This is a genomic window from Roseobacter sp. EG26, from assembly GCF_049830555.1.
GTDB lineage: Bacteria > Pseudomonadota > Alphaproteobacteria > Rhodobacterales > Rhodobacteraceae > Roseobacter.
This window is the reverse complement of record NZ_JBNBLH010000019.1, coordinates 1-40,717: the sequence shown is the minus strand read 5'-3', so window position 1 is coordinate 40,717 and position 40,717 is coordinate 1. Positions and strand designations below refer to the sequence as shown.

37 protein-coding genes are annotated in these 40,717 nt (G+C 55.9%); 24 read left to right on the top strand and 13 right to left on the bottom strand.

The window, feature by feature from the left end; all coding sequences use genetic code 11:
- A partial coding sequence (locus ACOTTU_RS23285) for a hypothetical protein (RefSeq protein WP_425661654.1) occupies positions 1 to 255 on the top strand: 255 nt, incomplete at its 5' end.
- Positions 256 to 291: 36 nt separating this feature from the next.
- Here the strand turns inward: ACOTTU_RS23285 and ACOTTU_RS23280 are convergent.
- Complete coding sequence (locus tag ACOTTU_RS23280; protein ID WP_425661651.1) at positions 292 to 906, bottom strand: TetR/AcrR family transcriptional regulator; 615 nt, start codon at positions 904 to 906, stop codon at positions 292 to 294.
- A gap of 70 nt (positions 907 to 976) precedes the next feature.
- Between ACOTTU_RS23280 and ACOTTU_RS23275 the strand changes: the two genes are divergently transcribed.
- The 3 genes from ACOTTU_RS23275 to ACOTTU_RS23265 all read left to right on the top strand — a co-directional run bounded on the left by ACOTTU_RS23275 (position 977) and on the right by ACOTTU_RS23265 (position 2,503).
- Positions 977 to 1,516 carry a peroxiredoxin-like family protein gene (locus ACOTTU_RS23275; protein ID WP_425661649.1) on the top strand — a complete coding sequence of 180 codons (540 nt, stop codon included), beginning with the start codon at positions 977 to 979 and terminating at the stop codon, positions 1,514 to 1,516.
- 87 nt (positions 1,517 to 1,603) lie between these two features.
- Complete coding sequence (locus ACOTTU_RS23270) at positions 1,604 to 1,999, top strand: nuclear transport factor 2 family protein (protein WP_425661647.1); 396 nt, start codon at positions 1,604 to 1,606, stop codon at positions 1,997 to 1,999.
- Between the two features lie 54 nt (positions 2,000 to 2,053).
- Positions 2,054 to 2,503, top strand: a complete 450-nt coding sequence (locus ACOTTU_RS23265; protein WP_425661645.1) for a YybH family protein — start codon at positions 2,054 to 2,056, stop codon at positions 2,501 to 2,503.
- A gap of 200 nt (positions 2,504 to 2,703) precedes the next feature.
- On the opposite strand, the gene ACOTTU_RS23260 is transcribed toward ACOTTU_RS23265, so the two are convergent.
- A complete protein-coding gene (locus ACOTTU_RS23260) occupies positions 2,704 to 3,303 on the bottom strand; it encodes a dihydroxyacetone kinase subunit L (RefSeq protein ID WP_425661643.1) in 600 nt (199 codons plus the stop codon).
- 2 nt (positions 3,304 to 3,305) lie between these two features.
- Positions 3,306 to 4,301, bottom strand: coding sequence for a dihydroxyacetone kinase subunit DhaK (locus tag ACOTTU_RS23255; protein ID WP_425661641.1), 996 nt, complete (start codon positions 4,299 to 4,301; stop codon positions 3,306 to 3,308).
- 173 nt (positions 4,302 to 4,474) lie between these two features.
- Between ACOTTU_RS23255 and ACOTTU_RS23250 the strand changes: the two genes are divergently transcribed.
- The 3 genes from ACOTTU_RS23250 (at position 4,475) to ACOTTU_RS23240 (ending at position 7,066) form a co-directional block, all read left to right on the top strand.
- Positions 4,475 to 5,239 (top strand): IclR family transcriptional regulator, encoded by a 765-nt coding sequence (locus ACOTTU_RS23250; protein WP_425661639.1) that lies wholly within the window; start codon positions 4,475 to 4,477, stop codon positions 5,237 to 5,239.
- 145 nt (positions 5,240 to 5,384) lie between these two features.
- Positions 5,385 to 6,692 (top strand): NAD(P)/FAD-dependent oxidoreductase, encoded by a 1,308-nt coding sequence (locus tag ACOTTU_RS23245; protein WP_425661637.1) that lies wholly within the window; start codon positions 5,385 to 5,387, stop codon positions 6,690 to 6,692.
- Between the two features lie 14 nt (positions 6,693 to 6,706).
- The gene (locus tag ACOTTU_RS23240) at positions 6,707 to 7,066 is read left to right on the top strand and encodes a cupin domain-containing protein (protein ID WP_425661635.1); all 360 of its coding nucleotides are present in this window, start codon (positions 6,707 to 6,709) and stop codon (positions 7,064 to 7,066) included.
- Between the two features lie 192 nt (positions 7,067 to 7,258).
- Here ACOTTU_RS23240 and ACOTTU_RS23235 read toward each other — a convergent pair whose 3' ends face one another.
- Positions 7,259 to 8,053, bottom strand: coding sequence for a phytanoyl-CoA dioxygenase family protein (locus tag ACOTTU_RS23235; protein ID WP_425661633.1), 795 nt, complete (start codon positions 8,051 to 8,053; stop codon positions 7,259 to 7,261).
- Between the two features lie 85 nt (positions 8,054 to 8,138).
- Here ACOTTU_RS23235 and ACOTTU_RS23230 point away from each other — a divergent pair, with 85 nt between their 5' ends.
- The 4 genes from ACOTTU_RS23230 to ACOTTU_RS23215 all read left to right on the top strand — a co-directional run bounded on the left by ACOTTU_RS23230 (position 8,139) and on the right by ACOTTU_RS23215 (position 10,776).
- A complete protein-coding gene (locus ACOTTU_RS23230; RefSeq protein WP_425661631.1) occupies positions 8,139 to 9,014 on the top strand; it encodes a LysR family transcriptional regulator in 876 nt (291 codons plus the stop codon).
- A 322-nt stretch (positions 9,015 to 9,336) separates the two neighbouring features.
- Positions 9,337 to 9,531, top strand: coding sequence for a hypothetical protein (locus ACOTTU_RS23225; protein ID WP_425661629.1), 195 nt, complete (start codon positions 9,337 to 9,339; stop codon positions 9,529 to 9,531).
- A 12-nt stretch (positions 9,532 to 9,543) separates the two neighbouring features.
- Positions 9,544 to 10,266, top strand: coding sequence for a haloacid dehalogenase type II (locus tag ACOTTU_RS23220; RefSeq protein WP_425661627.1), 723 nt, complete (start codon positions 9,544 to 9,546; stop codon positions 10,264 to 10,266).
- Between the two features lie 18 nt (positions 10,267 to 10,284).
- The gene (locus tag ACOTTU_RS23215) at positions 10,285 to 10,776 is read left to right on the top strand and encodes an Lrp/AsnC family transcriptional regulator (RefSeq protein WP_425661624.1); all 492 of its coding nucleotides are present in this window, start codon (positions 10,285 to 10,287) and stop codon (positions 10,774 to 10,776) included.
- Positions 10,777 to 10,870: 94 nt separating this feature from the next.
- Here ACOTTU_RS23215 and ACOTTU_RS23210 read toward each other — a convergent pair whose 3' ends face one another.
- The 3 genes from ACOTTU_RS23210 to ACOTTU_RS23200 all read right to left on the bottom strand — a co-directional run bounded on the left by ACOTTU_RS23210 (position 10,871) and on the right by ACOTTU_RS23200 (position 13,887).
- Complete coding sequence (locus tag ACOTTU_RS23210) at positions 10,871 to 11,434, bottom strand: TRAP transporter small permease (RefSeq protein WP_425661622.1); 564 nt, start codon at positions 11,432 to 11,434, stop codon at positions 10,871 to 10,873.
- Positions 11,435 to 11,453: 19 nt separating this feature from the next.
- Entirely contained in the window at positions 11,454 to 12,743 is a 1,290-nt protein-coding gene (locus tag ACOTTU_RS23205) for a TRAP transporter large permease (RefSeq protein ID WP_425661620.1), read from the bottom strand.
- A gap of 103 nt (positions 12,744 to 12,846) precedes the next feature.
- Complete coding sequence (locus ACOTTU_RS23200; RefSeq protein ID WP_425661618.1) at positions 12,847 to 13,887, bottom strand: TRAP transporter substrate-binding protein; 1,041 nt, start codon at positions 13,885 to 13,887, stop codon at positions 12,847 to 12,849.
- A gap of 175 nt (positions 13,888 to 14,062) precedes the next feature.
- Here ACOTTU_RS23200 and ACOTTU_RS23195 point away from each other — a divergent pair, with 175 nt between their 5' ends.
- From ACOTTU_RS23195 to ACOTTU_RS23185, 3 genes are all read left to right on the top strand, one after another.
- Positions 14,063 to 15,526 carry a PLP-dependent aminotransferase family protein gene (locus tag ACOTTU_RS23195; protein WP_425661616.1) on the top strand — a complete coding sequence of 488 codons (1,464 nt, stop codon included), beginning with the start codon at positions 14,063 to 14,065 and terminating at the stop codon, positions 15,524 to 15,526.
- A 137-nt stretch (positions 15,527 to 15,663) separates the two neighbouring features.
- Entirely contained in the window at positions 15,664 to 16,836 is a 1,173-nt protein-coding gene (locus tag ACOTTU_RS23190) for an epoxide hydrolase family protein (protein ID WP_425661614.1), read from the top strand.
- Positions 16,837 to 16,851: 15 nt separating this feature from the next.
- On the top strand, positions 16,852 to 18,345 hold the full coding sequence (locus tag ACOTTU_RS23185) for an aldehyde dehydrogenase (RefSeq protein ID WP_425661612.1): 1,494 nt from the start codon (positions 16,852 to 16,854) through the stop codon (positions 18,343 to 18,345).
- 577 nt (positions 18,346 to 18,922) lie between these two features.
- Here ACOTTU_RS23185 and ACOTTU_RS23180 read toward each other — a convergent pair.
- Entirely contained in the window at positions 18,923 to 19,669 is a 747-nt protein-coding gene (locus tag ACOTTU_RS23180) for an SDR family NAD(P)-dependent oxidoreductase (protein ID WP_425661610.1), read from the bottom strand.
- 199 nt (positions 19,670 to 19,868) lie between these two features.
- Entirely contained in the window at positions 19,869 to 20,870 is a 1,002-nt protein-coding gene (locus tag ACOTTU_RS23175) for an AraC family transcriptional regulator ligand-binding domain-containing protein (RefSeq protein ID WP_425661608.1), read from the bottom strand.
- A 111-nt stretch (positions 20,871 to 20,981) separates the two neighbouring features.
- Here ACOTTU_RS23175 and ACOTTU_RS23170 point away from each other — a divergent pair, with 111 nt between their 5' ends.
- Both ACOTTU_RS23170 and araD read left to right on the top strand, forming a co-directional pair.
- Entirely contained in the window at positions 20,982 to 21,536 is a 555-nt protein-coding gene (locus ACOTTU_RS23170) for a hypothetical protein (protein WP_425661606.1), read from the top strand.
- 218 nt (positions 21,537 to 21,754) lie between these two features.
- Positions 21,755 to 23,485 carry an L-arabinonate dehydratase gene (gene araD, locus ACOTTU_RS23165; RefSeq protein ID WP_425661604.1) on the top strand — a complete coding sequence of 577 codons (1,731 nt, stop codon included), beginning with the start codon at positions 21,755 to 21,757 and terminating at the stop codon, positions 23,483 to 23,485.
- Positions 23,486 to 23,544: 59 nt separating this feature from the next.
- On the opposite strand, the gene ACOTTU_RS23160 is transcribed toward araD, so the two are convergent.
- Complete coding sequence (locus ACOTTU_RS23160) at positions 23,545 to 24,714, bottom strand: Hint domain-containing protein (RefSeq protein WP_425661602.1); 1,170 nt, start codon at positions 24,712 to 24,714, stop codon at positions 23,545 to 23,547.
- A 280-nt stretch (positions 24,715 to 24,994) separates the two neighbouring features.
- Between ACOTTU_RS23160 and ACOTTU_RS23155 the strand changes: the two genes are divergently transcribed.
- The gene (locus ACOTTU_RS23155) at positions 24,995 to 26,983 is read left to right on the top strand and encodes a cellulase family glycosylhydrolase (RefSeq protein ID WP_425661600.1); all 1,989 of its coding nucleotides are present in this window, start codon (positions 24,995 to 24,997) and stop codon (positions 26,981 to 26,983) included.
- A gap of 475 nt (positions 26,984 to 27,458) precedes the next feature.
- On the opposite strand, the gene ACOTTU_RS23150 is transcribed toward ACOTTU_RS23155, so the two are convergent.
- The 3 genes from ACOTTU_RS23150 to ACOTTU_RS23140 form a co-directional block, all read right to left on the bottom strand.
- Positions 27,459 to 29,651, bottom strand: coding sequence for a methyl-accepting chemotaxis protein (locus tag ACOTTU_RS23150; protein ID WP_425661598.1), 2,193 nt, complete (start codon positions 29,649 to 29,651; stop codon positions 27,459 to 27,461).
- A 392-nt stretch (positions 29,652 to 30,043) separates the two neighbouring features.
- Positions 30,044 to 31,390 (bottom strand): aspartate aminotransferase family protein, encoded by a 1,347-nt coding sequence (locus tag ACOTTU_RS23145; protein ID WP_425661596.1) that lies wholly within the window; start codon positions 31,388 to 31,390, stop codon positions 30,044 to 30,046.
- On the bottom strand, positions 31,387 to 32,196 hold the full coding sequence (locus ACOTTU_RS23140; RefSeq protein ID WP_425661594.1) for an IclR family transcriptional regulator: 810 nt from the start codon (positions 32,194 to 32,196) through the stop codon (positions 31,387 to 31,389). Before ACOTTU_RS23140 ends, ACOTTU_RS23145 begins: the two co-directional genes overlap by 4 nt.
- Before the next feature lie 313 nt (positions 32,197 to 32,509).
- Between ACOTTU_RS23140 and ACOTTU_RS23135 the strand changes: the two genes are divergently transcribed.
- The 7 genes from ACOTTU_RS23135 to ACOTTU_RS23105 all read left to right on the top strand — a co-directional run bounded on the left by ACOTTU_RS23135 (position 32,510) and on the right by ACOTTU_RS23105 (position 40,610).
- Positions 32,510 to 33,442 carry a tripartite tricarboxylate transporter substrate-binding protein gene (locus ACOTTU_RS23135; RefSeq protein ID WP_298922270.1) on the top strand — a complete coding sequence of 311 codons (933 nt, stop codon included), beginning with the start codon at positions 32,510 to 32,512 and terminating at the stop codon, positions 33,440 to 33,442.
- Positions 33,443 to 33,504: 62 nt separating this feature from the next.
- Positions 33,505 to 34,041, top strand: coding sequence for a tripartite tricarboxylate transporter TctB family protein (locus ACOTTU_RS23130; protein WP_425661591.1), 537 nt, complete (start codon positions 33,505 to 33,507; stop codon positions 34,039 to 34,041).
- A gap of 7 nt (positions 34,042 to 34,048) precedes the next feature.
- Positions 34,049 to 35,569 (top strand): tripartite tricarboxylate transporter permease, encoded by a 1,521-nt coding sequence (locus ACOTTU_RS23125; RefSeq protein ID WP_425661589.1) that lies wholly within the window; start codon positions 34,049 to 34,051, stop codon positions 35,567 to 35,569.
- Between the two features lie 9 nt (positions 35,570 to 35,578).
- Positions 35,579 to 37,063 (top strand): aldehyde dehydrogenase, encoded by a 1,485-nt coding sequence (locus tag ACOTTU_RS23120; protein ID WP_425661587.1) that lies wholly within the window; start codon positions 35,579 to 35,581, stop codon positions 37,061 to 37,063.
- A gap of 99 nt (positions 37,064 to 37,162) precedes the next feature.
- Complete coding sequence (locus ACOTTU_RS23115) at positions 37,163 to 38,407, top strand: aspartate aminotransferase family protein (protein WP_425661656.1); 1,245 nt, start codon at positions 37,163 to 37,165, stop codon at positions 38,405 to 38,407.
- Positions 38,404 to 39,387, top strand: coding sequence for a phosphotransferase enzyme family protein (locus ACOTTU_RS23110; protein ID WP_425661585.1), 984 nt, complete (start codon positions 38,404 to 38,406; stop codon positions 39,385 to 39,387). Before ACOTTU_RS23115 ends, ACOTTU_RS23110 begins: the two co-directional genes overlap by 4 nt.
- Positions 39,384 to 40,610 carry a Tm-1-like ATP-binding domain-containing protein gene (locus tag ACOTTU_RS23105; protein WP_425661583.1) on the top strand — a complete coding sequence of 409 codons (1,227 nt, stop codon included), beginning with the start codon at positions 39,384 to 39,386 and terminating at the stop codon, positions 40,608 to 40,610. Before ACOTTU_RS23110 ends, ACOTTU_RS23105 begins: the two co-directional genes overlap by 4 nt.
- Positions 40,611 to 40,717: the final 107 nt, after the last annotated feature.

Below are 40,717 nucleotides of genomic sequence, written 5' to 3'. Positions count from 1 at the left end.
GGGGGGCCCTCTTCCAACCCCGCCAGCACGAACCAGACGCACCGGGGCCAAAAAGCAACTTCAAAACGACAGACAGATCAAATTATGTTCAGCTTTGGTCAATATGCTTGTGTAATCCTGTACCTTGAACGTCTATTCGATCGCCTAAAAGCAGCGTACCCCCAAGGCTCTGAAACGGAACGCGAAAATGATCGGTACTTCTGCTCAAAAACCGCAGTTTCAAATGTTTCTGCGGAGCTATTCCTGATCAGCTGACAAACTTGTGGTCCCCTGAATTTCCGCTTCATGAGTTTAAGCAATTGAGCTCATAACCGCGGCGACATTCTTGTCGATATCCTTGGACAATTGTCTATCACTGAGCCCTGCGCGCGCGCGGAACACCAGCCCTTGCCGTAGATCAAAGAGAAGTTTTGCGCGATCCGACGAGGGGAAATCTGACGGCAGAGTGCCACGTGCCTTTTCCAGATCAAACCGTGCTGTAATGCGAATGTCTGTCGCTTCGATCGCATCGAGCAGCATTTCGGCTGTGCCTTCCACATGACCGGCGCTTGTTGCGACGCAGGATGCAAGGAAGCAGCCACGCGCACCGCTTTCATGATGCGTCGAATAGTCAATTGCCGCCTCGAAAAAAGCCCGTACGGCCAAGCCAATGTCAGGCTCGCTTTCCAGAGCGACGAGCGGTGCACAGGCGTCATTGTTAGCATAGCGGTCAATCGCTTCGAGATAGAGAGCATGCTTATCGCCGAATTCCGCATAGAGGCTAGGGCTGTTGATCCCCATCGCATCGGTCAGGAGCTTCATTGAAGCCCCTTCGTATCCTTGCTTCCAGAAGACGCTGATTGCCCCGAGCAAAGCCTGATCACGGTCAAATTTCTTGGGTCTTCCGACCTTTTTTGTGTCGTTCATTACAAAACCGTTGACTTATCTATTGACCTATATTTTATAATGATCATCACAAAACATCAAGGACACGAAAATGACCTCACAAAAACTCATCGCAGGCTCGGCGTTTCCCGGTATCGTGGTCCCGCAACTGGGCGGTGGTGATCTAACGCTCGGGGCACCGCAGGCCGGGCGGGACTGGCAATTGGTGGCAGTCTATCGCGGTAAGCATTGCCCTATGTGCACAGCTTATTTGCAAGAGCTGAATACGCGGTTGCCCGAGTTCCACGCGTTGGGCGTGGACGTCGTCGCCGTATCAGCAGACACCGAAGTCAAGGCCACCGATCAAATGGCACTTGTCGGGCCGAACTTTCCCGTCGCCTATGACCTGAGCATAGAGCAGATGCACGCACTTGGACTTTACGTCTCCAACCCGCGCTCGCCTCAGGAGACCGATAGGCACTTTGCCGAACCCGGTATCTTTGTCGTGAATTCCGAAGGTGCTGTGCAGATCGTCGACATTTCCAACGCCCCCTTTGCGCGGCCCGGCTTCAAAACGTTGCTGGGCGGTCTGCGCTTTGTCCGTGATCCCGGTAACAACTATCCCATTCGAGGTACCCATGTTGCGGCCTAAAACAGCATTCGTCGCCAGTTCTATCATGGCGTTTCCGCCGATCGCGATGCAGGCCGCGACCGGTCCTTGCAACCGAAAGAAATCAAGATGACCCAGACAGACAGACAGATTCAGAAAGTCCGGAATGCAATTGATGATCTGATCCAGACTGCGACGACCTATGATGTAGACACGTTGGACCGCATTTATCACCACAACCTGCATGTCGTCATGATCGACACCGATCACAACCTGAACACCGCCAATAAAGACACGTTCAAGGGTCTCTTCGCCGCCAAACGCGACGCGGGTGATCCGCCAATGAACACCTGGGCCAAGTATCACAGCATAGATGTGAATGGCGACACTGCCCATGTGCTCCTGTCTCGCAAAAACGACCTCTCGGGCGTGGACATGGATCTGACCTTGAGCATCGATTTGGTGCATGACGACGGCCGCTGGCAGGTCAAGCGCGAGGTAATCTTTTTGCGCCCCGAAGCCTGACGCTCTCCCGCAATATGCTCTCAAACATAAATATTGACCTGAAAGGACAACGCAATGCGCTTGCACGCCCCCTTGATAGGCTTGGCCCTCGCCACGCTAGCGGCCCTGCCTGCCATGACCATGGATACAGAAGCCCGACAAGCCTTCACGGCCTACAATGACCGTTTCAACGAGATCGCGGAAAGCTATGACCTCGAGGCCTTCCTGGCGCTCTATAATAAGGCGCCGCTCTGGATCGCGCCAGCCGAGCAGCCTGTGGAGGGGCTTGACGTTCCAGCTGGCACCTTCGGCTTCATTGTTAAGAACGAGGGGGAATTCTCGCACAGCTTCGATCATTTGTTCCTGTCCGATGACAGAACACAGGCAGTGATGATCGGAGACTATGATCTAAACGTTGAACGGGCGGACGTCGCCGCAACCGGTACCTACCTCTTTGTTCTCGAAAAGAATGGCGACGGCTGGGAGATCGTGGTCGACATGTACAACCAGCATCAGGCGGAGTGAAAGGACGTGCCCTCTGGTGGTGCGGTGCCCTCTCGCCCGCATCATCTATTGCCCTATCGAGGCATGCGCGCGATCACGCCTGAGCAGATCTCTCGTCAGATCGGTCCATTCTTGAACGGCGCAGGGCTTCATTGCTCGCTACCTGTAACGCGCCACCGGTTCGCCTTTCCTTGGGCGTAAATCCGACCGTGGCGCATTTGTTAAAGGCACTCCAGCAAACGTAAAAGAGCCATCATGCCGGGGTCATCCATGCCAATCGATTTATCGGCATAGACCCGCGCGCGGCCAATCTTGTTTGGTTTGTTTCGGAACTCTTCGACGGTCTGAATGGTCGCTTTGATTGCCGCAGTGCGCAATCTGTCGGGATCATCGATATCTGTGACGGCGGCAATGATTGCATCCATCACATCCAGCATCGTCTTGTCGCCAAGATTTGCGCCCCCGCGTGCGGTCATCGCGTCCTGGGCTGCCCGAAGTGGCGTGCCGATGTCCGACCAGGCAATTGCCCGTTGTCCTTTTGCGTTCTTGCCCGCAGCCATGAGCGCGGTGGCAAGCAGCGTGCCGAAACTGGAACCGGACACAGCCGTCACGGATTTTGCCATGGCAAATAGAGCCATGCCGGTATCTTCAGGCAGATCGTCCTTTATGCCGTTAAGGTTGTTGAAACCGTTCACGAGAGTAACGCCCAGATCGCCATCCCCGAGCTTCCCATCCAGCGCGTTCATTTCGTCGCCGATGGGCGTTATTTTGCTGTGGATTTTCTCGATAGCCAGTTTCAGCGTTTCGGTAGTGAGCGCCATGTTCAGTTCCTCCAGAAAGGGCAGGCAGCATGCGCCTTGAGCAGCGTTTCCAGGTCGTCGTCCAGATGCAGGATGCTGATGGAGGCGCCCGCCATTTCCATCGAGGTGGCATAATTCCCGACCCTGTGAAACGCGATCACCGCGCCAGCAGTTTCAAAGCGTTGCTTTGCCCGACGGAAGAGAAGGTAGAGCTCCTCTATCGGGGTGGCCCCAAGCCCGTTGATCAGCACCGCAATCCGCGCGCCGGTTTTGACGGGCTTGTCGGCCAGCAACATCTCGATCATCTCATCAGCGACCTCATCCACCGGGCGGAGCTGGCCCCGGCGCACTCCCGGCTCACCATGGATGCCCATGCCGATTTCCATTTCGTCATCTGCGATGTTGAAGGTTGGCTTGCCAGCTTGTGGTACCGTGCAGGAAGAAAGCGCAACACCGACGGAGCGTACGTTGTCTGCTGCGGACTGGGCGGCGGCGGCGACCTCTTCAAGGGAACGACCCGCCGCAGCGGCAGCACCGGCAATCTTGGTCACAAAGACAAACCCTGCCACGCCGCGGCGTTTTTCTGCTTCTTCGGGGCCTGCGGCGGCGACGTCGTCGGAAACGATGACTTTTGTTGCGGTGACATCATCCATCTCGGCCATTTCGCATGCCATGTCGAAGTTCATGCGGTCTCCGCCGTAGTTTCCGACAACGCAAAGCACACCTTTTCGCTGATCAGCGAACTGGATGGCTTCAAGCATCGGGTTCATATCGGGAGATGCGAAAACATCACCGACAGCACACGCGTCCAGCAGACCATCGCCGATATAGCCGGCAAAAACCGGAAGGTGGCCAAAACCGCCGCCCGAAATCACGCCAACCTTGCCTGCTATCGCTGTCGGACGTCTCAGCATCCGGCGGGTTGCGCCGTCTATCATGTAGGTTTCAGGGTGAGCAGCGGTCATTCCCTGCAACACTTCATCGACATAGTTCTCTGGCTTGTTGATCAGTTTTTTCATCAGGTGGTTCCTCCCTTGCGCAATTGGCCGACAGAACAGATGTTTTGCAATGCAAAATATAAGTTTCTTATTGCGGAATATTTTTGTTGATGCCGAGTGTCAACAATCATGTTGCCGAGCGTGGTTATTCGAGGTCTGATGCAAAGGGGAACAGAAAGTACGGGAAAGCTGATATGGTGCGTGAAGTTCAAAGCTCCATCGTGGAAAAGAGTGTCGCGGTCATCGATCTGCTGGCGCATACCAAGGGACGTTTGACACAGACCGAAATTGCGCTGGCCACTGGGTTCAACAAAAGCTCCACCCACCGCATTCTTTCAATTCTCTTGGGGCAGGATCTTGTCCAATATGACGAAAGGGATCGAACCTATTCCACGGGACCACGATTGTTGAACTGGGCGCACGCGGCTTGGGAAAAGATGGATTTGAGCCTGATCGAGGATCAGGACCTGATCGAATTGTCTGAAGAAACCAACACGAATGTGGCGCTGTCTGTTCGCACTGAACATACAGTCACATTCGTCCGCACCCGTATCCCGCACCCTTACCGGTTGGCTGTCAAAACGGGCGGTCAGTCGGAGCTTCACAATACAGCGGCAGGCAAGGTCTTTTTGGCTCATATGACCGAGGAGGAGCTTGATAGCTACTTTGCTGTCGCCGAATTGGAAAAATTCACCGAAACCACGCTCACCACGCGCGCGGCGTTGGAGAAGGATATGAAAAAGACCCGAAAGAACGGGTACGCAGTTTCTGATAGGGAGGAGTTCTATCAGGTGGCGGGTATCGCGGCGCCCATTTTGGATTATGACCAACGCATTCTTGCAACGATCAGTCTTTGGGTCCCGTTGCGTAATGCCACTTTCGCCGATCTGTTGAAGCAAACGCCTTTGCTTCTGGCCAAAACAGAAGCCATTTCGGCGCGTTTTGGCCAGATGGTCTGAGGCAAGCCGGCAGCCGCAATCCTGTCGGCAAGAACTTCTAGACATCACCGAAAATAGCCTTGGCAAAGGAAGCGTTGTCGTGCAATGTAAAACTAACATGTTGCATTGCGATACGATAGTGTCATGAAATAACCGAGGTAAGTTTGTGATCAAGCAAGAAGTTCACTGGGATCGAACAGCACCACCTGCTCCCGAGTGCGGCGTTCTTGAGGGGGGCGACAATGCGGATGTGCTGGTTGTCGGCGCAGGTCTGACCGGACTTCGAACCGCAATTTCGCTGGCAGAGGCAGGCACGGACACCATTGTCATTGATGCGCAGAAAATCGGTTTTGGTTCGTCTGGACGCAGCGGCGGCCAGTGCAACCCGATCTGGCGCGCGACGCCGGATGAGTTGCGCAAGAAATACGGTGTAGGGCAGGGCGACCGCCTGATCCAAACGACGCTCACGGCCGCTGATGATCTCTTTGACGATATTCGCCGTTACGGCATCGATTGTGAAGCAGAACAGAATGGCTGGATCCAGGCGGCACACACCCGCAACGCCAAGCGTGGGCTGGAACGGTTACACAAGGCCTGGTCTGCGGAAGGCGCCGAAATAAGTGTTCTTTCAAAAGAGCAAACCCAAAAGGGTGTCGGGTCCGGCGCTTACGGCTTTGCACTACACCATGCCAAAGGCGGGTTTGTGCAACCGCTTGGCTTGACCCGGGGTTTTGCCAAGACCGCTCAGGCTGCGGGCGCGCGCCTGTTTGAGAGAACGCCGGCAATCGGTATCGAGAGAAATGGCAAAAGCTGGAGGGTCAAGACGCCGGGTGGAGAGATCACCGCCGATACCGTTATCCTGACAACAAATGCCTACACGGATGATCTGTGGCCAAAGATGCGTCAAACCCTTTTGCCAATGTACAGTATTGCATTGGCTACCGCGCCGCTGAGCGCAGAACAACAAGCCAGTGTTTTGCCCGGCAGGAAAACCATCGCAGACACCAGGCTGGCCATATATTTTGCGCGCTACGATGCGGATAACCGGTTAATTTTCGGATGTGTTGGTAGCAACGACAATGTTGGCACATTGGGTGGACACGGGCGCTTGAAGAGAGGTCTCAAAACGGTGTTCCCACAACTCGATGGCATTGAAATCGAATGTACGTGGGCGGGGCGCATTGGTGTCACACAAGACATGATGCCCAGGATGCATCAACCTGCTCCAGGCGTTATCGCCGGACTGGGGTTTAGCGGCAGAGGCATTGCCATGACCTCCGTGATGGGGCGCAGTCTTGCGCGCAAGGTTCTGGGTGGCAGCAACAACGACCTTCCTTTTCCGGTCACCTCGGTGACGCCTATTCCGTTCCATTCTCTATCTCGCCTGGCGGTCCCGCTCATGGCGCCAGCGATGTCAGCCAAGGACGAGGCCAGCGTGATCTGGGATCGCGCCACACGATCCGGACAGTCTTAGAAAAGGGATTCAGCATGCAATTTGTGAACTTCGCGGAACTCGACACAAAACCCATCAAAAAAGAATTTGCCGAGGACATTCTGGAAGGCGCACCCGAACAGAATGTATGGAGCCATTTTGTTGGCGCGGACGGTACGTTCAAATCCGGGATGTGGGACAGCACAGCCGGTGTTTTTCGCGGCCCGATGAACGACCAGATCGAGTTTTGCCATATTCTTGAAGGCGAAGCGCGGATCGAAACTGCTGACGGTGCATCAAGAACTGTCAAAGCAGGGGATGCCTTTGTCATGGACAACGGTTTGCAACCCGTTTGGCATGTCAAAAGCTATGTCCGTAAGCATTATGTTATTTTGGCAGTTGAGCCGAAAGCGTAGTGCACTGAGGGAGAGCTTTTGATCATGGCTCTGCCGGGCACCTGCCGACCTAGAGTTTCCTGGCGGGAACCAATCCTTTTTTGCCCTAGCTGTCAGCTGGCCAAAGTATGGAGACGCAGCGTGCTCGACGAGCGACCGGTCTGAGGAGCCGCCAAAGCGGCAAGGGGTACCGCAATTTGAGCCCGCAGATTTTCAGCGTTGATAGATCACCGGGAACCAGTCATCGCGCAGAGGTTGGGCGGGTGTCATATTGTGACCCGGGAACGGCGGCGAGGTCGGGCCGGGTCGTTCAACGTATCGCGCATCATCCCCAACCAGTCGCAAAGAAAATGCGCGCCGCCGAGAGGTGGAAGTGTTGCCCCGCGCGCCATGCAGCGTCGCATAGTTGAACGCGACCGCATCACCCGGCTGCATTTCCCACTCCCTGATCTCCATCCCTTCTGCATCCGGATCGGGCACGGGCATGTAGTCATCCTCGTTCGGGAAAAAACTGGTCTCGGCCAACCACCTTGTTGGTAGCACGGGTTTCTCCCAGGCATGGCTGCCAGCAACGCAGCGCAGGCTGGCAGAGGTTACCTGATCCATCGGTGACCAGAAGCTTACGTTCTGGACGCCATCGACAAAGTAATATGGCCCGTCCTGATGCCAGGGCGTAGGCTTGGACGTTCCGGGTTCCTTGACCAGAACATGATCGTGGAAAACCTGAACGCGCTGTGATTTCATCAGATCGGCGGCAACTTCCGCGACCGGCGACTGGCGGATCACCTCCTCGAATTCTGAAAAGCGGGTCCAGTTGCAATAGTCGTCAAAGAACCGACCGCTTTCTCCGTCTTTGAGGTTCTCTGCAGCGTATGGTCCAGGTGTCGCCATGTTGCGTTCAATCCCGGCGCGGATCGTTTCCACATGATCTGCGAACAGGCCCTTGATCAGGATAACTCCATCACGTTGAAACGTATCGACATGCTCTTGAGTGATAAGTGCGTGCATTGCTGCGCCCCTCTGCGATTTCATCCAGAGTATCACTTCCATAAAATAGTTTCTAATAATGTATATTCATACTATTAGTAGCTTGATGCTATATAATACACTTCGGCAATACGAATACATCGTTGCGGTGGCGGACACCGGCAGCTTGACAGGGGCAGCGTCCCTTTTGAACGTCTCTCAGCCTTCGCTTTCGGTTGCGATCACCCGGGTGGAGGCGCAGTTGGGGCAACCTGTTTTCCTGCGTCGCAAAGGGTCATCGGTCAATATCACGCCCTATGGCCATGGAGTTATCGAAGGCGCACGCGCGCTTCTGCAACAGGCTGAGGAGATCGAGCGGGGACCCGCGAAAGCGCCTCCTTTCGTGATCGGGTTTTTCGAGGATATTGCACCTTGGTATCTGGCGCCTGCATTGGAAAAAATGCATTTTCAATTTCCGACGATGCACTTCAAGGCGCGCGAGGGGCGGTTTTCTGATCTTGCTGATGATCTCTCCGAAGGGCGGGTGGATCTCGCAATTTCCTATGATGTTGGTTTTGAAGGAAGGTTTGACCGCCGTGTCGTTCAGACCATCGCCCCGGTCGCGTTCCTGTCCAGGGATCACCCTCTTGCCAGCCGGTCGAGCTTGGAGCTGGCAGAGCTGACCACACATCCCGTCCTCCTGTTTGACGAGGATCTGTCCGAGCATTTCGTCCGGGGCCTCTTTGACAAACTGCGCCTCAGTCCGACCATCAAGCAACGTGTCCGATCGTTGGAACTGATGCGATCTCTTGCAGCACATGGTGCGGGCGTCGGTATCAGCTATGCGCGACCGCCCTGTGACGTCAGCTATGACGGCAAGCCGCTGGTTACCGTGCCAATATCCACGGCGGAGGCTGCGGCGGATATCTCTTTGATTTGGTCTGCGCTGCGTAACCCTGAGCCGCGCTTTTCCGAAATTTTGGACGCGTTGTCCCAACTGTGAGGCGGGAAAACTGGGTCATTTGGGGTCGCTTGCGAGGTAAGGGCGCGGTGGCCATTCTCTAACCTCACCAAACCAAGCGCGTTCGGTTTTCATGCGAAGCCGTCACGCGCGCGACGCTGACAAAAACCACAGGCACGGGCATGGCAGGTACCCCTATGAAATGCTGCGCTACTGAACTTCTTGAGAAGAATCTACTTTAGCCCTTTACAATACAGATGGATAGCAGCAGCATTTTATGCTGCCAGTGTGAGCTTATTCGGTCTTTCGTGCTGAAAACGATCCAAAGCCGCAGTTTTCATTTGAGGAAATCAGGTAGAGTTGGATGTATATCTGGAAGGAAGCAATGCCGATTTTGTCACGCTTGCATATTGAAAACAATACCGCCCACTGCATTCGCCCGGTGATCGCGCAGAGCTGGCCCGACACTATGGAAAGCGTCATCTGCGTTTCTGAGTTTGAAATCAACCTGTCGATCATCCGCCGCGGTGCGACATCGAACACATGTTCCGTAGACTAAAAGGACAACTTGATGAAACTGAGCGACTACAAAGCCCTGACGTTCGACGTCTACGGGACGCTGATTGACTGGGAGACCGGAATGATCACCGGCCTGAAGCCGCTGACCGACCGGGTGGGTCGCGCGTTGTCGCGCGACGATATTCTTGAGGCACATGCCTATTACGAAAGCACGACACAACGTTACACGCCTACGAAGAAATACTATGAATTGCTGCCCGTCGTGTATCGCCGCCTGGCGGAAGAATGGGGCGTTGAGGTCACTTGGGAAGAATGTGATGCCTATGGCAAGTCTGCGCGCCACTGGCCTGCCTTCGATGACACGATCGAGGCGCTGACCTATCTCAAGAAACACTTCAAGCTGGTGGTGCTGACCAATACCGACAACCTCACATTCTCGGGTGCGAATGCGCGCCTGGGGGTGTTCTTTGACGGTGTTTATACTGCCGAAGATGTGGGCAGCTACAAACCGTTTGATCGCAACTTTGACTACATGCTCGAAATGCTGAAACGCCGGGGGATCGACAAGCGCGATATCCTGCATACAGCCGAAAGCATGTTCCATGATCACGCGCCGGCAAACAAACACGGGCTGGCCAATTGCTGGATTTATCGTCGCCACGACAAGAAAGGCTTTGGCGCCACGATGAACCCCGGCGACATGCCGACCTATGATTTCCAATTCAACAGCATGATCGACATGGTCAAAGCGCATCAGGCTGAATTGAGCGGCTAGGACACGAGGGGAGGGCAGATGACGGGTTCGCCGAAGCTTGACCGGATCGACATCAACATCTTGTCCACTCTTCAGGAACAGGGCAATATTACCAATGTTGCTCTGGCCGATGCCGTCGGCTTGTCGCCCAGCCCCTGCCTCCAGCGTGTCAAACGGCTTGAAAAAGCGGGATATGTGGAAGGCTATCGTGCCGTCATCAATCTCAAGAAACTCGCTGAACATGTGGTCGTGTTCACCGAAATCACCCTATCAGACCATCGCCGCAAAGACTTCACGAAATTTGAGATCGAGATTCGCAAACACCCGAATGTCATGGAGTGCCACCTTTTGAGTGGCGGCTACGACTATCTGGTGAAATTCGTTGCACGCGGCGTTTCGCAGTACCAGGAAATCATGGAAGACCTGCTCGACCGCAACCTCGGGATCGACAAGTATTTTTCATATGTCGCGATCAAACCGGTCGTGAGCCGGCATAGTGTTCCGATACGTGACCTTGTGGAGCGGGGTTGAAGAGTAGCTGTCAAAATCTAATGCGTGGCGTCTGTCGGTAATGCGGCATGGCGCTGTCGATAAGTGAAATGATTACCAGCCGCACCGCGCGTTGCTACTCGCTCAGCTCGAGATCTTTTGCCTGCCTGTATGTACCGGCAATAAACCGCAAACTGTCCTCAGCAATCGAGGCAAGGGCGGCAACGCAGACCAGAAGGCCAGAGATGGGAACGATGGCAACCGCATATTTCTTGGGCATGTAGTTTGGTTTGAAAACGATACCGTTTTCTTCCCAGGCAAAGTGCCACATTTCCCAATACTTGCCGCCCATGGTGGCCACGGCTTCAATTCCCCAGATGATCATCACAAGCCCAAGACAGAATATGACCGCTGTCCAGAACTGCTGAATGAAAAAGGCGACTTTCAAAGGGAGCCAGTTGTAGATCAGATCGAGCGCGATGTGATCTTTGTCGCGCACGGTGAGCGCCAGGGCAAAAAACACCAGCCAGATGTTGCTCAGCACCGTCAGCAGGTCGCCCCAAATCGGTGGGTTTTTGAAAACGTAGCGCATCACGACCGAGTAGACCGTGAAGGCCACCATCATCAAAAGCAACGTGGCGCAGAAGGCCGTCAGGGTTTTCTTGACGGCGCTGTCGATGAACCTGATTGTTGCAATCATTCCAAATCCCTCCGATCCATTATCCGGCAAAGCCCAGAACGCGCGGCAAGTACATGGTGATGTCCGGTACGACGATCAGCACGAACAGCAATACGAATAACGCCGCCAGATAGGGCAGCATAGCGACGGCGACTTTCTCGAGCCGGACTTCGGCAATTGCGCCTGCGGTAAAGAAAGCGACACCCACAGGCGGGGTGACCGATCCGATCAGGAAGCCAACAACGACGACAAGGGCGGCCTGCACATCCGCGTATCCGGCTTGAACCATGACATCCACAAGAACCGGGCCTACAACAATGATGTTGGCCGCTGAATCCATAACCATCCCGAGAAGACAGATGAACAGCACAAGCACAAGCGCAAAGATCAGCGGATTATAGGTGTAGCCCAGCAACCATTCCTCAAGCTGCCCGATGGCGCCAAGCGATGTCAGAAGCCAACTGAAGGGACCGGAGGCGGCGATGATGATGAACACCATGGCAGAATTGCGAAACGCCCGCACAAAGGCGCTTTTGCAGTTGTTCCAGGTGATGGTGCGGTAAATGAAAAGACCCACAAACAGCGCGATTGTCGCCGTCAGTGCACCAGCCTCGACAACGCCCGCGATACCGAAAACAACTGAACCCACCAGCACAATGGGGATAAGCAGGGCAAATGATGATTTATAGCCGGCAACCGCGATGCCCTTTAGGCTGAAGGGCTCATCGCTGCGTTCGAAATTGTTGCGCCGGGCAATGATGTAATTGATCACCATCAAGAGCGCGCCGATCATGAAGCCGGGGATGATCCCGCCTGCGAAGAGCGCGCCAACGGAGATGCCGCCAGCGTTGGCCAGAACAATCATCATGATCGACGGTGGGATGATCCCGCCGATGGTCGAACTGACAGCGGTGATGGCGGCTGCGAATTCAGGCGGGTATCCTGCCTTCTTCATGCCCGGGACCAGTAACGAGCCGACCGTTGCCGTATCCGCAACAACCGATCCGTTCATACCGGCAAAAAACATGCTGACCAGGACATTCGCCTGAGCCATGCTGCCGCGCATCCGCCCGATGATCCGTTGACTGAGATCGACCAGACGGTCGGTGATCGTCGCCGAGGTCATCAGTTCGCCGGTCAGCATAAAGAAGGGAATAGCCGTCAGAGGTACGGAATCGATGGCGCTGAACATCTGGCTTGGGATCAGGATCATTGGCGCGGCATCGGTGATCAGGATGTACACAACCGGGATCAGGATCATAGTGAAACCAACCGGCGCGCCCAGCATAATCAGCACGACCAGTATGATCAGTAGCGCAACGCTTTCCATTCAAAATGCCCCCGGTGAGCTTTGTCGTTTTTTGGTATTTCGTCATGCAGAGGCGCGGAACATCATTCCGCGCCTGTGTTGGTCAACCAATGGCCTGCGTCTCTTATAGCGCGCCGGCGTCTTCAAGCTGAGCAATGAAACCGGCCATGCCCTGTTCTTCCAGGACGCGGCGTGCTGTCGCCGGATCATAGGTGCCTTTTGCGTTCAGCCAGGCGTCAATTGCGCCCGCGCGCCATTGGGCGAGTTCGTCTTCGGTGGGCACATACCATTCCTTGGCGGTCTTCTTGATCTCGGTTTCACCGGCCTCGACCCAGGCGCGGTCCAGATCCTGTACTTTCTGTCCAAAGGCCTTTGCGGCGGTGCGCAACCACTCCTTTTCTTCGTCACTCAGCGCATCGTATTGACGCTTGTCGATCGACAGCTGATTGCCGGACCATGATCCGCCGATTTCGGTGAAATAGGGGGCGACCTCATGCAGCTTGGCCACGTGTTGCCAAGGCGTTGCAACGTATTGTCCCGAGACGACGCCAGTTTGCAGACCCTGATAGAGCTGAGCCCAGTCATAAGGTACCGGAACGGCGCCCCAGTTCTTGACCAGCGTGTATTCGATCGGGCTCTTGGTGACGCGCCATTTGATGCCTTCCATATCGGTCGGTACATGGACCGGACCATGAGCGTTGCCCAACTGGCGGAACCCGCCGCTGGAATACACGGTCAGGCAGACATGTCCGGCTTCCTCTGCTGCCACCTGGCACTGCTTTTCGGCCAGCCATTCCGAGGAGATCCGATCGGCATCTTCGATGCTCTTGAAGATGTAGGGCAGATCAAAGATCGCCAGAGCTGTTCCGAAATTGCCGAAATTTGCGGTCGAGCTGGTCCAGAGAGCCAACAGCCCCTGATTGGCCTGCTCCCCGCAGGATTGTTCACTGCACAGCGATTTGCGGTAATGCGGCTCGATCTTGAGTTTGCCGCCCGAGACCTCTTCGAGTGTCGGGATCAACGCCTGGTCAATGGCGTCACCGATTGGCATCCCGAGAAACCCAACCGTTCCCAGCTTGAGAACTTTTTCGGCGGCAGCGGTTTGCGCCGACAAGGCCAGAGCGCTTGCGACGCAAAATGCTTTTCCCATCGTCAATAGTTTCATCTTCTCCACTCCCATCGTTGTATCTTGATTGGCAACATCTTTCACCGCGGGTCGGGGCAAAGAAAGTGACAGATGGTTTGAAAGAAGGGGACAGTTCGGTTTGGGTCTGACAATCTGTCCCCATCGCCGCTAGTGTGCCGTTTGTGCAGGCGCGGGGTTAACAGGGGAGCGGCGCATGGCTTCGGTCACACCCAGATTTCCGAAACTGCCGGAGAAGTCGCAACTCAGTCTTCGGGACCAGATTTGCGAACTCATCAGTGCTGCGATCACATCGGAATCTCTTGCGCATGACCGTCCGTTGCCATCTTGTCGCGAGCTTGCGGAGCAGTTGGATGTATCCCGCAACACGGTCTTCGCGGCTTATAACCGTCTGGTTGATCTGGAACTTCTGGTATCCCGGGATCGTTCGGGATATTTTGTGGCACCTCAGGTGGCGGCACTAAAGCAGGCGCAGTCCCGCAAGAGCGGCATGACCAGACGGGCCGTTGCGTGCCCGGTCTCATTTCAGCCCAACAACCTGATGCCAGTGGTGAATCCACTGGACTGGAACGCCTATCCATATCCATTCATCTACAATCAGATCGATCCCGACTTGTTTCCTGTCGACGGCTGGCGGGAATGCACCCGTCAGGCTTTGGGTCGCAAACAGATGCCGGTCTGGGCAAGCGACTCGGTCGAGAGCGACAGCCCTCAGCTGATTCAGCAACTGCGCCAAAGACTGTTGAATACCCGTGGCATCTATGCCGATGACGACGAGATATTGGTCACCCTTGGGTCGCAGAACGCCCTTTATATTCTCGGAACGATCTTTGCGCAGTCTGGCAAACCCATAGCGCTGGAAGACCCCGGCTTTTTCGGTGCCCGCAATGCGTTTCGTCTGGCGGGAAGCGAATTGATCGGTGTTGCAATCGACGGTGATGGTATCATTCCAAGCGCTATTCCCGCCGGCTGTCAGTTGGTCTTCACGACGCCGAGCCATCAGTTTCCGACCATGGTCACCATGAGCCAGCAGCGGCGCGAGGAATTGCTGCAAGCGGCGGTGTCGAAGGACTTCCTGATCATCGAGGACGACTATGAGGCGGAGATGAACTACGTGGCCCAGTCTTCTCCGTCCATGCGCTCCATCAACCAGACAGGACGTGTGATCTATGTGGGCAGCCTGTCCAAGACGGTCTCTCCGGGTATCCGGCTTGGCTTCATCGTTGCGCATCGTGACATTATTCGCGAGGCGCGCATCGCGCGTGGGGTCATGATGCGCCATCCGCCTACGATCGTGCAGGAAATCGTCGCGCTGTTCTTTCAGCTGGGCCACTACGATTCACATCTTCGCAACATCGAGCGGCGCTACAACAAGCGTTGGCATGCCATGAACCGTGCGCTCACCAAACACCTGGGCATGTTGCAGCGTACAGAGTCAGAAGGCGGCACATCTTTCTGGTTGACGGGGCCGGATGGCTTTGACGCGTCAGAACTGGCTGTGCGCTTGCGGGGCGAAGGTGTGCTGGTGGACCGCGGCCAGGACTATTACCTCAACGAAAATGATCGTCGGAGTTTCCGGCTGGGCTTTGCCTATGTGCCCGTTTCAAAGCTTGAGACCGGCGTGCAGATCATCGCCAAAGAGGTAAAACGCATGCTGTAGCGCATCATCTGGCGATCTGTCCCTTCGAATTGCGTGACCTGTCTCTCGGTGTTTTTGGCATGAGACAGTTAACTGGGCTGAACGACGGGTCGGGAATGCATCAGCTTACGGGGGTAGTCATGTCGGGAGAACTCTCTGTGAAAGATCGAAAGCATGGGGAAAATGCGGCTTGCCCCTTTGAGTGCCGGGTTTCTGATGACGTGCTGAACACCATCCGGACCCGCGTCGCTCAGTTCCCCTGGCACGAGATGCCCGATGACGGGGGTTGGGATTACGGGACCAATCTGGATTATATGCGGGAACTTTGCGCCTATTGGGTCGATGAATTCGACTGGCGCGCGCAGGAAGAGCGGCTGAATTCCTTTCCGCAGTTTATGGCCAAAGTGGATGGCATCGACCTGCATTTCATTCATGAAGCCGGTAGCGGGCCCAATCCGATGCCCTTATTGATCAGTCATGGCTGGCCCGGATCGGTTGCCGAGTTCCTCAACCTGATCGAACCTCTCGCGCATCCTGAGCGTTTCGGGGGCGATATTCGCGATGCCTTTACCGTCATTGCCCCGTCTCTGCCCGGGTTCGGATTCTCGGGACGACCACCGCGCCCTTACGGCCCGCGAAAGATGGCGGGCGTTCTTGCATCGCTCATGACCCGGCACCTGGGTTTTGACACCTATCTGGCTCAGGGGGGCGATTGGGGCGGCGCGATTTGTTCGTGGCTTGGGTACGAACATGCCCCCGCCTGTTCCGCCATTCACATCAATGTGCTGACCATGCGCCACCCTGACGGGCCGCAAACACCGCAGGAGATCGCCTGGGCACGGCAATTCGATGAAGATCAGATCATGCAGAACGGCTACCGCACCCAACAGGCCACACGTCCACAAACGCTCAGCTACTCGATGATGGACAGCCCTGTCGGGATCGCGGCGTGGCTGGTGGAAAAGTTCCATGACTGGTCGGATGTGCCGGTGGGAGAGATCGAAAGCGCGCACAGCAAGGACGAACTGCTCACCAACATCATGATCTACATCGTGACGCGATCTTTCAACTCAGCCTCCTGGATCTACTACGGGCGCCGCGAGGAGGGCGGGCGGATTTTATCCGCCGAGGGCAGGCGTGTGGAGGTGCCAACCGGCTGCGCGGTCTTTCCGGCGGAAATGCTGCGATGGCCGCCAAAATCATATGCCGATCGCATCTATAACATCATCCATTGGACAGAAATGCCGCGTGGGGGGCATTTCGCTGCGATGGAGGAGCCCGAGATGCTGATGAATGACATTCGAAAATTTGCACGCACCCTGCGCAGATAACACACGGAGATACCAATGACGCTTTCGCACGCCGAATTTCAGGCACTCGCAGCCAGGTTAAAGCCAAATGGCAAGGCATTCATCGACGGGACGTTCTGTGAGGCCGCCGATGGGTCGGTCTTTGAAACGGTTAACCCTGCAACCGGGCAGGTTCTGGCAGCGGTGGCCCATTGCAAAGCCGCAGATGTCGACCGCGCGGTGGCTGCGGCGCGACGGGTCTTTAACGCGGGAACCTGGTCACGTGCAGAGCCTGAAGAGCGCAAAGAGGTGTTGCTGAAGGTGGCGCGGCTGGTGCGCGAAAACGCCCATGAACTGGCGGTGCTGGAAAGCCTCGACACCGGCAAGACCATCAGCGACTGTCTGGACGAAATCGGCGGGGATGTCCCCAATTTCTTTCAGTGGTATGCAGAACTTGCCGACAAGACATTTGGCAAGATCGCGCCCACTGGACCTGGGGCAATGGCGCTGATCACAAAGGAGCCTGCGGGCGTGGCCGGTGCGGTTCTTCCATGGAACTTCCCGCTTGTCATGGCGGCCTGGAAAATTGCGCCTTCGCTGGCGGTTGGCTGCTCTGCCGTGATCAAACCCGCCGAACAGACACCCCTGTCAACAATTCGCTTGGCCGAATTGATGCAGCAAGCAGGTGTGCCGGATGGCGTGATCAACATCGTTCCGGGTTTCGGTGAAACGGCTGGCAAGGCGATTGGTCTGCACAATGACATCGACACCGTCTCGTTTACAGGCTCTACCGAGGTCGGGCGCATGTTCATGCGCTATTCCGGGGACAGCAATCTCAAAGGGGTTGGTCTGGAAATGGGCGGGAAAAGTCCGTTCATTGTGCTGGAGGATGCCAGGCTCACCGACGATCTCATCGAACATGCCGCCATGTCGGCTTTCTGGAACGGTGGTCAGAATTGTTCAGCCAATATGCGACAGTTGATTGCCGCCCCCCTTGTCGAAGAGTTTACCGGGCGAATCCTGGACCGGGTCAAAGCCTTCCAACTGGGGGATCCGCTGGATCCTGAAACCGACATCGGGTCAATGATCACCAGGGATCATAAGGATATGGTCATGAACTATATTCAAAGCGGCATGGATGATGGTGCGCAGATGATAGCAGGCGGCGACAGCGATCTGCCGGGCTACTTCATCGCGCCAACCGTGTTTCAGAACGTAACGCCTGACATGAAGATCGCGCGCGAAGAAATATTCGGGCCGGTTCTGGGAATTATGCCGATGAAAAGCGCGGAGGAAGCGCTGACCGTCGCGAGTGATACCGATTACGGGCTGCACGCGACAGTCTTCACCCAGGATATTGATCGCGCGTTGCACATGGCGCGGTCTTTGCCATGCGGTACCGTATCGGTGAATGGATTTTCCGAAGGGGATATCAAAACGCCTTTTGGAGGGTACAAGCAGTCGGGGTCTCTCGCCCGCGATAACGGCACCGAAGCGCTGGAGCAGTACCTCCAGACCAAGACGATATGGGTGCAGACGGCAGTAGGTTGAACGTGCGTGATACGCGGCCCACGCCTACCTGAACTCTTTGGCTCATCAGGGTGATCAAACAGATGCAGGCAATTGGGCGCTGCGCGTTGGGCGGCTTGTGTTGGTCTTGCCTTGCATTGTGCACCGTAGCGCGCGCAATGAGTGTGAGCTCATATGGCAGCGCTTTAGACTTGTGTTTCGATATTACGTGTCAGCGATTTGCGGGACAGATAGAGGCCGCATTACGGGTGTAGAATCTGCCGTCAAGTCACCGTCCTGGACTATTTTTCAGAAACTGACTTCTCACGTTGGAAATTGTTGTGATTTGTAGGTCATCCATTCCTTGCTGCGCGACCAGTAGCGGATGAAAATACGGAACCGAATAGAATTTGATGATGCGCCAGGCACTGATTGGCAAAGGCAACGCGGTTTGCAAATCTTCATCGAACAAAAGGGTCGGGTTCGAAGAAATAGTCCATATCTGGGGCATCGAAACCAAACGACCGGGCGAATAACCCTGCCTTGGTCAGTGAGACTTGCGTAAAAGACCAGCCTGAAGCACCAGCGTTCTTCAGCACCGCCGCATTTGTTTGGTTGCCTAATATGTGGCCCGCCCTCCGGACAGATCGAACACGCCACCAGTTGTGAAGCTGTTTTCTGCAGAAGCCAGCCAGGCGATCATCGAAGCCGCCTCGTTTAACTCCAGAAACCGTCCGCGTGGAATTTTCGACAACATGTAGTCTATGTGTTCCTGGCTCATTTGATCGAATATACGCGTACGCGCGGCGGCTGGCGTGACGCAATTTACCGCAACATTGCAGTCGGCAAGCTCTTTGCCGAGTGACTTGGTAAAGCCGATCACACCCGCTTTGGACGACGAATAGGCGGCTGCGTTCGGGTTGCCTTCTTTGCCAGCCACCGAGGCGATGTTGATGATCCGGCCATAGTTCTGCGCGCGCATATCCGCCGCGACCGCCTTGTTGACGTGGAATGTTCCAAGCAGATTGACCGCGACGATTTGGTGGAACTCCTCGACGGAATAGTCGGAAACCGGGCTGTTCGAGCCTGCGATGCCAGCGGAGTTTACCACGATGTCGACATGTCCGAAGGCGTCCTTGGTCTTTGCATATGCCGCATCCACGCTGTCCCAGTCCGCGATGTCGACCTCAACCGCCAGTGACCTGTTGCCAAGTTGACGGGCCGTATCATCGGCCAACGGCTGGTCGGTGTCCCAAAGGGCAACGCGCGCACCGCCTTTCGCCAACACTTCCGCGACGGCCTTGCCGATGCCTTGGGCGCCGCCCGTTATGATCGCTGTCCGGCCTTCAAAATCGAATTTATTCATCGGTTTCTCATATCCTTGTCTGGAGGCTTATGTTTCGAACAATCGACAGGCCGGGTCAAACCCTATGCGTGATGGCGCGGCACCAGCCTGAAATTCGCTATGTTGGAAGGTGATATGACCATGGTCAGACCGTGGCGCATTCTTGCCGCAACCTGTCCGTTGTTCTCAGCCGCACCAACAGCATGCGATGGGCGTTCAACTAGGTTGGCAGAACCAGGTTGTGATTTATTTTTCGAAACCGTGAGGGAACAAGCCCCGTCCAGCGTTGGAATGCCCGAGAAAAATGCGCAGCGTCACTGTAGCCCAATTGATGGGCGATCTCGGTGACGTTGCGGTTCGTCGATGTGATCAAAGCGATGGCCCGATCCTTCAGAAGACCGTCCAACAAGTGTGAGAAGCTCGCGCCTTCTGCGTCAAGCGACCGTTGCAAAGAGCGGCGGCTTCTTTGCAGTTTGGACGCTACCCAGTCAATTTTTGGACGTCCTTCAAGCAGGGCGATCGCGGACAGAGCCGCAACATCCTCCCGAAAACCTGGCAGCAAGGGGATAGGCGGTTCAATCCCGGGCTCTGACTGCGTTTGCCGTCGACCCCGCGCTGACAGGAGGGCTGCGTCAAACTCCACCGCGGAGACCGGTGCGCTGTGCATCACAGGCGCTTCGAACACCTTTTCCAATGCAGCCGCTTGTGCTGCCCCGGTGCAGGTGGACCTGACCAGCGTTGGTGTCCACGATCGCCCGACAAAACTGCGCACACCGTCAATCAGATAGCTGACCCCCAGGAGTTCGTTTTGAAAACGGCCGTCAGCGCCTACATCCAGAAACTCGATTGACCAGCGCGCGGTCGTATCAATAACGCGAAACTGTAGATCGGTTGCCGTTTGCAAAAAACGGTTCAATCCACGGTGGGAGCGATCAATTGCGCCCGCCAGCGTGGGGGCACTGGTGACCCACGCACCAAAGGCACTCAGCTTCTCCATTCTTACCAGACGCCCGATAGCCGCGCCAAAAAACGGATCACCGATTTCATGGCCCGCTTCGCTGAGCACTTTGAACTGTTCTGTCAATGGTAACGGAAGATCTGGGTTCTCCAGCAGAGCCAAGGGCAAATCAACGCGATCGAAAACCCGCTCGATCGACCCGCCGCGCGTCTCGACAAACTCCGTTATCGGCCCAAGGGCGCTTGCACGCGTGTACCCTGTCATCCCGCCTCCTTGCCTCCGTGAGGATGGCACCAAATGGCAAGAAGCAAAAGGCGCGATGTGCTAGCAGAGAATGCCACGAAGATATGGTTCTGAAAACGAGGGGAGAAATCTATGAAAACGCCATCACTTACGCGTCGCGAGGGGCTTGTAGGCATGGGGGCCGCAACGGCGACGGCGGGCTTGGGGACTGGCGCTGCCCGGGCAGCTGCGGCGGCCGCAACTTTTGATCAATCCAACGTTAAATGGAACACGCTCGAGGGCATCGACCATGTGTGGTACCACGTATTGAAGGTTGATCCAGAGGCGAAAGTGGTCGACCTGCTGCTGAAATTCTCGGCCAATCAGAAGATCATTCTGCACCGGCACCATGCGGATTACAGCACCTTCATCATTCAGGGCGAGCTACGGCTCTACGATGAGAATGGCGATCTCACAGAGATACGTCCGACCGCGAGTTTTGTGGAAAAACCGGGCGGCGGCGCACCGCACACCGAAGGCGGGGGCGATGTCGATTGCATCGCGTGGTTCAGCAATCGCGGGACCGACGGCATGATTTATGAAATTCTCGGTCCAAACAACGAGACTGTTGCGACGCTTGGTTTGCAAGATTTCGAAGCGCTGTGGAAAGCCCAGGCACCTGCGGTCCAGCCTTACATTCCGGGCTAGCGTTGCTGGTTGTAAAGGGGACCGTAGGGGCGCGCTCTTACCGCGGCTGAGTGGCTCTTCATCGAAGATTACGACCTCGTCGAAATGGCCACCCGTCCGCATTCAGTTCTCGATTGCTGCGGCGCCAAATCTGGCTTGCTGATTGTGGCGTGCGTGCATGCGAGGTGCTAGGCTGACCTCTGAACCTGCACCAATCAATTGCCAGGACCAGTCGGACCATGCCCAAAAAACCAGAAGACCTTCGCTCTGCACGCTGGTTCGCACCAGATGACTTACGTTCGATGGGCCATCGCAGCCGCGCGATGCAGATGGGCTGGACAGCGGAAGATTGGGAAGGCAAGCCGGTTATCGCCATTATCAATACCTGGTCTGATCTTTCGCCTTGTCATCACCACCTGCGAGATCGGGCGGAATGGGTGAAACGTGGTATTTTGCAGGCTGGCGGCACGCCCGCAGAATTGCCGGTTCATGACTTCGCCGAACAATTCCTCAAGCCCACTTCCATGCTTTACCGAAATTTGGGGTCTATCGAGGTCGAAGAGACGCTGCGCAGCCATCCGGTGGATGGTGTCGTGCTAATGGGGGGATGCGACAAATCCACCCCAGCGTTGGTGATGGGGGCGGTTTCGATGGGTTTGCCATTCGTCTTTATGCCGGCTGGCGCGATGCTCCGCGGAAACTACGCCGGACAAAAGCTGGGCTCCGGCACGGATGTCTGGAAGTATTGGGACGAACGTCGCGCTGGCACCATCGGCAAATCGGAGTGGGAGGGCGTACAAGGCGGCATCGCGCGGTCATACGGAACCTGCATGACCATGGGAACGGCATCAACAATGATGTCGATTGCCGAAGGGTTCGGGCTAACCTTGACCGGCGCTTCATCCATCCCCGCGCCGGATGCCAGTCACAAACGTATGGCGGCAGCCTGCGGCCGACGGATCGTGGATATGGTCTGGGAGGATCTGACGCCTGAGAAAATAATGACGCCGGCTGCAACGCGCAACGCGGTGACCATCGCGATGGCAACAGGCTGCTCCACCAATGCCATTATTCATCTGATTGCGATGGCGCGCCGGGCAGGGGTTCCCCTGGGCCTGGACGAGATTGACGCGATTGGCCGCAACACGCCGGTCCTCGCAAACATACGCCCGTCGGGAAGCGAATACCTGATGGAGGATTTCTACTATGCGGGAGGATTGCCGGCCTTGATGAAAGAGCTTGGCGACAAGCTGGATCTGTCGGTCAGAACGGTTTCCGGCAAGACGCTTGCAGAAGACATAAGCGGTGCCAGAAATCACAATGAGGATGTTATCCGCCCCTTGAACAAACCGGTTTATGAAGAAGGTTCGCTCGCTGTTCTGCGCGGCAATCTCGCGCCGGACGGTGCCGTGATCAAGCCGGCCGCAATGGACCCGAAATTCCAGACACATACCGGTCCGGCCATTGTTGCGGATAGCTATGATGAGCTCAAAGCCATCATCAATGACGAGAACTACCCAATGACCGCCGACAGCGTCCTTGTGTTGCGCAATGCCGGGCCGAAGGGCGGTCCGGGGATGCCAGAATGGGGGATGATCCCAATGCCGAAAGCGCTGCTGAAGCAGGGTCTGCGCGATATGGTGCGTCTTTCGGATGCGCGCATGTCGGGGACGTCCTACGGGGCTTGTATTCTGCATGTCGCACCGGAGGCCTATATTGGCGGGCCCTTGGCTCTGATCCGCACCGGTGATGTTATTGATCTGGATGTTCCAAACAGATCCTTGAATGTTCGGCTGTCAGACGCCGAGTGGGCTGAGCGTCGCGCCGCATGGGTGGTGCCTGAACCACGTTATGAGCGCGGATATGGTTGGATGTTCGCCCAGCATATTCAGCAGGCCGACAAAGGTTGCGATTTCGATTTTCTTGGGACGGAATTCGGCGGACCCGTCTCGGAGCCAGAGATCAATTGAGCGTCGGCCAGGGCGTACCATGAACCATATTTGCTTCTTCACGTTGATCCTCTCGGTCACTAACCTGCGTCTGCTCGATCGAGAAATCCCTGGCGAGTGCAACCTTTGGGCAAAGGAGGATGTGGTTCTAAGTTGCCGCGCATTGACAATATTTGATGTCGCTGGCGGCCTGCCAAGTTGTGGATATGTTTTCGGCGCGCGAGAGCTTTTTTGGTCTGACCTACGGTCAGGCAGGGTAGGGCGGGCTGCTCGCGGGTGGCGGACGTTATCGGGCGGCGTAGCAACTGCGATAGCTTTTCCAATTGATTTGGGCGCAGCGCCCTGACGATCCCGGCGCCGAGAAGCAGGGATTCCGACGCCAGCGCATTCGCGAAAACGATGCAATGATCTTCGCAAAGGAAATGACGCCATACGATCGAGCGTTTTCCGGGCATGAAGCGAATTCCTGGCATGCCGGTGAGTGCTTTCGCGGGCACCATATAAGGTCCGTCAAATATATCTTCCAGCTGGCCAAAAGCCCCGACAACGATCCGATGCTGGGCCGACACGATCAGGTCGCGACTTGGGAGGTCTGGTCCCAAAGCGCCAGCACGGATCAAGACCGGCTTTTGATCCCGGTCCAGTTGCTCGAGAGGTTGAGTGCCGGACCAGATCCAGCGGATGGGGCGCACTGCACCGTCTGTTGTCAAAACCAGATCACCGGGGACCAAAGCCTCTACGGGCTTGGCACCTGCTGGGGTGGAAATAAGGCTGCCCGGGGCATAGCATGCTGGTATTGAGCCTGAATTTGGAGAGCTTTGAGTGTAATAACTTGATCCGCCGTTGTCCGATTGAAGCGATTCACCGGGGCCAGCGGTGCCAACATCACTGCTGGTCATGCCGCTGGCGGGCCCCTGAGTCGCCGTGACCGTGTTGCCCCAATATGAAACAAACTGTTCGACATCGCCGCTTCCATTGACGAGCGCCAGGGCGTCATCAGGATACATGTTGCCGGTCGGATCTGATCCACCGTCGTTGAACCCTGGCGTCGCGGCATCTATCACATAGACATCATACCCCCCCATGGTGCCGGTTGACGTCCCGATTGGGAAAGAGTGGATGATTGAGCCGTCGTTGCCATAAATGTGGACAGCATATCCTGACGGGTCGGTGCCCGCAGGCAGAGCGACCTCAATGAACTCCTGAGAGGTGTTGCCGTAGTATTGAAACTCGGAGATGTATCCAGCCATCCGCAAACTCCGTCGTGAAACCGAACGGCACTATGCGGTGAAGGGCCTTAATTTCGCCCAAAACCCTACGATCTATTTACCTAGATTTGTCGAGGTTCCGTCAAGAATTCCTTGTGATTCAGCATTTTTGCCAGCCCGCTAACGCGAATTTTCCGAATGTACTTCGGACTACGGTGTTCTTTCGACCAGATAGAAAGAAGCACCTTGGCACACGCGCTGCTTTGAAGACCGATAGTAGCGGTTTAGAGTAGACCTCTCACACGTGCGACGGAGCGACATAATGCGATCAGTTGTAGTTAACATATTCTTCGCGTCTCTGCTCGCCATGGTGGTGTCTCCCGCTAAAGCTGACGGGATGGAAGGTTGGCATCGTTACCAACATAACCCGTATTCCAGTGTTCCGGACCTGAGCTTCTTGAATGAAAAGCCTTCCGGTCAGCGCGGTCGGGTGATTGCCAAGGGGGCTGAGCTGGCCTTTGAGGACGGAACATCGGTCAAATTCTGGGGCGCAAACCTGCAAGCATACGCGCTGTTCGCCACCGAACCACGCCACATCAAGGCTCAAGCGAAGCGGATTGCCGCACTTGGGTTCAACCTTGTTCGAATCCACCACCACGATTCCCTTTGGGTTCAGCCAAATGTCTTTGATGCGCCTGCCGAAAACACGCGCACCCTGAACATCAGTTCAATGAAGCGGCTCGACCTTTGGCTTGAAGCCCTGAAAGCGGAAGGCATCTACATCTGGCTGGACCTGCACGTCGGGCGCCGCATGGTCGCGAATGACCAGATCACATGGTTTGAAGAAATCGCGCAGGACGGCCACGCCGATGTCCGTGGTTTCAACTTCATTTCGCAGAGCATCCAAGCCCGCATGCTGGAGTTTCAGCGTCAGTATCTTGGCTACAGAAATCACCTTACCGGAATACGCTATGCTGACGATCCGGCAATCATTGCAGTGCTTGTTTCCAACGAGAATGACCTGACGCACCATTTTGGAAACAGACTGCTGCCCGACAAGCAGGTGCCTGAACATAACCAACTGTATATGTCAGAGGCAAAAGCCTTTGCAAAAGCGCATGGCCTTAGTCAGCGACGAACCTGGAAATCATGGGAGTATGGTCCGTCCAAGATATTTCTGAATGATCTTGAGCGGCGGTTTTTTGATAGAATGTCGGCCGATTTGAGAAAGATAGGCTTTGACGGTCTGATCGCGCCGACCAATTTCTGGGGCAAGATGCCGGTGTCAAGTCTGCCATCCCTGTCGCAGGGGTCGATGATAGATGTGCACTCCTACGGCGCGAACGCGGGGCTTGGAATGAAGCCCCACGTCGAAAACGATCTGCTGTCCTGGATCGCATCCGGGCAGGTGGCCGACATGCCATTGACCATTTCGGAATGGAACATCGGCAAGTTTCCCGTCGAAGACCGCTTTGTTGCACCTTTGCGCATGGCCACGCTGGCCGCTCATCACGGGTGGGATGCCCCGATCATCTACGGGTATTCCCAGCAGTCCTTGAGTGGCCCATTGCAACCAAGTAACTGGAGCGTCGCCAGCGATCCTGCGATTCTGGCTTCGTTACCGGCGAGTGCGTTGCTCTTTCGCCAGGGACATGTCCGCCCGGCGAAGAAAACCTATGCCATTCGGCTGTCGGCAGATGCGCTTTTTGACGAGGAGGTATCCCCTAATACGTCGATGGCTCTCAGGACGCTTTATGAGCAAAGCGCCGTGGTCATCGAACTGCCGGAGGTCAAAGAACTAACGTGGATGAAACCTCGCCGCGCGGCCTCTTCGGCGATCCCCGTTGAAGATTTGGGTCAGAGTTTTCTGGATGTGGATGCCGGCATTGTTGAGGCCGATACAGGTGATTTTTCACGAAACTTTTCCGAGGGGGTTTTCAGCGTGAATACGGAAAACTCTCAGCTGATTGCCGGTGCAATGGCGGGGCACGATATCGTGCTCGACGCATTGGCCGTGCAGATCGGGCAACCTCTTGCCTTTGTCAGTTTGCAAAGCTTGGACAGCGTTGCGATTGAACGATCTGGCGATTTGCTGATCTCCTTCTCTGCGCGCAGTCAACCCGCTAACGACGATGATCCTCTGTTTCTTGTCGAACCTCTCACGGGAGAGCTTCGCGTACGTGCAGCACCTGGGTTGACCTTGAGAGACCTGAAGGGGAATCCTCTTCCGAGCAAGAGAGTGGAGGGTTGGTATGTGATCGACCTCGAAGACATTTCAAACCTTCGCTGGATAAGGTTGGGTAAGTTCTGACGCGCAGGCCTGACAACTCAGGAAGGTTTCGGCCTTCGGACGATCGGCACGGCTTGACGGATGCAGCCCCCTTCAGGTGATACCTAACGCTGCGGGCGCATTTGAACAAAGGTGATGTGGGTCGTAGGTTCAGTCAGCCTTTGAATGGTAATGCGACGATTTTTGCATCATCGTCGGTGGGCCACAATTCTCCGCGTGGGAAAAGCCAACTGGTTTTTGGAGGACATGGGTTTTGGTGTTCAGCATCAAGAAATGGCGCGCATTACCGGGAATTATCTGCGCTGCAACGAGCGCGGGGCCAAACTACGTCCGCACTACAATCGGGTTCCATCATTTCTCTGATCGTAGAGTGCGAACTTCATGGATGTAGCTTTCGAGGGATCGCCGGTGAAGGTGTCGATCGACGGTTGCACCTCATCAATACACACGAAAACACCGAGAATGCCCCACCTTCGGCGAGGCAATTCTCAAGCGTTTAAAACTCATCCCAGCCATCATCGCCAAAGTCCTGCGTGCCTTCCGCATGAGCTTGACCTGCTGACGCCAACTTTTTCGGAACCACGTTTGTGGGGGCTGCCGTAACTGGAGCAGCGGGCGCAGTGTCTTCAAAATAGTGCACATTCGACGCCCCTGTGTCTTCCCCGTGGCGAAAGAAGCTGACGAGTTCGCGCAGAGTGGCGGCGCGCTCGGCCAACTGAACGCCTGCCGCGGCACTTTCCTCGGCCAACGCGGCGGTATGCTGGGTTGTGCGGTCAATTTCAGAGACGGCTTGGGTCACTTCTGTAATCCCGCTGGCCTGCTCTTCGCTGGCAGTCAAAATATCATTGATGTTGTTCACAACAGCCGTCACGCCAGCGACGATCTCGTCCAAGGCTTCGCCGCTGTTGTTGACCAGCTTTGACCCCTCCGAAACCTCATTGTTGCTTTTGGTGATGAGTTCGTTGATTTCACGTGCGGATTCAGATGACCGATGTGCCAAAGCGCGAACCTCGGAGGCCACGACCGCAAATCCGCGGCCGGCGTCCCCGGCGCGCGCGGCTTCAACGCCAGCATTCAACGCCAGCAGGTTTGTCTGGAAAGCAATCCCATCTATCACTTCGATGATCTTGCTGATCTCCTGCGTGCTGGCTTCGATCCGCGCCATGGCGTCGACCGCCTGAGTGACGATCTTTCCACCGCTTTCCGCCTTGTTTGCGGCGACATCGACGGCGTCGGCGGCGGTTTTTGCGTTGGATGTCGTGCTTTTGACAGCAGCGGTGATTTCCTCCATCGCCGCAGATGTTTCTTCCAGCGCCGCCGCCTGCCGTTCCCCGCGTGATGCTAGATCAGTCGAATTGGAGGCAATAGCACCGGTTTCATCAGCGATTGCTTGTGAGGACTTCAGTATTCCCCTGACCAACTCGTCCAGACGGCCCAAGGTATTGTTGAAGGCGATGCGGGGTTCGGCGAATTCACCGATCAGACTATCGGGCAGCCGAACGGTCAGGTCTCCTTCAGCCAATGCGCTGAGACCTTCAACCATGGCCACCATGGCTTGTTTTCTGTCAGTGATCTCGGTGGCATATTTGACGACTTTGTAGGGTCTGCCGTTCGGGTCAAAGATCGGATTGTAGCTTGCCTGAATCCAGACTTCTTTGCCGTCCTTTGCCAGTCTTTTGTATTCCGCCGAATGGAAGTTTCCTTCGCTCAGGTCTTTCCAGAATGCGGTATACTCTTCGCTCTTCGCTTCTTCGGGCTCCACGAACATGCGGTGATGCCGACCCACTACCTCGTCTAGAGTGTAGCCCAGTGCCGAAAGAAAATTCTCGTTTGCCACCAGCACTTTGCCTTCGAGATCAAACTCGATGACGGCCTGCGATGTCGAGATCGCTGCCAGCTGACCATTGGCGTCTGCGGTCGCGAGTTTGCGTTGCGTGATATCTGAAGCAAATTTTACCACTTTTTCCGGCTTGCCATTGGCGTCGAAGATCGGATTGTAGGTGGCCTGTATCCACACTTCCTTGCCGTCCTTCCGAATTCGCATGAATTCGCCGGACTTAAACTCACCCGCGGCCAGATCAGCCCAGAAACTACGATATTCTTCACTCGCGGCATGCTCGTTTTCGACAAACATCCTGTGGTGCTGCCCCTTGATTTCGTCGATTTCGTAACCGAGCGCCGAGAGGAAGTTGTCGTTCGCAGTCAGTATTATTCCCTGCAGGTCAAATTCGATGACCGCCTGCGACTTCGATATGGCATCAAGCTGACCCGCAGCGTCCGCAGCCTTGTGCTTGGCACTGGTGACGTCGATGGCAAATTTCACGACCTTCACCGGATTGCCAGCATCGTCAAAGATTGGATTGTAAGAGGCCTCAATCCAAACCGTGTTCCCATCCTTTGCAATTCTCGCAAACTCGCCGCTATGATACTCGCCGCGACCCAGTTTTTCCCAAAACGCCTTGTACTCGGCGCTGGCGGCCTCACTGGGGTCAACAAACATTTGATGGTGTTGACCTTTGATTTCATCCAGCTCGTATCCAAGGGCTGCAAGGAAGTTGTCATTGGCGTCCAGGATTGTTCCATCGAGGCCAAACCAGATCATTGCCTGCACGTTATCGAGAGCATTCTTGATGGCGATGGCGTCTCTGTCCACACGATTGCTTGCCTTGTTGAGCTTGCTAAAAAGCATGGTCATTTCCTTAAATCCGAGCCACTGGATCACCGTTCTGGGCGATCGTGGCTGTTTTGATATTTGCCTGGGCAAAGCCGATCAGGCCGGACGAATCAGACCTGTCCGCAAATGCTGATTTGGACGTGTGATTTCCCTACAAATCCCTAACAATTGCGGGTTTTTGCGCTGAAAATAGAAATAATTTGACTGGTCGAGCTTTGCGGAGGCTGCGCAAGCGTGGAACCGGTGGGGCGATCCGAACTCTGCGACCGTCAACGCCAAACCCCATAAACGACACACCATGTGCCAAATCCAAGCGGGTTGAGAGGATGTGAACACCACTTAGATCGCGCAGGTCGAAAAGGCACCAGTCTTAGGTGACCTGACACTCATTGCCGTCAGCCTGCCTTTCACACCGCGGCAAATCCAGCGTCCAACGCCGACAGGATCGACGCGGCATCTTCTGAGGTCAACACCAGAGGCGGGGAGAGAATGATGTTGGGGCCGGAGACCCGGATCATGGCACCCGATTGATACGCAACTTCCTGAACCTGTGCCGCAATGGCACCCCCTATGGGAGACTTGGATTTACGGTCACTCACCATTTCAAGCGCTGTCATCAAGCCATGCCCGCCACGTACATCTCCGATTATGTCGTGTCTCTCCATCAGGGACAGGCATCCTTCATAGAGTTGAGTGCCCCGGGCCGCGGCATTTTCCACAACATTCAGCCGCTTGGTTTCCGCCAGACAGGCAAGCGCCGCCGCGGCACCAACCGGGTGGCCGGAATAGGTATAGCCATGACCGATCTTTGCGGATGGATTGTTTTCAAACACGTCTGACATTTTTTCACCAAGCATGACCGCTCCGAAGGGGAAAAACCCGTTGGTGATGGCCTTGGCTGTGCACATCATGTCCGGTTGAATGCCCCAGAGGCGCGCGCCTGACCAGGCACCGGTGCGGCCATAGGCGGTAATCACCTCATCGGTAATCAGCAGGATGCCATGCCGCTCGCATATTTCACGGACCATCGGCGCAAAGGACTTGTGGGGTGGGATCACGCCGCCAGCGCCCAAAATGGGCTCCATGATCATTGCTGCGATCGTGCCTGCTCCCTGAAATGCGATTTCATCCTCCAAAGCCGAGGCGCAAAGCTGGGCCAATCGTTCGGGGTCCGTTTCATCGAAGGGATTGCGATAGCTATATGGCGCAGGGATATGGTAACACCCGGGCAGCAAGGGTTCGTATGCCGTTCGAAAATTGGCGTTACCGTTTACGCTGGCGCCGCCCATATGGGTGCCATGGTAACCTTTTTTGAGGCTGAGGAACTTAACCCTTCCGGGATCGCCGCGCAGTTTGTGATATTGGCGCGCCAGACGCAGGGCTGTCTCGATGGAATCCGATCCGCCTGATGTGAAAAAGGCCCGATGCATCCCATCCGGCGCAAAGAACTGGACCAGTTCATACGACAATTCGATGGCCGCATCATTTGAAGCCCCCCTGAAAGTGGAATAATAGGGCAGGCGGGCGAGCTGGTCATTGATCGCATCTTTGACGGTCTGACATGAATACCCCAGGTTGACGTTCCACAATCCACCCACGGCGTCGATAACGCTATGGCCATCGATATCAGTGATGCGAACACCATGTGCCTCGGTGATGATCTTTGGCGGGTTGTCGATGCTGTCCTGCGGTGACGTCATCGGATGCCACATCAGGCGACCGTTGTGTTCTTTCAGAAAGTTGGAATCTTTCATGTTGCGCTTTCCATCTGAGGGGACGTGGACAGGGTCTCCGACCAGCGGGTCTCCAGGTCTTCGGGTGTGGCTCCACCCCAGTTCAGTGTGATCTGACGGCTGGCCGCGATCAGGTTTTCTTGAATGACACGCTCCAGGCGTGCGGTGATCCGGGTGGCGACGCTGGCCACCGAAACCGCGCCGGCAAGAAGCCCGCTCTGGTCAAAGATTGGTGCAGACAGGCTATAGACCTCCTCTTCGAGGCTGCGGTCGGCCACGCCGAAACCTGTGTCTCTCGCACGTCGCGTCGCGGTGATCAGGCTCTCTGCTGTCGTCAACGTGTGATCGGTAAACTGCTCAAGGTTGCTCAGGGCCGTTTCCATGAGGTCCTCAGGGCCAAAAGCCAAAGCGCAAATACCCGATGCCGTCGCATGTAACGGCAGGATCTGAAGGTCAATAACAACTCTTGTGCTGTGTTGGTGTGATTCGACTGAATGCAGACGATGAAGGTTTGAGCCGGACAAGACCGAGACATGGGCGGTTTCTCCGGTGGCTTCCGCCAGAGCGCGCAAAGGGATTTCGACCGAGGTTTTGCGAGGGACAGTTCTCTCTCTCATCTGCGCCAGTTGCAGCACCGCTGGTCCCAGGCGATAACGTCTTGTTTCCGGGTTTTGCTCAACAAATCCAGTGTCTTCAAGGGCTTGTAAGTGTCGGTAAGTTGTCGCCTTGTCGCGCCCCGTAAGTCTGCGGAACTGCGACAGGCCAATTTCCGGCCTTGCTGCTGAAAAGAATGTCAAGAGTTCGAGCGTCTTCACCGCGGAGGTCATTTTTGTCCTTTCGAAACTGTCTTCACAAATAGCGGCTTTGATGGTAATTAACAAGACAATCTTTAATACGAAATGACGGTTCATTATACGAACCGATAAAACAGGAGAAACTTGTCCGCGTGCTCGAAGCGCTGAAACGCAATCGTTTTGCGTTGATTGGGAGGTCGAGCATCAGCGGTGCGCGTCAGGCACCAAGCGAAAGCTGAAGGGTCTTCAAGGAGCAAAACTTGACAGAGTAACTTAACAACGCAACAATAAAGATGTTAAATAAAAATCCAATTGCTCTCTGGTCGTTGGATAATGGGAGGAAATCATGTTCAAACCTGCACTTACTTGCGCTGCCTTTGCGCTCATGGCGTCAACGGCAATCGCCGAGTATCCTGAGAAACCGGTATCTTTTGTGGTGCCCTGGCCTCCGGGCGACCTCGAAGACGTCCTGACAAGAATTATCGCCGACGAGTTCCAGGCCATGTATGGCGTTCCAGCAGCAGTTGTGAACAAACCCGGCGGCGGTGGCGGGCCGTTTCCGGGTGCCGTGGAAGTTGCCACCGCGCCTGCCGATGGCTATACGATCGGATCCTTCGTGACTGACGTGCCGATCGGCGGCCCGGAAATTGGGATACCTGAGCTATCGCCAAATCCATTCGAACCCATCGGGATATTTATGACCTATCCCTTTGTGATCGCGGCCGGGGCTGATGCGCCATACGCCAACTGGGACGAATTGGTAGCTTATGGAAAAGAAAATGACGTGGCGCTCGGCCATTTCGGTTCATTCCTGCCACCCACCCAAATCACTTTCGCGGCGGCCATTAAAACCGGATTTGATTTTGCCAGTGAAGCCGCGTTTGACGAACTGAACTGCAACACGCTGGCGTCGGGCGATGTCGATGTCATCAACACAACGCTGCAACAGATTTTCCCCTGCAAAGATGATGTGAAAATTCTGGCCAGCATTGGCAATGAACGGATCACCATCACGTCCGACACGCCGACCGTCAGCGAAATTGTTCCGGAATTGACGCTCGCATTGTGGAACGGCCTGTTTGTGCACAAGGACGTGCCGCAGGATGCCCGTGACAAGATTGCAGCAGCTGCGGAAAAGGCGCTTCAGTCGGAAAAGGCGCAAGGCCTGATCGCTGAGACCGGGGTGCTGATCTACTGGCAAGACGCTGAAGCTTCTAAGGCGCAGATCGCTGCGGACGCCGCTGTCATCGGGGCGGTCGCCGAGTTGATCGGCGAGTAATCCGCAATCCGCCCGCACGTCCAAAAATGCGACGTGCGGGTCCGGCAGATCGGGAGGGGCTGATGCTCGCACGCACACTTCAGGACCTTTTCAAAAGGTACAGGCGCCCCGGCGATATTGTTTTCGCGTTTGTTTTCCTGGCTTTCGCCGTTTTTCTGTTTAGCCAGATTGGCGAACAGACCAAAATCACAAAGCGGACGAAGTGGTTTGCTCAACCGGGTCTCTGGCCGACAATCTCGATCAGCGGAATGGTATTTTTTGGGGCGCTGCATTACCTGAGTTCCGTTTTATCACCCAGAATTCCGGGTCGATGGCGCGAGGTGGCATTCTGGCTGCGCTCGCTGGAGTTTGTGGCCTATTTTCTGACCTATGTGGTTGCGGTGCCCATGCTGGGGTACCTCCCATCAACAGTCCTTTTTGCCGTTTTTCTGACACTGCGCTGCGGCTTTCACAGCGCCGCCAACATAGGTCTGGCGATACTCTTTGCGTTCTGCGTCTCGGTTTTGTTCCGCGGGCTCTTGCAGGTCAAAATCCCGGCGGGTCAGCTTTACGAATACCTGCCTGACAGCATTCGCGTTTTTGCGCTGACCTACCTGTGAGGTGTCCGTGGAAACCTTAGCCTCCGCCATTACAATCCTGGCCCAATGGAATGTGCTGATTGCCTTGCTGATCGGTTCCATAGGGGGCGTCATCATCGGCGCGCTTCCAGGCGTCGGCGCCCCGGTTGCCATCGCGATTTTGCTGCCTGCCACCTTTTCGTTTGAACCCATCGTTGGCTTGACATTACTGCTCGGCATCTACGGATCGTCCATGTATGGCGGCGCAATCCCGGCCATTTTGATCAACACGCCGGGCACTGCAGTCAATGCGCTGACCACCTATGACGGGTATCCGATGACCAAACGCGGTGAAGGACACCGTGCTTTGTCACTGGCCTATTCGGCGTCATTTTTCGGCGGGATTTTTTCGGTTCTTTGCCTGATCATCCTGTCACCTGTTCTGGCACTGATCGCGCCACATTTTGGCAGTCGCGAGATTTTCCTTGCTGCATTTCTGGGGATATTGCTTGTGGTGCTGGCCCATCGCGGTCAAACCTTCGCTGCGGCAATGCTGGCCTGTTTCGGTATTTTTCTCAGTACCGTTGGTCTGGAGCCGGTGAAATATACCAAAAGATTTACTTTCGATCAGACCTTTCTGACGTCAGGCGTTGATCTGATCGTAGTGGTTCTGGGGTTGTTTGCGATCTCTCAGGCATTGTTGCTGCTGGTGGACAAGGATCACACCCCGGGCGAGGCGCATGTGGAGGGAAGCATCTTTACGGGCCTCAAGGAACTTATCGGGATCAAACGGATCGCCACTGTTTCTTCCAGCATTGGCGTGATGATGGGTATGATCCCGGGCGTCGGTGAGTTCACATCGCAATTTCTGTCCTACACATATGCCCGGAAAACCTCCCAAAACCCCGAAAAGTTCGGCGATGGATCACCCGAAGGTCTTGTCGCCTCCGAAGCTGCGAACAACGCCGTGCCGGGCGCGGCAATGATCCCGCTCTTGGCGCTGGGTATTCCAGGTGAAGCCCTGACTGCGATGATGCTGTCGGTGTTCTATGTCCACAATGTGATCCCAGGGCCTCAGTTGTTCCAAACCCAGCTCGATTTTGTCATGGCGCTCTACATCGCCCTGATCTTGCTGAATGTCTTTGTGCTGATCTTCCTGCTGTTTTCCACCAACCTGCTGCTCAGGATCATTCAGATACCCACCCGGTTTTTGGGTATGATGATCCTGACCCTGTCTTTCGTTGGTGTTTACTCGTTGCGCAATTCAGTGACCGATTGTGCGTTGGCGGGGGGCTTCGGCGTCTTCGGGTTGATCCTGAAACGGCTCAACCTGCCGATTGTCCCGATCATATTGGGGATGGTTCTGGGGTCGATCATGGAGGTGAAGCTGCGCAGCGCCATGGCACGGGTCAAAACCCCGCTGGATTTCGTCGATCGCCCGATCGCGGCGCTGCTCTTCATTGCCATCCTCGGGATCATTGCGCTGCATATCCGAACCTTGATTGCAGAGCACCGCAACCGGATCACCCCGCAACCGGTGGGCGGTGACGAGCCCACCCAACAAGGATGAAACCACGCCATGGATCAGGCCACTATAGACAGGTTGCGCGTCGAGGATATTCCAATCCAGGGACACTTTATCAATGGCTCCAGTCAAGCGGCCGCTGACGGCGGACTTCTTGATGTCGTGTCGCCGATTGATGGCACCCTGCTGACCCGGATCGCCGATGGCACCGCGGAGGACATCGACCGCGCCGTGGCCAATGCGCGCGTTGCTTTCGAGGATGGTCGCTGGTCACGGATGGCACCCTCCGGACGCAAGAAAATCCTGCTGAAGCTGGCCGATCTGATCGAAGAGCGTGCGTTGGAAATTGCCGTACTTGGCGTGCGCGACAATGGCACCGAGATCGGTATGGCCCTAAAGGCCGAAGCGATGTCAGCGGCAGGTACTTTTCGGTACTACGGTGAGACCATTGACAAGATTTATGGCGACATCGCGCCCACAGCAGCGGATGTTCTGGGGTTGGTGCATCACGCACCTGTGGGGGTTGTCGGCGCCATCGTGCCCTGGAATTTCCCGCTGATGATTGGCGCATGGAAAATTGCGCCCGCCCTTGCTGCGGGAAACTCACTGGTCCTGAAACCGGCTGAAAGCGCCTCCCTGAGTTTGCTGAAGATTGCAGCGCTCGCATCCGAGGCGGGGCTGCCGGATGGCGTCTTCAATGTGGTGACCGGAAAAGGCAGTGTGGTCGGAGAGGCGCTGGGGCTGTCGATGGACGTCGATGTTCTGGCCTTTACCGGGTCTGGGCGCACGGGGCGTCGGCTGCTGGAATATGCTGCGCGCTCCAATCTCAAGCGCTGCTATCTGGAACTGGGGGGGAAATCTCCCAACATCGTGTTTGCGGATGCGCCGGACCTAGCGCAGGCGGCCAAAGTGTCTGCTTCGGCAATATTCCGAAACTCGGGTCAAGTCTGTGTCGCAGGATCGCGGCTTTTGGTACAGGAAGACATCCACGATGATTTCGTGGCTGAGGTTTGCCGTCATGCGCGTGAAAACCGTGTGGGCGACCCCTTGAACCTCGATACGCAGGTTGGTGCAGTTCACAGCCTGACCGAACTGGAGGCGAATCTCAAATTCGTCCGGGCTGCCGAGACAGAAGGAGCCGAGTGTCGCATCGGGGGGCAGCGGATTCTGACCGAAACCGGTGGTTACTACATGGCACCCACTGTCATGACGGGCGTGAAATCCGCGGATAACCTGTTTCAGAAGGAAGTCTTCGGGCCGGTTCTTGCAGTGACCCCCTTCAAGGATGAAGCTGACGCGGTGGCCTTGGCGAATGCGACAGTTTACGGGTTGTCGGCCGGGGTCTGGACGTCAAACCTGAGTAAGGCTCACCGCATGATTGCGGCCATCCGATCAGGTGTCGTCCATGTGAACACCTATGGTGGTGCCGATCTGACCGTGCCGCTTGGCGGGGTCAAGCAGTCGGGTAACGGTCATGACAAGTCGCTGCACGCATTGGAAAAATACATCGATCTGAAAACCGCGTGGATTCAGCTGTGAGGGAACTTATCGCGCCGCATAATTGTTTCTCCGAAATCCAGCATGAGGGACCGGTCGTTGCATAGAAATGTTGAGTTGGTGGAAAGGCGCGCACGGTTGATGGGCCCAAACGTATCGACCTTCTATGAAGACCCGGTGCACATCGTGCGCGGCGAAGCTGTGTGGCTTTGGGACGCGGACGGGCGCAAGTATCTGGATTGCTACAATAATGTGCCCCATGTGGGGCATTGCAACCCGCGCGTCGTGGAGGCGATACGGCGTCAGGCTGGCACCTTGAACACCCATACGCGATACCTTCACGATGGCATTCTGGATTATATCGAACGTCTGACCGGCACAATGGCGGAGAGCCTGTCGTCGGCGATCTTGACCTGTACGGGGTCGGAGGCGAATGACATTGCCTTGCGCATGGCCGAGGCGGTTACAGGTCGCAGAGGGATCATCGCGACCGATGCCACCTATCACGGCAACACGGCACTGGTCAGCCAGTTGAGCCGCAGCAATCCGCCTGAAGTCGGGTTCGGTCTGGATCAGTTCTTCCGATTTGTCGAAGCGCCTGACAGCTATCGCCTCGCGGACCCGGACGGCAAGCGGTTCGCCGAGCAAGTGGCGGCAAAGATCGCCGAACTTGAACAAACACCCCATGGCTTTGCGGCCCTCGTGGTGTGCCCCTTCTTCCTCAATGAGGGCTTTCCGACACAAAAGCCGGGCTGGCTCAAACCAGCAGCGCAGGTGGTGCGCAAAGCGGGCGGTCTGCTGATTTGCGACGAGGTTCAGTCCGGGTTTGGTCGCACGGGCACGCATTTCTGGGCGCATCAGAAGCAGGGTGTGACACCGGATGTCGTGGTGCTGGGCAAGCCGATGGCCAACGGCCATCCGGTCGGCGCTGTTGTGACCGGTGACGATACAATGGCCGCATTTCGTTCGCAGTTTCGCTACTTCAATACATTCGGCGGCAATCCGGTAAGTTGCGCCGCTGCAATGGCTGTACTCGACGAGTTGCAGGACCGTGATCTGATCGCCCATGCCAAATCAGTCGGAGATTACGCATTGGAACGGCTGAATGCGCTGCAAGAGAAATACGAGGTCATCGGAGACGTTCGCGGATCCGGCCTCGTTTTCGGCGCTGAGCTGGTCACCAACAGAACCACAAAGGAACCGGCCGGTGCCTTCACGGATCGCGTGGTCAACGCGATGCGCCACAGAGGTATCCTTCACTCCAAACTCGGACGACATAAAAATACTCTCAAAATCCGACCGCCTATGCCCTTTGCAATGGAGGATGCGGATTTGCTTTTCGACACGCTCGACGCGGTTCTCGCAGAAACCCCTTTGAATACATGACCGGGGTCGTTGAAAAATTCCTGGTGCTTTGGGGAATGGAAGATGCGCACACCGAGTTGGTGGCGACCCGGGAAAACCACGTCTACAAAGTGGATCGCGCGGGCGATCTCTATGCGCTGCGTTTGCATCGGCGCGGTTTACGGACGGATGCAGAATTGCAATCTGAGTTGCAATGGATGGCAGCGGCTGGCGAGGGCGGCTTGCAGGTTCCCAATCCGGTTCCCACGTCGGAGGGTGCTTTTCTGCATGTTGTTGATGGTATCCAGGTCGACATGTTGACCTGGCTGAAGGGTGAAACACTCAGTGCCATGGCGCAAAAAGGCGGCACCATTGATCGCTCAGGGACGTATCGCGCGATAGGACGCGCAATGGCGCAATTGCACGAAATCTCCGATACCTGGACCCCACCTGAAACCTTCTGCCGCTGGGCATGGGACGCAGAAGGTCTCTTGGGGGACGCTCCGATCTGGGGGCGGTTCTGGGACAACCCGACGCTAACGGCCTCTGAGCGCGCCTTGCTGTTGCACCTGCGGGATGCGGCCCTTGAAGATTTGAACAAGCCGTCGGCTGGTCTGGATTTCGGATTGATCCACGCGGACCTTGTTGACGAAAACATTGTCTTCAATGGCCAGCAACCCCAGCTTATCGATTTCGATGATGGCGGCTTTGGTTATCGACTGTTCGATATCGCGGGGGCCCTGATCAAGAAACACGATTGGCGAGATTTCGATCAGCTGAAGCAGGCGTTGATCGCAGGATACCTTCAGGTTCGCCATATCGACCTGAGCGCTCTCGACCTTTTCATGGGATTGCGCGCGGCATCCTATGTGGGCTGGATTGTCACCCGCATGCAAGAGCAAGCGGCGCATGATCGCAACCGTCGTTTCATCGACACGGCTGTGATATTCGCCGACATCTATTTAAGCAATCGGCACCGCGTGACCGAGACAGTTTCCATAAGCCAAGGCAATGAGACATGACAACGAAAACCATCCTAGTGATCGGCACCTATGACACCAAGGAACCGGAACTGCGCTTTATTGAACGTTGCATCCGCGCGCAGGGCGCGAGTGTGTTATCCATGGATGTCTCGGTTCTGGGAGATCCAGAGCATCCCACGGACATCAGCAAGCATGACGTTGCCGCTGCTGGCGGCATGACCATCGACGAAGTGATCGGGCAGGGAGATGAAAACAAGGCATTCCGTGTCATGTCGCAAGGCGCTGCTTTACTGGTTGCCCGAAAATATCAGGGTGGCTGTTTTGACGCCATGCTGGCGACCGGCGGCACTCTGGGCACAGATCTTGCGCTGGATTGTGCGCAGTCCTTGCCATTGGGTGTACCGAAATACATCGTTTCCACGGTCAGTTTTTCCCCGCTGATCCCACCGCACCGCTTTGCACCTGATGTCCAGATGATCCTGTGGGCGGGCGGACTTTACGGATTGAACTCCATCTGCAAATCCTCCCTCAGTCAGGCGGCAGGCGCTGTGGTTGGTGCCGCCCGCGCGGCCGAGCCGCCGGATCGCGACAGGCCCCTGATTGGTATGACCTCTCTGGGGTCCTCCTGCTTGCGATATATGAAAACACTGACGCCAGCATTGGAAGAGCGTGGTTTCGAAGTGGCCGTCTTTCATTCTACGGGCATGGGAGGCATGGCCTTTGAAAAGCTTGCGGCAGAAGGCGCTTTTGTCTGCGTGATGGATTTTTGCATGCAGGAATTTGGCAATATGCTGGCGGGGTCGATGGTGACAAGCGGTGATGACCGCCTGACCGGTGCCAGCCGGTCGGGCACCCCGCAAATGGTGGCACCCGGTGCGCTGGATCTGCTGGATTTCCCTGGTTGGCAAGGCATCCCGGAACCCTACAAGGGCCGGCCCTTTCACGAACATAACCGGTTGATCACAAGCTCGGTCTTCAACGCTGACGAGCGCCGCGCATGGATACGTGAAATGGCCGACCGCCTGAAAAATGCGCGCGGGCCGGTGCATTTTTTCCTGCCGGTGCAAGGCGTGGAAGAATGGGACCGGGTTGGTCAGGAGGCGCATGATCCTGAGGGGCTTGCAGCGCTTGTTGACGAAGCGCGCAAGGTCATGCCGGGGAGTTGCCCGATGACGGAAGTGAACGCTCACATAAATGATGCCGCATTCTGTGACGCGGTTCTTGCGTTGTTTGATGAATGGGCTGCCACGTTTTTAGTTTAGGTTTTTGTTTTGAGTATTTTTTCGAGGAGGTTTAGGAGGGTTTCGTAGTTTTCGTTTCCGAGCGTTGTTTTGAAGTCCTCGATGATGCGGGTGGCTTCGTGGGTGTT

Excerpts from the sequence above, each read along its gene's own strand:
- ACOTTU_RS23280 (WP_425661651.1), bottom strand. The coding sequence starts at position 906 with ATGAACGACACAAAAAAGGTCGGAAGACCCAAGAAATTTGACCGTGAT.
- ACOTTU_RS23275 (WP_425661649.1), top strand. The coding sequence starts at position 977 with ATGACCTCACAAAAACTCATCGCAGGCTCGGCGTTTCCCGGTATCGTG.
- ACOTTU_RS23270 (WP_425661647.1), top strand. The coding sequence starts at position 1,604 with ATGACCCAGACAGACAGACAGATTCAGAAAGTCCGGAATGCAATTGAT.
- ACOTTU_RS23265 (WP_425661645.1), top strand. The coding sequence starts at position 2,054 with ATGCGCTTGCACGCCCCCTTGATAGGCTTGGCCCTCGCCACGCTAGCG.
- ACOTTU_RS23260 (WP_425661643.1), bottom strand. The coding sequence starts at position 3,303 with ATGGCGCTCACTACCGAAACGCTGAAACTGGCTATCGAGAAAATCCAC.
- ACOTTU_RS23255 (WP_425661641.1), bottom strand. The coding sequence starts at position 4,301 with ATGAAAAAACTGATCAACAAGCCAGAGAACTATGTCGATGAAGTGTTG.
- ACOTTU_RS23250 (WP_425661639.1), top strand. The coding sequence starts at position 4,475 with ATGGTGCGTGAAGTTCAAAGCTCCATCGTGGAAAAGAGTGTCGCGGTC.
- ACOTTU_RS23240 (WP_425661635.1), top strand. The coding sequence starts at position 6,707 with ATGCAATTTGTGAACTTCGCGGAACTCGACACAAAACCCATCAAAAAA.
- ACOTTU_RS23235 (WP_425661633.1), bottom strand. The coding sequence starts at position 8,053 with ATGCACGCACTTATCACTCAAGAGCATGTCGATACGTTTCAACGTGAT.
- ACOTTU_RS23230 (WP_425661631.1), top strand. The coding sequence starts at position 8,139 with ATGCTATATAATACACTTCGGCAATACGAATACATCGTTGCGGTGGCG.
- ACOTTU_RS23225 (WP_425661629.1), top strand. The coding sequence starts at position 9,337 with ATGTATATCTGGAAGGAAGCAATGCCGATTTTGTCACGCTTGCATATT.
- ACOTTU_RS23220 (WP_425661627.1), top strand. The coding sequence starts at position 9,544 with ATGAAACTGAGCGACTACAAAGCCCTGACGTTCGACGTCTACGGGACG.
- ACOTTU_RS23215 (WP_425661624.1), top strand. The coding sequence starts at position 10,285 with ATGACGGGTTCGCCGAAGCTTGACCGGATCGACATCAACATCTTGTCC.
- ACOTTU_RS23210 (WP_425661622.1), bottom strand. The coding sequence starts at position 11,434 with ATGATTGCAACAATCAGGTTCATCGACAGCGCCGTCAAGAAAACCCTG.
- ACOTTU_RS23205 (WP_425661620.1), bottom strand. The coding sequence starts at position 12,743 with ATGGAAAGCGTTGCGCTACTGATCATACTGGTCGTGCTGATTATGCTG.
- ACOTTU_RS23200 (WP_425661618.1), bottom strand. The coding sequence starts at position 13,887 with ATGAAACTATTGACGATGGGAAAAGCATTTTGCGTCGCAAGCGCTCTG.
- ACOTTU_RS23195 (WP_425661616.1), top strand. The coding sequence starts at position 14,063 with ATGGCTTCGGTCACACCCAGATTTCCGAAACTGCCGGAGAAGTCGCAA.
- ACOTTU_RS23185 (WP_425661612.1), top strand. The coding sequence starts at position 16,852 with ATGACGCTTTCGCACGCCGAATTTCAGGCACTCGCAGCCAGGTTAAAG.
- ACOTTU_RS23180 (WP_425661610.1), bottom strand. The coding sequence starts at position 19,669 with ATGAATAAATTCGATTTTGAAGGCCGGACAGCGATCATAACGGGCGGC.
- ACOTTU_RS23175 (WP_425661608.1), bottom strand. The coding sequence starts at position 20,870 with ATGACAGGGTACACGCGTGCAAGCGCCCTTGGGCCGATAACGGAGTTT.
- ACOTTU_RS23170 (WP_425661606.1), top strand. The coding sequence starts at position 20,982 with ATGAAAACGCCATCACTTACGCGTCGCGAGGGGCTTGTAGGCATGGGG.
- araD (WP_425661604.1), top strand. The coding sequence starts at position 21,755 with ATGCCCAAAAAACCAGAAGACCTTCGCTCTGCACGCTGGTTCGCACCA.
- ACOTTU_RS23160 (WP_425661602.1), bottom strand. The coding sequence starts at position 24,714 with ATGGCTGGATACATCTCCGAGTTTCAATACTACGGCAACACCTCTCAG.
- ACOTTU_RS23155 (WP_425661600.1), top strand. The coding sequence starts at position 24,995 with ATGCGATCAGTTGTAGTTAACATATTCTTCGCGTCTCTGCTCGCCATG.
- ACOTTU_RS23150 (WP_425661598.1), bottom strand. The coding sequence starts at position 29,651 with ATGCTTTTTAGCAAGCTCAACAAGGCAAGCAATCGTGTGGACAGAGAC.
- ACOTTU_RS23145 (WP_425661596.1), bottom strand. The coding sequence starts at position 31,390 with ATGAAAGATTCCAACTTTCTGAAAGAACACAACGGTCGCCTGATGTGG.
- ACOTTU_RS23140 (WP_425661594.1), bottom strand. The coding sequence starts at position 32,196 with ATGACCTCCGCGGTGAAGACGCTCGAACTCTTGACATTCTTTTCAGCA.
- ACOTTU_RS23135 (WP_298922270.1), top strand. The coding sequence starts at position 32,510 with ATGTTCAAACCTGCACTTACTTGCGCTGCCTTTGCGCTCATGGCGTCA.
- ACOTTU_RS23130 (WP_425661591.1), top strand. The coding sequence starts at position 33,505 with ATGCTCGCACGCACACTTCAGGACCTTTTCAAAAGGTACAGGCGCCCC.
- ACOTTU_RS23120 (WP_425661587.1), top strand. The coding sequence starts at position 35,579 with ATGGATCAGGCCACTATAGACAGGTTGCGCGTCGAGGATATTCCAATC.
- ACOTTU_RS23115 (WP_425661656.1), top strand. The coding sequence starts at position 37,163 with ATGGGCCCAAACGTATCGACCTTCTATGAAGACCCGGTGCACATCGTG.
- ACOTTU_RS23110 (WP_425661585.1), top strand. The coding sequence starts at position 38,404 with ATGACCGGGGTCGTTGAAAAATTCCTGGTGCTTTGGGGAATGGAAGAT.
- ACOTTU_RS23105 (WP_425661583.1), top strand. The coding sequence starts at position 39,384 with ATGACAACGAAAACCATCCTAGTGATCGGCACCTATGACACCAAGGAA.